General features: G+C 66.7%; 41 protein-coding genes (1 of these 41 running past the window's edge). 18 read left to right on the top strand and 23 right to left on the bottom strand.

The annotated features are described in order from the left end of the window. Positions 1–841: 841 nt before the first annotated feature. Genes QCE83_RS16140 through QCE83_RS16160 form a run of 5 tightly spaced genes read left to right on the top strand, consistent with a single transcriptional unit; the run spans position 842 to position 22312 of the window. The gene (locus QCE83_RS16140) at positions 842–1849 is read left to right on the top strand and encodes a YqcI/YcgG family protein (RefSeq protein ID WP_404984896.1); all 1008 of its coding nucleotides are present in this window, start codon (positions 842–844) and stop codon (positions 1847–1849) included. 6 nt (positions 1850–1855) lie between these two features. Next, positions 1856–10162: a non-ribosomal peptide synthetase gene (locus tag QCE83_RS16145; protein ID WP_309812688.1), complete on the top strand. Its 8307-nt coding sequence runs from the start codon at positions 1856–1858 to the stop codon at positions 10160–10162. A gap of 2 nt (positions 10163–10164) precedes the next feature. After that, the gene (locus tag QCE83_RS16150) at positions 10165–18087 is read left to right on the top strand and encodes a non-ribosomal peptide synthetase (RefSeq protein WP_309812690.1); all 7923 of its coding nucleotides are present in this window, start codon (positions 10165–10167) and stop codon (positions 18085–18087) included. Positions 18088–18135: 48 nt separating this feature from the next. Then, positions 18136–19782, top strand: a complete 1647-nt coding sequence (locus QCE83_RS16155) for a cyclic peptide export ABC transporter (RefSeq protein WP_309812692.1) — start codon at positions 18136–18138, stop codon at positions 19780–19782. 46 nt (positions 19783–19828) lie between these two features. Further along, entirely contained in the window at positions 19829–22312 is a 2484-nt protein-coding gene (locus QCE83_RS16160) for a penicillin acylase family protein (protein WP_309812694.1), read from the top strand. A gap of 12 nt (positions 22313–22324) precedes the next feature. Here QCE83_RS16160 and QCE83_RS16165 read toward each other — a convergent pair whose 3' ends face one another. Continuing rightward, positions 22325–23035: an SDR family oxidoreductase gene (locus tag QCE83_RS16165; protein WP_309815390.1), complete on the bottom strand. Its 711-nt coding sequence runs from the start codon at positions 23033–23035 to the stop codon at positions 22325–22327. A gap of 125 nt (positions 23036–23160) precedes the next feature. Between QCE83_RS16165 and QCE83_RS16170 the strand changes: the two genes are divergently transcribed. Both QCE83_RS16170 and QCE83_RS16175 read left to right on the top strand, forming a co-directional pair. After that, entirely contained in the window at positions 23161–24084 is a 924-nt protein-coding gene (locus tag QCE83_RS16170) for a LysR family transcriptional regulator (RefSeq protein ID WP_309812696.1), read from the top strand. Positions 24085–24305: 221 nt separating this feature from the next. After that, the gene (locus QCE83_RS16175; protein ID WP_309812698.1) at positions 24306–25613 is read left to right on the top strand and encodes an MFS transporter; all 1308 of its coding nucleotides are present in this window, start codon (positions 24306–24308) and stop codon (positions 25611–25613) included. A 30-nt stretch (positions 25614–25643) separates the two neighbouring features. Here QCE83_RS16175 and QCE83_RS16180 read toward each other — a convergent pair whose 3' ends face one another. The 4 genes from QCE83_RS16180 to QCE83_RS16195 all read right to left on the bottom strand — a co-directional run bounded on the left by QCE83_RS16180 (position 25644) and on the right by QCE83_RS16195 (position 28568). Continuing rightward, positions 25644–25847 (bottom strand): hypothetical protein, encoded by a 204-nt coding sequence (locus tag QCE83_RS16180; RefSeq protein ID WP_309812700.1) that lies wholly within the window; start codon positions 25845–25847, stop codon positions 25644–25646. Positions 25848–26036: 189 nt separating this feature from the next. Further along, positions 26037–26651 (bottom strand): HAD family hydrolase, encoded by a 615-nt coding sequence (locus QCE83_RS16185; RefSeq protein WP_309812701.1) that lies wholly within the window; start codon positions 26649–26651, stop codon positions 26037–26039. 7 nt (positions 26652–26658) lie between these two features. Beyond that, positions 26659–27675, bottom strand: a complete 1017-nt coding sequence (locus QCE83_RS16190) for a sensor domain-containing diguanylate cyclase (RefSeq protein ID WP_309812702.1) — start codon at positions 27673–27675, stop codon at positions 26659–26661. 92 nt (positions 27676–27767) lie between these two features. Further along, a complete protein-coding gene (locus QCE83_RS16195) occupies positions 27768–28568 on the bottom strand; it encodes an aminoglycoside phosphotransferase family protein (protein WP_309812704.1) in 801 nt (266 codons plus the stop codon). Between the two features lie 285 nt (positions 28569–28853). On the opposite strand from QCE83_RS16195, the gene QCE83_RS16200 reads away from it, so the two are divergent. Continuing rightward, the gene (locus tag QCE83_RS16200) at positions 28854–29642 is read left to right on the top strand and encodes a hypothetical protein (protein ID WP_309812706.1); all 789 of its coding nucleotides are present in this window, start codon (positions 28854–28856) and stop codon (positions 29640–29642) included. Between the two features lie 193 nt (positions 29643–29835). Here the strand turns inward: QCE83_RS16200 and QCE83_RS16205 are convergent, their stop codons facing one another. Genes QCE83_RS16205 through QCE83_RS16235 form a run of 7 tightly spaced genes read right to left on the bottom strand, consistent with a single transcriptional unit; the run spans position 29836 to position 35941 of the window. Further along, positions 29836–31077 carry an FAD-binding oxidoreductase gene (locus QCE83_RS16205; RefSeq protein ID WP_309812709.1) on the bottom strand — a complete coding sequence of 414 codons (1242 nt, stop codon included), beginning with the start codon at positions 31075–31077 and terminating at the stop codon, positions 29836–29838. Positions 31078–31107: 30 nt separating this feature from the next. Beyond that, complete coding sequence (locus QCE83_RS16210; RefSeq protein ID WP_309812711.1) at positions 31108–32364, bottom strand: FAD-dependent oxidoreductase; 1257 nt, start codon at positions 32362–32364, stop codon at positions 31108–31110. Further along, positions 32364–32744: a RidA family protein gene (locus QCE83_RS16215; protein ID WP_309791056.1), complete on the bottom strand. Its 381-nt coding sequence runs from the start codon at positions 32742–32744 to the stop codon at positions 32364–32366. Before QCE83_RS16215 ends, QCE83_RS16210 begins: the two co-directional genes overlap by 1 nt. Before the next feature lie 50 nt (positions 32745–32794). Then, entirely contained in the window at positions 32795–33448 is a 654-nt protein-coding gene (locus tag QCE83_RS16220) for an amino acid ABC transporter permease (protein WP_309812713.1), read from the bottom strand. Then, positions 33445–34131 carry an amino acid ABC transporter permease gene (locus QCE83_RS16225; RefSeq protein ID WP_309812716.1) on the bottom strand — a complete coding sequence of 229 codons (687 nt, stop codon included), beginning with the start codon at positions 34129–34131 and terminating at the stop codon, positions 33445–33447. Before QCE83_RS16225 ends, QCE83_RS16220 begins: the two co-directional genes overlap by 4 nt. A 1-nt stretch (position 34132) precedes the next feature. Further along, positions 34133–34951, bottom strand: a complete 819-nt coding sequence (locus QCE83_RS16230; protein WP_309812718.1) for an amino acid ABC transporter ATP-binding protein — start codon at positions 34949–34951, stop codon at positions 34133–34135. Between the two features lie 9 nt (positions 34952–34960). Next, positions 34961–35941, bottom strand: coding sequence for a transporter substrate-binding domain-containing protein (locus QCE83_RS16235; protein ID WP_309812721.1), 981 nt, complete (start codon positions 35939–35941; stop codon positions 34961–34963). 212 nt (positions 35942–36153) lie between these two features. Here QCE83_RS16235 and QCE83_RS16240 point away from each other — a divergent pair, with 212 nt between their 5' ends. Next, positions 36154–36795, top strand: a complete 642-nt coding sequence (locus QCE83_RS16240) for an XRE family transcriptional regulator (RefSeq protein WP_309812723.1) — start codon at positions 36154–36156, stop codon at positions 36793–36795. Here the strand turns inward: QCE83_RS16240 and QCE83_RS16245 are convergent. From QCE83_RS16245 to QCE83_RS16275, 7 genes are all read right to left on the bottom strand, one after another. After that, a complete protein-coding gene (locus tag QCE83_RS16245; RefSeq protein WP_309812726.1) occupies positions 36768–37730 on the bottom strand; it encodes a helix-turn-helix domain-containing protein in 963 nt (320 codons plus the stop codon). The genes QCE83_RS16240 and QCE83_RS16245 overlap by 28 nt on opposite strands. Positions 37731–37766: 36 nt before the next feature. After that, on the bottom strand, positions 37767–38540 hold the full coding sequence (eutC, locus tag QCE83_RS16250) for an ethanolamine ammonia-lyase subunit EutC (RefSeq protein WP_309812728.1): 774 nt from the start codon (positions 38538–38540) through the stop codon (positions 37767–37769). Continuing rightward, positions 38537–39919 (bottom strand): ethanolamine ammonia-lyase subunit EutB, encoded by a 1383-nt coding sequence (locus QCE83_RS16255; protein ID WP_309812731.1) that lies wholly within the window; start codon positions 39917–39919, stop codon positions 38537–38539. Before QCE83_RS16255 ends, eutC begins: the two co-directional genes overlap by 4 nt. Positions 39920–40009: 90 nt before the next feature. After that, the gene (locus QCE83_RS16260; RefSeq protein WP_309812734.1) at positions 40010–40804 is read right to left on the bottom strand and encodes an ABC transporter substrate-binding protein; all 795 of its coding nucleotides are present in this window, start codon (positions 40802–40804) and stop codon (positions 40010–40012) included. A 49-nt stretch (positions 40805–40853) separates the two neighbouring features. Further along, the gene (locus QCE83_RS16265; RefSeq protein ID WP_309812736.1) at positions 40854–42314 is read right to left on the bottom strand and encodes an NAD(P)/FAD-dependent oxidoreductase; all 1461 of its coding nucleotides are present in this window, start codon (positions 42312–42314) and stop codon (positions 40854–40856) included. After that, positions 42311–42613, bottom strand: a complete 303-nt coding sequence (locus tag QCE83_RS16270; protein ID WP_404984903.1) for a (2Fe-2S)-binding protein — start codon at positions 42611–42613, stop codon at positions 42311–42313. The genes QCE83_RS16265 and QCE83_RS16270 overlap by 4 nt, the downstream gene beginning before the upstream one ends. Continuing rightward, entirely contained in the window at positions 42597–43742 is a 1146-nt protein-coding gene (locus QCE83_RS16275) for an FAD-dependent oxidoreductase (protein ID WP_309812739.1), read from the bottom strand. Before QCE83_RS16275 ends, QCE83_RS16270 begins: the two co-directional genes overlap by 17 nt. A 102-nt stretch (positions 43743–43844) precedes the next feature. Here QCE83_RS16275 and QCE83_RS16280 point away from each other — a divergent pair, with 102 nt between their 5' ends. Continuing rightward, a complete protein-coding gene (locus QCE83_RS16280) occupies positions 43845–44753 on the top strand; it encodes a LysR substrate-binding domain-containing protein (protein ID WP_309812742.1) in 909 nt (302 codons plus the stop codon). A gap of 12 nt (positions 44754–44765) precedes the next feature. On the opposite strand, the gene QCE83_RS16285 is transcribed toward QCE83_RS16280, so the two are convergent. The 3 genes from QCE83_RS16285 to QCE83_RS16295 form a co-directional block, all read right to left on the bottom strand. Then, positions 44766–46091, bottom strand: coding sequence for an MFS transporter (locus tag QCE83_RS16285; RefSeq protein ID WP_309812746.1), 1326 nt, complete (start codon positions 46089–46091; stop codon positions 44766–44768). Between the two features lie 71 nt (positions 46092–46162). Beyond that, positions 46163–47143: a 4-hydroxythreonine-4-phosphate dehydrogenase PdxA gene (locus tag QCE83_RS16290; protein ID WP_309812748.1), complete on the bottom strand. Its 981-nt coding sequence runs from the start codon at positions 47141–47143 to the stop codon at positions 46163–46165. Between the two features lie 96 nt (positions 47144–47239). Then, positions 47240–48169, bottom strand: a complete 930-nt coding sequence (locus QCE83_RS16295; RefSeq protein WP_309812751.1) for a LysR family transcriptional regulator — start codon at positions 48167–48169, stop codon at positions 47240–47242. A gap of 165 nt (positions 48170–48334) precedes the next feature. Here QCE83_RS16295 and QCE83_RS16300 point away from each other — a divergent pair, with 165 nt between their 5' ends. The 5 genes from QCE83_RS16300 to QCE83_RS16320 all read left to right on the top strand — a co-directional run bounded on the left by QCE83_RS16300 (position 48335) and on the right by QCE83_RS16320 (position 54262). Continuing rightward, the gene (locus QCE83_RS16300; protein ID WP_309812753.1) at positions 48335–49399 is read left to right on the top strand and encodes a tartrate dehydrogenase; all 1065 of its coding nucleotides are present in this window, start codon (positions 48335–48337) and stop codon (positions 49397–49399) included. A 28-nt stretch (positions 49400–49427) separates the two neighbouring features. Beyond that, positions 49428–50222 carry an enoyl-CoA hydratase/isomerase family protein gene (locus QCE83_RS16305; RefSeq protein WP_309812756.1) on the top strand — a complete coding sequence of 265 codons (795 nt, stop codon included), beginning with the start codon at positions 49428–49430 and terminating at the stop codon, positions 50220–50222. 247 nt (positions 50223–50469) lie between these two features. Beyond that, a complete protein-coding gene (locus QCE83_RS16310) occupies positions 50470–51489 on the top strand; it encodes a TRAP transporter substrate-binding protein (RefSeq protein WP_309812760.1) in 1020 nt (339 codons plus the stop codon). Next, on the top strand, positions 51489–53375 hold the full coding sequence (locus QCE83_RS16315; protein ID WP_309812763.1) for a TRAP transporter large permease subunit: 1887 nt from the start codon (positions 51489–51491) through the stop codon (positions 53373–53375). The genes QCE83_RS16310 and QCE83_RS16315 overlap by 1 nt, the downstream gene beginning before the upstream one ends. Further along, on the top strand, positions 53372–54262 hold the full coding sequence (locus QCE83_RS16320; protein ID WP_309812766.1) for an amidohydrolase family protein: 891 nt from the start codon (positions 53372–53374) through the stop codon (positions 54260–54262). Before QCE83_RS16315 ends, QCE83_RS16320 begins: the two co-directional genes overlap by 4 nt. 1 nt (position 54263) lies before the next feature. On the opposite strand, the gene QCE83_RS16325 is transcribed toward QCE83_RS16320, so the two are convergent. After that, the gene (locus tag QCE83_RS16325; RefSeq protein WP_309812769.1) at positions 54264–55070 is read right to left on the bottom strand and encodes an FCD domain-containing protein; all 807 of its coding nucleotides are present in this window, start codon (positions 55068–55070) and stop codon (positions 54264–54266) included. Between the two features lie 145 nt (positions 55071–55215). Between QCE83_RS16325 and QCE83_RS16330 the strand changes: the two genes are divergently transcribed. The 3 genes in view from QCE83_RS16330 to QCE83_RS16340 are tightly spaced (at most 48 nt apart) and all read left to right on the top strand, a layout consistent with a single transcriptional unit that may run on beyond the window. Beyond that, entirely contained in the window at positions 55216–56100 is an 885-nt protein-coding gene (locus QCE83_RS16330; protein WP_309812771.1) for an NAD(P)-dependent oxidoreductase, read from the top strand. Continuing rightward, positions 56100–57038 carry an amidohydrolase family protein gene (locus QCE83_RS16335; RefSeq protein ID WP_309815395.1) on the top strand — a complete coding sequence of 313 codons (939 nt, stop codon included), beginning with the start codon at positions 56100–56102 and terminating at the stop codon, positions 57036–57038. The genes QCE83_RS16330 and QCE83_RS16335 overlap by 1 nt, the downstream gene beginning before the upstream one ends. A 48-nt stretch (positions 57039–57086) precedes the next feature. Further along, a protein-coding gene (locus QCE83_RS16340; protein WP_309812774.1) for an MFS transporter crosses the window boundary here: on the top strand, positions 57087–57671 show its beginning. Its footprint extends 717 nt past the window's final position; 585 of the gene's 1302 nt are visible here — the first part of the coding sequence; its start codon is at positions 57087–57089; its stop codon lies beyond the right edge, outside the window.

Raw genomic sequence — 57671 nt, forward strand, 5'->3', positions numbered from 1 at the left:
TCTATCTGCCAACCAGCCTGGCCAAGTGCAACCTGCTGTACGCGCTCGCGCGCCGGCCGGATCGCGCGTTCGGCCTGGTGGGCGCGGCATTCGCGGCGGAAGCGGAAGCGCTGGCGTTCAGCATCGCGCTCGAACGCGCGTGCGCGCATCTGAAGCCTGCGAATCGCGGTGATGATGCGCAGTCGCGCAAGGATGCGCTGTTGCGGCGCGGCGCGCAGGCGCTCGAAACCATCGGCGCGGCCTACGGAGCCTCTGCCGTGGCGATGACCGCGCAAGGCATGGCAGCCGGCGAACGGCTGGCCGAACGCGCGCGCTGGGATCTCGGCGAACAATTGCTGTGGCTGTCGTCGATCCGTCATTACGTGGCGTTCGCGCACCGCATCAGCACGCGTATCGACGCCGAATGTCCGGACATCGATCGCGAGACCTTCATCGAGCCGCATGAGATGTGCTCGACCACGCACGTTCACAACGATCACCGGCTCGTGACCATCCAGGAAGGCGAGATGCTCTTCTGGGGCAATCTCGGCATGCAGCTGAAGATGAACGAAGGCGACATGGTGCTGATTCCCGATGGCCGCCTGCATGGTTCGACGGTGGTGTCGGGCGAATGCACCTATCACCAGCCGATCATTCCCGACGACTGGGTCCGCGCGCTGGTCGCGGAGCTCGACGCGAAAGCGTCGGCCTGAACCAAAAGCATCATCCCGGAGCGTCCGGCACAGGACGCCTGTTTCCCTGCAAGAAACGCTTTCATCGACGGGCCGCGGCGTCCGCGGATCGCGCGCGCGTTCGCCCGTGCAAGAAGCAGGGGCGCGCGTGAAGAACGAGGATATCGACGATGCAAAGGAACGAGGAAACAGTGGACGATCAAGCAAAGAGCGTCAATGCTGAAACGCAAGCGGGCGCGCCCGCAGGCAGCGGGTTCGATCCGGGCGACTGGAAGAGCCGCATCATCGCGGGGCGCGCCACGGGTGCGGAGGTGCAGCCGCCCGCGTGGCTCGATGCGTCCTACGAGACGCTGCGCGCGCAGGTCATGGATCCGGCTTATCCGTGCTTCTTCGGCACGATGGCCGAGAAGCGCGGCGAGATGTTTTATTCGTATGTGAACGGCAAGGACATCGGCCAGCTTGCCGCGACCATGCAGACCTTCGCGGAACTGGTCTCGCTGCCGGAGTATCGCAAGAACAATATTGCGGTGTTCTTCGAGCCGGATGCCGAACCGCTGTCGCACGACGCCTATCACGCGTTGTTCTGGAAGATCCTCCAGCATCTGCACGATGTCGATCCGGACCCGCACGCGGACGCGCAGCCGGAGCCGTCGAGCGAGGACTGGGAGTTCTCCTTCGCGGGTGTGGAGACCTTCGTGGTGTGCGCGTGCCCGTCGTTCCGCGCGCGGCACAGCCGCAATCTCGGTCCGGGCATGGTGCTGCTGTTCCAGCCGCGCAGCGTGTTCGTCGACACGATCACCAACAAGGTCATCGGCCGCGAGGCGCGCAATCAGGTGCGCAAGCGTCTGGAGACCTGGGACGAGATCGGCGCGCATCCGGATCTCGGTTTCTTCGGCGATCCGGGCAATCTCGAATGGAAGCAGTACTTCCTCGACGATGCCAACACGCCCGCCGACGACCGTTGTCCGTTCCTCAAGCGCAAGCGCATGGCGCAGCAGGAAGCGCCAGCAGCCGAGACGCGCAAGCCGCCCGCCGATCCCGCGCGCCCGACCTGGTGGCAGCCGCGGCCCGTGTCGCCGGACGAGGCGCGTTATCCGCTGCGTCCGGTGCATCTCGAAGTGGAGCGGCACGCCGTGTCGTACGGCGAGCGGACGGTGCGCGAGTATGACGAGGACTGAAGCGTAATGGCATCACAGGCACAAGGCGCGGACGGGATGGACATGGCTGAGAACATGATTGAGCGGTTGCGGACGCTGGCCGCTTCGCGCGGCACGGACACGGCGCTCGTGACGGTCGATGCGCACGGCGACACGCGTTACGACTACGCGCAACTCGACCGCCGCGCGACCGCGCTGGCGCGCCGTCTGCGTGGCGCGGACGGCTGGACCGAAGGCATGCGCGTGCTGCTGATGATGGATAGCGGCATCGACTACGTGGCCGCGTTCTTCGGCTGCCTGTATGCCGGAGCGACGGCGGTGCCGGCGTATCCGCCGGAGTCGCGGCGCGGCCAGCATCTGGCGCGCTTGCAGGCGATTGCCGCCGATGCCGACGCTGCCTTCATCGTCACGACGGATGCGCTCGAAGCCAGCTTGGGCGACGCCTTCGCCGAGATCGCGCCGCAAGCCATGCGCGTGTCGATGGACGCGCTCGTTGCGGACCCGGACGCGTCTTCGTTCGAGCCGTATCGCGCGGCGCCGGCGGATGTCGCGTTCCTGCAATACACGTCCGGTTCGACCTCGAGCCCCAAGGGCGTGATGGTCACGCACGGCAGCTTGTGGGCGAACGAAGCGGCGATCCGCGCGGGCCTGAGCGTCACGGGCGACGACGTGTTCGTGAGCTGGCTGCCGCTGTATCACGACATGGGGCTGATCGGCACCTTGTCGCAACCGGTGTTCAGCGGCATTCCGCTCGTGCTGATGTCGCCGCAGTACTTTCTCGAGCGGCCGGTGCGCTGGCTCGAAGCGATCGCGCGGCATCGCGGCACCATTTCCGGCGGTCCTGATTTTGCGTATCGGCTGTGTGCGGACCGTGTCGGCGACGAGCAGCGCGATGCGCTCGATCTGTCGAGCTGGCGCGTGGCGTTCTCCGGCTCGGAGCCGGTGCGCAAGCCGACGCTCGATGCGTTCGTCGCACGCTTTGCTTCCGCGCAGTTCGATGCCGGCGCGCTGTTCCCCTGCTACGGCTTGGCCGAAGCGACGCTTTACGTGAGCGGCGTGGCGCGCGGTGCGGGTGCGCGCGCGGCATCGTTTGATCCGGCCGCGATGGAGCAGGGCCGTGTTGCCGTCGCAGCGGGCGAGGCCGATTCCGCCGCGCTGGTGTCGTGCGGCAAGGCCGCGCCGGAGCATGAGATTGCCATCGTCGATACGGACAGCGGCGCGGTGCTCGGGCCGGGCCGGATCGGCGAGATTTGTGTGAGCGGGCCGAGCGTCGCGGCGGGCTACTGGCGGCGCGAGGATGCGAGCGCCTCGGCGTTCAGGACGCGCGGCGGCGTGACCTGGCTGCATACCGGCGATCTCGGTTTCCAGCACGACGGCGAACTGTATGTGGCGGGACGCATCAAGGATCTGCTGATCGTGCGCGGACGCAACCTGTATCCGCAGGATCTCGAACTGGCGATCGAACGCGAGGTCGAGCTCGTGCGGCGCGGCCGGGTGGCGGCGTTCGCTGTCGAGATCGACGGGCAGGCGGGTATCGGCATCGCGGCCGAGGTGTCGCCGAAGATGCGCAAGCTGATCGCGGCGCAGGATATCGCGGCGGCGCTGACGGAAGCCGTCGCGCAGACGTGTGGCGAAACCGCCGGCGCGATCGTGCTGCTCGATCCGGGCGGCTTGCCGAAGACGTCGAGCGGCAAGGTGCAGCGCGCGGCCTGTGCGCTCGGCTGGCAGAAGCGTTCGCTCGACGCGTATGCATGGTTCCTGCAAGGGCGTCGCATCGATAGCGATGAAGCGCCGCAAGCCGCGCTTGTGACGCTGGACGAGATGGAAGCGGCGCTGGCCGTGTTGTGGCGCGACGCGTTGCCCGGCGACGGCGCGCTCGCTGCCGACGCCAACTTCTTCGCGCATGGCGGCAATTCGCTCGCGGCCGTGCAGGTCGCGGCGGCGATCCGCGCGCGCTGGCCGATCGACTTCATGCCGCGCGATGTCTTCGCCGCGCCCGTGTTGCGCGACGCCGCAGCCTGCGTGCGCGAGCGGATGGCACACGCGGCGCAAGGGCAGGCTCAGACTGAAGCACTACCGCTCCTCGACGACGCACAGCGCACCCGTTCGCGCGCTTCGGACGCGCAACGCGGCCTGTGGCTGACGTGGTCGCACGATCCGTCGAGCGCCGCGTACAACATGAGCGGCGTCTTGCGGCTGCACGGCGCGCTGGACGTGGCCGCGCTGCAACGCGCTTTCCAGACGGTCGTGAAGCAGCACGACATCTTGCGCGCGTGCTTCGTGATCGACGATGAAGGCGAGGCAGTGCAGCTCATCGACGACACGCTCGATATCACGCTGGGCCACTCGTGCGATGAAGGCACATTTGAAGCGCTTGCGGACCGCATCGCCCGCGCGCCTTTCGATCTGGAAGCCGGTCCGCTCGTGCGGGCGCATCTGGTCAGCGTGGGCGAGAACGAGCATCGGCTGGTGCTGGCGCTGCATCACATCATCGCGGACGGCTGGTCGGTGAACGTGCTGCTCGCAGCGCTGGCCGATGCGTACTACGCGCGTCCCGAACTCACGCAGCGGCGTGTGCAGTCCGCCGATTACACCGCGTGGAGCCGCGCCTCGGCGGATGCTTCCACGCTTGCCCGTCAACTCGACTACTGGCGCACGCAACTCGCCGCCGACGGCGATCCCGCGCAAGCCGCGCGTCTGTTCCCGGCTGCCGCCGATGCCACGCGTGGCCGCCAGCGCAGCGCAATGTTCGCGCTCGAAGCCGATCTGGCCGACCGCATGCGACGGCTCGCGGGCGAACATCGCGCGTCGTTGTTCATGACGGTGCTGGCCGTGTTCAACGTGGTGCTGCATGAGTTGAGCGGCAAGGACGATATCCGCATCGGCGCGCCGGTGTCGTCGCGCAAGCGGCCCGAGGCGCAGCATCTGATCGGCTATTTCATCGACATGCAGGTGCTGCGTTCGCGCGTCGAACGGCAGCAGGATTTCGGCGCGCTGGTCGATGCCGCGCGTGAAACCGTTCTTGCGGCACAGGAGCATCAGGACGTGCCGTTCGACCGGCTGATGAGCGCCTTGCTGCCGAAGCGCGCGCAAGCCGGCGACGCGCTGTTCCAGGTGAAGCTTACCGAACAGCGTCCGTTCGCGGCGCATGGGTTCGCACCGCTCGATGCGTCCCTGCACGTGCTGCTGAACGATGCACCGCACTTCGACCTCGCCGTCGATTTCACCGATACCGGCGCGCAGATCGATTTCCTCGTCGCCTATGACGATGCCGTGTTCGATGCCGCGTTCATCGCGCGTCTGACCCGGCTGTTCGCGACATTGGCGCAACGCCTGACCGATGCGCCGCAGGAGGCGATCGGACGCCATCTGGACGAAGCGCCGTCAGCGGACGTGCTGACCATGTGGGCCGACAGCGTCGCGCGTCATCCGGACAAGATCGCCTTGCGCGATGGCGCACGCAGCGCGACCTTCGCCGAACTCGACGCCGCCGCCAGCGTGCTCGCCGCCCGTCTCATCGATCATGGTGCGGTGAGGGAAGTGCGGGTCGGCGTGCTGGCGGAGCGGTCGATCGAGCATGTGCTCGGCATGCTGGCCGCGCTGAAGGCGGGCGCGACCTGGGTGCCGCTCGATCCGTCCGCGCCCGCCGCGCGCCTGAGCGCCCAGTTGCGCGATTGCGGCGCGCGAGTGCTGCTGCATGCCGCCGCGTTGCCCGAGGGGCTGGACACGGCGCAGGCCGTGCTGCTCGGCGTGAGCTTCGCCGCAGGCGAGAACACGCAAGCCAAGTTGCCGTGCGTCGTTCATCCCGATCAGGCCGCGTACATGATCTACACGTCGGGTTCGACGGGCGAGCCGAAGGGCGTTGTGGTCTCGCATCGCGCGCTCGGCAGCTATGTGCGCGGCATGCTGGACACGCTGCGCGCGAGCCCCGACGCGTCCTTCGCGATGGTCTCGACACCCGCCGCCGATCTCGGCCATACCGTGCTGTTCGGCGCGTTGTGCTCGGCGCGCACGCTGCATCTGCTCGCACCGGAACTGGCCTTCAATCCCGATCAGTTCGCGCGCTATATGGCGGAACATGAAGTGGGCGTGCTGAAGATCGTGCCGGGGCATCTGTCGGCGTTGCTGAGCGCGGCGTGTCCGCGCGACGTGCTGCCGTGGGATGCGTTGATCGTCGGCGGCGAGACGACTTCCGCTGCGTTGCTCTCGCGTCTGCAGGCGCTCGAACCCGCGTGCCGCATCTTCAATCACTATGGTCCGACGGAAACGACGGTGGGCGTCGCGATGTACGCGCAGCGCGGCCCGCTCGACGCACAACGCGATCTGCCGCTCGGTGCCGCGCTGCCCGGCGCGCGCCTTCACGTGCTCGACGACGCTCTCCAGCCTGTCGAACCGGGTGCGATCGGCGAACTGTACGTGGGTGGACCGAGCGTCGCGCGGGGCTATCACGGCCGTGCCGCGCTGAGCGCGGAGCGCTTCGTGCCGGATCCGTTCGCTTCGGGCGAGCGGCTGTATCGGACGGGGGATCGCGTGCGGATCCACGCGGACGGCATGCTCGACTATCTCGGCCGCGCGGACGATCAGTTGAAGGTCAGGGGCTATCGCGTGGAACCGGCGGAGGTGGAGCGCGCGCTGCGGCGTGTGGAAGGCGTCCGCGAAGCTGCGGTGTTCGGGCATGACGCGGCGGGCGGCTTGCGCCTCGCGGCCATCGTGACCGGCGATGCAACGGCGGACACGGTGCGCGGCGCGCTCGCGGCATGGCTGCCGGAGTACATGGTGCCTGCCGATATCGTCACCGTCGCGGCCTTGCCGCTGAACGCCAACGGCAAGCTCGACCGTTTGGCTTTGCGGACGCTGTTGCCAACGGTGTCGGAGAGCGCGCCTGCGGACGCCGCCGATGCACCGCACGGCGCAACCGAAGTCGCGCTCGCGCAGATCTGGGCCGAGGTGATCGGCATGGAGCCTGGATCGATCAGCCGGCATCGCAACTTCTTCGAATCGGGCGGCGACTCGATTCTCGGTCTCAAGGTGGTGGCGAAAGCCCGCAAGGCCAGGCTGTCGATCACGCCGAAGCTGCTGTTCCAGCGGCTCACGCTGGCGCAACTGGCGGCGCGGCTCGATGAGGCGTCGGCCGTCAAGGCGGCGCCGCAGAGCACGATTCCGCGCCTGCCTGATGCAGCGCGCGGGCGCACGCTCGCTTCGCATGCGCAGCAGCGTCAGTGGTTCATGTGGCAACTGGCGCCGGAGAGCAGCGCGTATCACGTGGCGGGCGGGCTGTGGCTGAGTGGTGACGTGGATGCGTCTGCATTGCGTGCGAGTGTCGAGGCGATCGTCGCGCGGCATGAGGTGCTGCGTACGCGCTTCGTTGCCGATGATGCGGGTCACGTGCAGCAATGGATCGAGCCGCAAGGAACGCTGGACTGGCAGGAAGCGTCACTGCCGGCGACGCAGATCGATGACGCAGCACGCTTGCTCGCGAGCCGTCCGTTCGATCTGGCGCAAGGGCCGTTGCTGCGCGCAGGGCTTTTTCACACGCAAGAAGAGGGCAAAAGCCTGTTCGTGCTGGCGATGCATCACATCGTGTCGGATGGTTGGTCAGTGCGTGTGCTGCTCGAAGAACTGGTGGCGCATTACCGTGCAGCGGTGCTGAAAGAACCGCTGAAGCTGTCGGCGCTGCCGGTGCAATACGCGGACTATGCGGCATGGCAACGCGACTGGTTGGAAGCAGGCGAACGCGAACAGCAATTGACCTACTGGCGCAAGGCGCTGGGCGATACGCAGCCCGTGCTGGCGCTGCCCACCGACTCGCCGCGTCAGGCGAATGCATCGTATCGCGCGGCGCGGTATCGGCTGCGCATGCCTCAAGCGCTCTCGCAAGCAGTGAAGTCGCGCGCTCAAGGCACGTCCACGACGCCGTTCATGGTGCTGCTCGCGGCGTTCCAGGCGCTGTTGCATCGCTATACGGGACAGGAAGATATCCGCATCGGCGTGCCGGTGGCGAACCGCCATCGCGTGGAAACGGAAGGTCTGATCGGCTTCTTCGTGAACACGCAGGTTTTGCGTGCAGAGATCGACGGCGAAGCAAGCCTCGAAGCGCTGCTGCAACAAACCCGCCAGACGACGCTCGACGCACAAGCACATCAAGACCTCCCCTTCGACGTACTGGTCGACGCACTGCGTCCCGAACGCAGCCTGAGCCACACGCCGTTGTTCCAGGTGATGTTCAACCATCAGCGCAGCGACTGGCGCGTGCTGGAACAGCTTCCGGGCCTGACCATCGAGCTGTACCCGCTCCCGGCCCCGATGGCGCAATTCGAATTGCTGCTCGACACGCGCGAGGAACCGGACGGCACGCTATCGTTGGAACTGACCTACGCGCGCGAACTCTTCGACGAACCGACCATCGCTCGTCTCGCGCAGCATTACCAACGGATACTCGCGGCGTTCGCAGACGCTGCGGCGAGCCACCAAAGCGTCGGCGAGATCGCGATGGTGGACGAAGCCGAAGCCGCCACGCTCGCGCGCTGGAGCGTGAACCCGGCACACAACGAAGGCGCCGAGCCCGTCTTCCGCGCGTTCGAGCGTCATGCAGAGCGTCATCCGGACGACATCGCCCTGCTGCTCGACGACGCCACCCTGACCTACGGCGAACTTAACGCTCGCGCCAACCGGCTCGCGCACTGGCTGCTCGCGCAGGGCGTCGGCGTGGAAACGCGCGTCGGCATCGCGGCGCTGCGCTCTTTCGATCTGCTCGTCGCGCTGTATGCCATCGTCAAGGCGGGCGCGGCCTATGTGCCGCTCGATCCGTCCTATCCGGCCGATCGCCTCGCCTACATGATCGGCGACAGCTGGCCGCAACTGGTGCTGCATCAGCGCGGCATCGAACTGCCCGCGCTGGATGGCGGCGTGCCGTGCTTCGTGCTCGAGGACATCGATACACGCGCCTGTCCCGCGCACAACCCGGATGCCGTGCTGCACGGCGCCAATCTCGCCTACCTGATCTACACGTCCGGTTCGACGGGCCGGCCGAAGGGCGTGGGCAACCGTCACGATGCGCTGTACAACCGGCTCGAATGGATGCAGCGTGCCTATGCGCTGCGACGCGGCGAAACCGTGTTGCAGAAGACGCCGTTCAGCTTCGACGTTTCGGTGTGGGAGTTCTTCTGGCCGTTGCGCATCGGCGCACGGCTGGCCATCGCCGCGCCCGACGCGCATCGCGATCCGGCGCTGCTCGCCGCGACGATGCGTCGCCATGCGGTGAGCACGCTGCATTTCGTGCCGTCGATGTTGCAGGCCTTCATCGACAGCGGCGCGGCATCGGGTTGCGGCGAGTCGCTGACGCGCATCGTGTGCAGCGGCGAGGCGCTGTCCGCCGGCTTGCGCCAGTCGACGGCGCACGCGTTGCCTTCGGTGGCGCTGCACAACCTCTACGGCCCGACGGAAGCGGCCATCGACGTGACCGCGTGGACTTGCGTTGACGAAGCGGCGCGCGCGGTGCCGATCGGCCGTCCTATCGACGCGACGCAGACCTGGGTGCTGGACGCGCGCCTGTCGCCGGTGCCGCCGGGCGTGCCGGGCGAACTGTATCTGGGCGGCGCTAACCTCGCGCGCGGCTATCTGGGCCGGGCGGCGCTGACCGCCGAACGTTTCGTGCCCGATCCGTTCGGCGCGGACGGCGCGCGCCTGTACCGCACCGGCGATGTCGTGCGCTGGCGCGAAGACGGCGCGCTCGACTATCTGGGCCGCGTTGATCATCAGGTGAAGATTCGCGGCTTGCGTATCGAGCTGGGCGAGATCGAGTCGGCCTTGCTCGGGCAGGGCGTGCGCGAAGCGGTGGTGATGGCGCGCGATGATCGGCTCATCGCGTGGGTGACGGGCGCCGTGTCCGATGCCGATGCCCTGCGCATCGCGCTCGCGCGGACCTTGCCGGACTACATGGTGCCGTGGCGCATCGTGCCGGTCGATGTGATGCCGCTCAACGCCAACGGCAAGGTGGACCGGCATGCGCTGCCGCAACCCGCGTTCGACGATGCCGCGCCTTTCGAAGCGCCGCACGAGGGCATCGAGACGGAACTGGCGGCGGTGTGGTCGACGCTGCTGGGCGTCGAGCGGATTGGACGCCACGATGATTTCTTCGATCTGGGCGGGCATTCGCTGCTCGCGGTGCAGCTGAACGCGCGCATCGGTCTCGATCTGGGCGCGAGCCTGCCGCTCGCCACGCTGTTCAATGCGCCGACGCTGGCCGCGCAAGCCGCGCTGGTGGCGCAGACGCGCTCCGCGCAGCCTTCCGACGACGCGCTGAGCCGCCTGGATCTCTTCATGGATACGCTGTGAGCATGGCTATGGACAAGGACGCGGCGCGACGCATTGCCGAACGTTTTATCGAACTGACGCCGGAGAAGCGGCGCGTGTTCTGGCAGAAGATGAACGAGCAGGGCGTGGCGCCCGCGCAGTTCCCGATCCTGCCGCGCGCGCGTCAGGCGGGGCAGGGCGTGGCGGCTTCGCATGCGCAGCAGCGTCAGTGGTTCATGTGGCAACTGGCGCCGGAGAGCAGCGCTTATCACGTGGCGGGCGGGTTATGGCTGAGTGATGACGTGGATGCGTCTGCATTGCGTGCGAGTGTCGAGGCGATCGTCGCGCGGCATGAGGTTTTGCGCACGCGCTTCGTTGCTGATGACGCGGGTCAGGTGCAGCAGTGGATCGAACCGCAGGGAACGCTTGACTGGCAAGAGGCGTCACTGCCGGCGAAGCAGATCGATGACGCAGCGCGTGTGCTCGCGAGCCGTCCGTTCGATCTGGCGCAAGGGCCGTTGCTGCGTGCAGGGCTTTTTCACACGCAAGAAGAGGGGAAAAGCCTGTTCGTGCTGGCGATGCATCACATCGTCTCGGATGGCTGGTCGGTGCGCGTGCTGCTCGAGGAACTGGTGGCGCATTACCGCGCAGCGGTGCGGAACGAACCGTTGAAGCTGGCGGCATTGCCGGTGCAGTACGCGGACTATGCGGCATGGCAGCGCGACTGGCTGGAAGCAGGCGAACGCGAACAGCAATTGACCTACTGGCGCAAGGCGCTGGGCGATACACAACCGGTGCTGGCACTGCCCACCGACTCGCCGCGTCAGGCGAATGCGTCGTATCGTGCGGCGCGGTATCGGCTGCGCATGCCAGAAGCGCTTTCGCAAGCAGTGAAGTCGCGCGCACAAGGCACGTCGACGACGCCGTTCATGGTGCTGCTCGCGGCGTTTCAGGCGCTGTTGCATCGCTATACGGGACAGGAAGATATCCGTATCGGCGTGCCGGTGGCGAACCGACATCGCGTGGAAACGGAAGGTCTGATTGGCTTCTTCGTGAACACGCAGGTCTTGCGCGCAGAGATCGATGGCGAAGCAAGCCTCGAAGCGCTTCTGCAACAAACCCGCCAGACGACGCTCGACGCACAAGCGCATCAAGACCTCCCTTTCGACGTACTGGTCGACGCGCTGCGTCCCGAACGCAGTCTGAGCCACACGCCGCTGTTCCAGGTGATGTTCAACCATCAGCGCAGCGACTGGCGCGTGCTGGAACAGCTCCCGGGCCTGAGCATCGAGCCCTACGCCCTGCCCGACGAAGCGGCGCTGTTCGAACTGACGCTGAACATCGTCGAATCGACGGACGGCACGCTTGAAGCGGAATTCATCTACGCCGACGAACTGTTCGATGCCGCGAGCATCGAGCGTCTCGGCGCGCATTACGCGAACGTGCTGCGCGCGCTGACGGATGACCCGGCGCAGCGCATCGGCGAGATTGCCTTGCTTGACGCGGCGCAATGGCGGCAACTGCGCGAATGGGGCGGCGCCTCCACTCAAGCACAAGAAACCAACGACTTCATTCACCGACGCATCGCCGCCTGTGCACAGGCCACGCCGGACGCGCTCGCCGTCACCGGCATCGACGGCCGGATGACCTATGCCGAACTCGATCGTCGCGCGAACCGTCTGGCGGCGCGTCTGATGCGCGAGGGCGTCGGTCCCGAAGTGCGTGTCGGCCTGGCCATGTCGCGGACCGCCGGCCTGACGGCCGCGATGCTCGGCATCCTGAAAGCGGGCGGCGCGTATTTGCCGCTCGACCCGGCGTACCCGCTCGCGCGCCTCACGCACATGGCAGACGACAGCGCCATCGCGCTGCTGCTCGTCGACGATGCGTCGGAAGCGCACATGCGCGACGCCTGTAGCGTGCCCGTGCTGAACCTCGACACGCTCGACCTGTCCGTCGAACCCGACACCGATCCCGCGCCCGCCCTGCATCCCGACAACCTTGCGTATGTCGTGTACACGTCGGGCACGACGGGCCGACCGAAGGGCGTCGCGGTGGCGCATGGCGCGCTGGCGTCGCACTGCCGGGCGATCGGCGAACTGTTCGGCTATGACGCGTCGGACTGCTGCCTGCATTTCGCGTCGATCAGTTTCGATGTCGCCGCCGAAGAGCTATGGGTGCCGCTCACGCGCGGCGCCTCGGTCCTGATGCGCGACGACGAAGTGTGGCCGGCCGGGCGGCTGGTCGATGAAATCTGCACGCACGGCGTCACGTCGCTCAACGTGCCGCCGGCCTATATCGATGCCTTTGCGCGCGAAACGGCGGCGGGCGCGGTGAGCGTGCGGACCTGCATCGTCGGCGGCGAGGCGTGGTCGCGCGCGGGTTTCGATGCCGTGCGCGAACGGCTCGCGCCGCAGCGCATCTTCAACGCCTACGGTCCGTCGGAAACCGTCATCACGCCGACCGTCTGGCAAGCCGATGAGCACGCGTTCGACAGCGCCTATGCGCCGATCGGCCGGCCCGTCGGCGCGCGCAGCGCCTGGGTGCTGGATGCGCGCAAGAACCCGGTGCCGCCAGGCGTGCCGGGCGAACTGCATATCGGCGGCGCGGCGCTGGCGCGCGGCTATCTCGGCCAGCCCGGCATGAGCGCGGCGCGCTTCGTGGCGGACCCGTTTTCCGACACGCCCGGCGCGCGCCTTTACTGCACCGGTGATCTGGTGCGCTGGCGCGCCGATGGTCAGCTCGAATACCTCGGCCGCCTCGACGAACAGGTGAAGGTGCGCGGCTTCCGGATCGAACCCGGCGAGATCGAGGCGCGGCTGCGCATGCAGGACGGCGTCGCGGAGGCGGTCGTGGTCGCGCTGGATGCAGCCGACGGCACGGCGTCCAGACGTCTTGCAGCGTATGTCACGGCAGCAGCGGGACAGCCACTCGACCCGGCCACCCTGCGCGCGACGCTCGGCGCCACGCTGCCCGACTACATGGTGCCGACCTGGCTGACCGTGCTGGACGCACTGCCGCTGACGCCGAACGGCAAGGTCGACCGGCGCGCGCTGCCTGCGCCGGAGATCGTCGCGGCGCCGCTCTCCGAAGCGCCCCAGGGCGCAACGGAAGTCACGCTCGCCGAAATCTGGTCGCAGTTGCTGCGGCGCGAGGGCATCGGACGTCACGAGAACTTCTTCGAGCTGGGCGGCGATTCGATCATGGGCTTGCAGATCGTCGCGCGTGCGCGGCGCGCGGGCCTCGGCCTCAGCGCACGACAGATCTTCGAGCAGCAGACCATCGCGCAACTGGCGAGCGTCGTCACGCCGCTCGATGCATCGCCCGACGAAGCCGCGCTGCCGGATTCGACGGTGGACACGAGCGCGCCCGTCCCCTTGCTGCCGATCCAGGCGTGGTTCTTCAGCGAAGCATTCGCGGCGCGCGATCACTTCAATCAGGCCGTGCTGCTTGACGTGGGCCGCACGCTGGATACCGGCGCGCTGCAAGACGCGCTGAGCGCGGTGGTCGCGCATCACGACAGCCTGCGCGTGCGCTTCGAGCCGTGCGATTCGGGCTGGCGTCAGCGCTATGCCATGGAGGATGAAGCCGCGCCGTCGCTCGACGTCATCGAAAACGTGGCGCTCGCGGAGATCGAGAAGCATTGCGACGCAGCTCAGGCCAGTCTCGACATCGAGCATGGCCCGCTGCTTCGCGCGCTCGCGCTCGGCATCGAAGACGGGACGTGGCGGCTGTTCATCGCGATCCATCATCTGGTCGTCGATACCGTGTCGTGGCGCATTCTCATCGACGACCTGCAACGCGTTCACGCGCAGCGCGTGCGCGGCGAAGCGGCCACGCTGCCCGAACGCACGACCTCGTGCCAGGCCTTCGCACGCCAGTTGCACGAAGCGGCGCGCACGCCGGACGTCGAGCGCGATCTCACGCACTGGCAACGCCTCGCCGACGTGCCCGCCGCCTTGCCGCCGGGTATGCGGCAAGCGCCTGGCGTGCCGCAGCGCGCCGTCGTGCAGTTCGATCGCGCGACGACGCGGCGTCTGCAACAGGACGCATCGGCGGCATATCGGACGCAACTCGTCGATCTGCTGTTGCTCGCCACGGGCCGCGCGTTGTGCGCGTTCGCTGGCGGCGCGGCGTTGCGTATCGACCTCGAAGGTCACGGACGCGAGCCGCTGTCCGGCCACGCCGACCTCAGCCGCACGGTCGGCTGGCTGACGAGCGTCTATCCGTTCGAACTCGCGCCGACCGGCGAGCCCGGTGCGGCGCTCAAGCGCGTGAAGGAAGCGCGCCGTGCGGTGCCGCATCGCGGCATGAGCTTCAACCTGCTCAAGTATCTCGGTGCGCCGTCGAGTCGCGCGGCGCTGGCGGGCATCGGTCACGCGGACGTACTGTTCAACTATCTCGGCCAGTTCGACGACGACCACTCCGGCCAAGGCTGGCAACTCGCCACGGAGGCGAGCGGGCGCACGTCGAGCGAACTGAATCGCGCGACGCATGCGCTGGAGATCTCGGCGCAGGTTCATCGGGGCGCACTGTCGCTCACGCTGCTGCATCCGCGCGGCGACCGCTACGACGCAGCCACGCTGACGACGCTCGCCGACGCGCTGCAGCGCGAACTGCTGGCCGCGCTGGCGCACTGCGAGAGCGGTGCGTCCGGGCTGACGCCTTCCGATGTGCCGCTGGCGGGCATCGACCAGGCGCGTCTCGACGCGTTGCCGGTGCGTGCCGCCGACGTCGCGGACCTGTATCCGCTCGCGCCGATGCAGACGGGCATCGTGTTCCACAGCCTGCTCGGACAGCAGCCGGGCGCGTACGTGAACCAGTTGCGCGTGGATATCGGCCGGCTGGATGGCGCGCGTTTCGAAGCGGCTTGGGCTGCCGTTGCCGCGCGTCACGACACCTTGCGCACCGGTTTCCTCTCCTTCGACGATGCCCCGCGTCAATGGGTGGCGCGCAGCATCGCGACGCCGTTCTTCACCGAGGACTGGCGGAACGAAGCAGCATCGACACTCGATGCGCGTCTCGACCGTTTCGCCGCCGCGCGCGTGGCGCAGGGTTTCGATCTGGCGCGCGCGCCGTTGTGGCGGGTGGACGTGCTGCGCACGGACGCGGATCGGCATCATTTCGTGTGGACGTTCCATCACGCACTGCTCGATGGCTGGAGCGCCGCGCAGTTGCTCGCCGAAGTGCTGGCGACGTATGAGGGACGACCGGCTACCGGCGTGCCGGGACGCTATCGGGACTTCATCGCGTGGCTGGGCCAGCGGCCTCAGACTGTCGGCGAGACCTGGTGGCGCGAGCAACTCGGCGCGCTCGAAGGCCCGACGCTGCTGAGCCATGCACTGCCCGCACCTTCACACGCCGATGCAGCAAGCGCCGCGTCATACGGCACGCATGCGCTGACGTGGGACGCCGCGCGCGCCGCGTCGCTCGGCCGCTTTGCGAAGTCCCGCCGCGTGACGCCGAACACGCTGGTGCAGGCCGCGTGGCTCGTGCTGCTGCAACGCTACACGGGGCAGCGCGCGGTGAGCTTCGGCGCGACCGTTGCGGGCCGTCCGGAAGCGCTCGCGGGCGCGGACCGTACGCTCGGCCTGTTCGTCAACACCATTCCAGTGATCGGCGCGCCGGATCCCGCGACGAGTGTCTCGACGTGGCTCGAACGCGTGCAGCGGCAGGGCGTCGCGGCGCGCGAGCACGAACACGTCGCGCTCTACCACATCCAGCGCTGGGCGCGTATCGAAGGCGGACAGGCGCTGTTCGACAGCATCGTCGTGTTCGAGAACTATCCGGTCGATGACATCCTCCACGCTTCCGGCGCGCGCGAGTTGCAGTTCTCCGGCTTGCGCAACGAAGACCGCACGAGTTATCCGCTGACGCTGTCCGTCACGCAGGGCAGGGCGGGCGAGGAAGCGCTGCGCATCGACTTCGACTACGCCAGCGATATCTTCGATGCCGCGCAGATCGCGCGTATGGCCGCGCATCTGTCGGCGCTGCTCGATGCGTTCATCGCCGCGCCGGATGCGCCGCTTGGGGCGCTCGACATGCTGGCCCCCGGTGAGCGCGCGCAACTGGAAAGCTGGGGCAGCGCGCCCGATGTTGCAGCGTCCGCGCCCGTGCATCTGCGCATCGCGCAACAGGCCGCGCGCGCGCCGGATAGGCAAGCGCTGGTGCTCGATGACGAATCGATCGACTACGGCACGCTCGACCGCCGCGCCGAACGCGTCGCACATCATCTGCGCGCGGCGGGCGTCGGGCCCGAAGCGCGCGTGGGCGTGCTGATCGAGCGTTCGCTGACGATGATCGTCGCGATTCTCGGCGTGCTGAAGGCGGGCGGCGCGTATGTGCCGCTCGATCCGTCGTATCCGGCGGAGCGTCTCGCGTTCATGATCGAGGACAGCGGCATCGCGGTGGCGCTGACTGCGCCCACGGAAGAGACCTCGGATGTACCGGTCGACGCGCTCGCGCGCCTCGGCGTCAGGACACTGGACGTGCATCGCATGACGGAGGACGGTGCAACGCCTTCAACAGCGCCCGCTGCAATTGTGCCGTCCCAGTTGGCCTACGTGATCTACACATCAGGCTCGACCGGCCGGCCGAAGGGCGTCGGCATCACGCACGACGGGCTGGCGCGTCATACAGATGTTTCGATCGGCATGTTCGGCATCACGTCGCGGGACCGCGTGCTGCAATTCTCGACTTTCAACTTCGACGGCTTCGTCGAACAGGTCTTTCCGACGCTCGCCGCCGGCGCGACGCTGATCCTGCGCGGACCGGAGCTATGGAGCAGCGAGCGCTTCCTCGAACAGGTGGCGCAGCAGCGCATCACCGTCGCCGACCTGACCACGGCGTACTGGAACGCGCTTGCACAGGACTTCGCCGAACGCGGCGCGGATGCGGTGCGCGCGCGCTGCGGCACGCTGCGGCGCGTGCATGCGGGCGGCGAAGCCATGCCCGCCGACGGCGTGCGGGCATGGCGCGAGGCGGGCCTTGCGCATGTCGCGCTGGCGAATACCTATGGTCCGAGCGAAGCAGTCGTCACGGCCACTTTGTTCGACTGCACGCCCTACGTGCGCAACGACGCATCCATACCCGCGCAGATTCCACTCGGCACGCCGCTCGACGGACGCACGCTGTACGTGCTCGACCCGCAACTCAATCTCGTGCCGATGGGCGCAGCGGGCGAGCTGTGCATCGGCGGGGCGCTGCTTGCACGCGGCTATCTCGGGCGCTCGGGACTCACCGCGACCCGCTTCATCGCCGATCCGCATGCGCGCACGCCGGGCGCACGGCTGTATCGCACCGGCGACGTGGTCCGCTGGAACGCCGACGGCACGCTCGCCTATCTCGGCCGCACGGATCATCAGGTCAAGGTGCGAGGCTTTCGCGTCGAACTGGGCGAGATCGAAGCACTGCTCGCCCAGCAGCCGAACGTGCGCGAGGCGGCGGTCATCACGCGCGACGGTCCCACCGGCGTGCGCGTGCTGGCCTATGCGGTGGCAGCGGCGGGCGCGGCGCTCGATGGGCGGCAACTGCGGGAGCAACTCGCCGCGAGCCTGCCGGACTACATGGTCCCCGCCGCCGTGACGGTGCTCGACCGCATGCCGCTCAACCCGAATGGCAAGATAGACCGGCATGCGCTGCCTGCGCCGGCCGTGTTGTCGTCGGCTGCGTTGGCCGATCCGCCCGAAGGCGAGATGGAAACCGCGCTGGCCGAAGTCTGGTCGGGCGTGCTGGACGTGTCGCCGGTGCGGCGCTCCGACCGCTTCTTCGAACTGGGCGGCCATTCGCTCGCGGCCATGCAGGTGCAGTCCGCGTTGCGGGCAAAGCTCGGCATCGACGCGCCGCTCGCCGACCTGATGCGCAATCAGCCGCTGCATGAACTCGCGGCCGCGCTGGACGCACTGAAACACTCCGTTGCTGATGACGCGGCGATGGCCGGCGCAATGCGCGATATCCTTGCGCAGTTGTGACGGTGCGCACGTGAACACCGAACAGATAACAAGTTTTTGAGGATCGACATGTCCCTGCTCCTGAATTTGATCCGACAGTCGCGCTGGATCCTGCTGTTGGCGCTGGTCGTCAGCGTCGTCGGCGGCTTCGCGAATGCGGGTCTCGTGGCCATCATCAACCAGGCGCTCGGCGCCACGCCCGAACGGCTGCCCACGCTGGGCTGGCAGTTCCTGCTGCTGGCGCTCGCGGTGCTCGTCACGCGCACGCTCTCGCAGACCGCCTTCGTGCAACTCGGCCAGAACACCAAGGCCGCGTTGCGCATGCGGACCATTCACAGCGTCACCGAGGCTTCGTACCAGAACCTCGAACGGCAGGGCGCATCCAGCGCGCTGACGGTGCTGACGTCGGACCTGGACACCATCGTCGTGTTCTTCCTGAGCCTGCCCTCGCTCGCGATGAACGGCTCCATCGTGATCGGCTGCCTCGCCTATCTCGGCTTTCTGTCGTGGCAGGTGCTGGTGTTCGCGGTGATCACGGTGGTGATCGGCTCGCTCGGTTTTCATCTGGCCAACACGCGCGCGATGTTCCATCTGCGCAGTTCGCGCAATCGCGAGGACGATCTCGTCAAGCATTTCCGCGCGCTCTTCGACGGCGCCAAGGAACTGAAGCTGCATCGCCGCCGCAGGACCGCGTTCGTCGATGACGCCATCGCCGCCAATGTGGAAGCCGTGCGCGTGCAGCGTACGCGTGGCTATGTGCTGTACACGGCGGCGGCCAGCTGGGGCAGCATGATCCTGCTGGCGTTCATCGGCTGCGTGCTGTTCGTGCTGACGCGCTTTCATGCGGTGGACGTGCACGTGCTGTCCGGCTATGCGGTCGTGTTCCTCTACATGATCATGCCGATCGAAGGCCTGCTTTCGTCCATTCCGTCGCTCAGTTCGGCGAAGGTCGCACTGGAACGCATCGACAAGGTGAATCGCGACCTGCCGAAGGAAAACGTCGAGCCATCGGAAGCGGCGACCGCGTTCGAGAGCATTTCGCTCAACAACATCACGCACAGCTATTTCCGCGAGAAAGAGAACGAAGTGTTCAAGCTCGGTCCCGCGAATCTGGCGTTCAAGCCGGGTGAACTGGTGTATCTGATCGGCGGCAACGGCAGCGGCAAGACCACGCTGGCCAAGCTGATCGTGGGCCTGTACGCGCCGGAGACCGGCACGGTGGAACTGAACGGCCGGCCGGTGAACGAGGCGGACCGCGAGCGCTATCGGCAGCATTTCTCGGTGGTGTTCAACGACTTCTTCCTGTTCGACGAACTGCATGGCTTTGCCATCGACGGGCTCGACGCGCAGGCGCAGGAGCTGCTCGAACTGCTGCATCTGGAGCACAAGGTGACGATCCACGACGGCCGGTTCTCGACCACGGATCTCTCGCAGGGTCAGCGCAAGCGTCTTGCGTTGCTGGTGGCGTATCTGGAAGACCGTCCGTTCTATGTGTTCGACGAATGGGCCGCGGATCAGGATCCGGCCTTCAAGGACGTGTTCTACCGGCGGCTGTTGCCCGACCTGAAGGCGCGCGGCAAGACCGTGCTGGTCATCACGCACGACGACCGCTATTTCTCGCTGGCGGACCGCTATATCAAGCTGGATTACGGCCAGATCGCCGCGACAGGCGACGGACGTGAGCTCGCGCAGCATTCGCTCGACGCGGCCGCCTGAGCCCCATATATCCCCGCAGTGCTGCAAAGAACCACGTAACGCGAACATGCCTGTGCTGAGTATTTCGAAGACCGCCCGGATGCTGGCGGCAATGTGTGGCGGCGCCGTGCTGCTGGTGCTGGTGTCGGGATGTCATACGCCGGCGGGACAAGCGTCCGGCGCGGCCTACGACGTGACGATCAAGCGGACCCCGGACGGCGTGCCGCATATCGATGCCGCCGACTGGGGCAGCCTCGGCTATGGCGTCGGCTTCGCGCAGGCGCAGGATGCGCTGTGCACGCTGTCCGATGCCTTCGTCACCTGGCGCGGCGAGCGTTCGGCGAATTTCGGCGCGGAAGGGCATCCGCCGGGGCCATCGACGTTCGGCCAGCCCGCCAATCTCGATGCGGATTTCTTCTTCCGCTCGGTCATCGATCATGACGCGGTGACGCGTTTCCGCGATGCCCAGCCGCCGCGCGAGCGTGCGCTCGTCGCGGGCTATGCGGATGGCTATAACCGCTACATCGACGAGCTTCATGCGGGACGCTTTCCCGGTGCGCATGCAAGCTGTGCCGGGGCGCGTTGGGTCACGCATATCGATACCGACGATCTGTATCGCCGCTTCATCGCCGCGAACCTGGCGGGCGGCACGATGCCGTTCCTGCGCGGCATCGCGCGGGCGCAGCCGCCGGGGGCATCTGCGGCGGCGTCGGCGGAAGGCAAGCTTGCGACGCTCGCCAACGCCAACGGACTCGCGATGGGCGGGCAGGCCGGCATCGGCAGCAATGCGCTGGCCTTCGGTGCGGCCAGCACGAAGGACGGCCGGAGCCTGCTGTTCGGCAATCCGCACTGGTTCTGGCAAGGTCCGGACCGGTTCTATCAGATGCAGCTGCGCATTCCGCAGCAGATGGATGCGGCGGGTGCGGCGTTCCTCGGCGTGCCGATGGTGATGATCGGCTTCAACGAGAACATTGCGTGGACGCATACGGTGTCGAGCGCGCGGCGCTTCGGTATCTTCCAGTTGGCGCTCGTGCCGGGCGCGCCGACGCATTATCGCTACGAAGGCCGCGATGAAGCGATGCGCGCCGTGCCTGTCACCGTGCAGGTGCGCGACCTGAAGACCGGCGCGCTCGCGCCCGTCACGCGCACGCTGTACCGGACGCGCTTCGGGCCGGTGGCGGATCTGTCGTCGCTGTCGCCGGCGCTGGCGTGGAACGGCGAGCATGCGTTCGCACTCGCCGACGTCAACGCCGACAACCCCGGCACCTTCTCCAACTTCCTGCAATGGAACCAGGCCGGCTCGCTCGATGATTTCATTGCGACGCAGAAGCACGCAGCGTCGATGCCTTGGGTCAATACGTTCGCCATCGGGCGCGGTGACGCCGATGTGTGGTTTGCGGATATCGGCGCCGTGCCGGGCGTGACGGATGCGCTTGCCAACGCCTGCACGACGCCTGCGGGCCGCGCGGTGGATGCGCGCCTGCCCGGCGTGCCGTTCCTCGACGGTTCGCGCGCGGCGTGCGACTGGACGGCGCAAAAGCTCTCCGGCGCAGTGCGCACGGGCCGCATGCCGGTGGCATCGATGCCGGAGTTGCGGCGCGCGGACTATGTCGGCAACTTCAACGGCAGCTACTGGCTGACGAATCCGCACGCGCCGCTGACGGGCTACGCGCAGGTACTCGGGCAAACGGGCACGGTGCAATCCCTGCGCACGCGCCTGGGACATGGCATCGCCGCGCAGGCGATGTCTGCACCCGGCGGAGTCGATCGCGCCGCGCTGGAGCGGACGGTGCTGGCGAGTACGTCGATGTCCGCGCAGTTGTTCCTGAAACCCGTGACCGATGCGGTCTGCAAGACGGCCATCGTGCGCGTGACGGCGGACCCGGCGAAGCCGGATCAGGCGCAGGAGGTGGATATTCGTGCTGCCTGCGCGGCGCTGCGGCAATGGGATGGCACGGCAAATGTGAATGCGCGCGGCGCGAACCTGTGGGATGCGTTCTGGCAGCGCGCCGCGTCGATGCCGGCGCTCCAGCATTACACGACGCCCTTCGATGCCGCGCATCCGCTCACTACGCCCGATGGCCTCGACACGTCGAATCCCGCGACGGTGCGGGCGCTCGGCGATGCGCTCGGCGCCGCGGTGCTGGCGTTGCGCGCGAATGGCTTTGCCGTCGATGCGACGCGCGGCGAGATGCATTACATCAGCGACGGAGCCCGGCGCATTCCGCTGTACGGCGGCTGTGATCTGCAAGGCTATTTCACGGTGGCGTGCGCGATGCAGCCCCTCAACAAGACCGGTGAGTCGCTGGACAGCGATGCCCATGGCAACAGCTATATGCAGGTCGTGAGCTTCGGTGCGGAGGGTCCACAGGCGGACACGATGCTGACGACCGGCGTGTCCGAGGATCCGGCGTCGCCGTGGTATCGCGCGACCACGCGCGTCTATGCGCAGAAAACCTGGACCCGCTTCCCGTTCAGCGAGCAGGCGCTGGACGCGATTCCCGATGTGACGAAGACGGTGCTGACGGGGACGCGGACGGCGGTGCGGTGAGATCTGTGGCCGTCACCACGCAACCGTCTTGCCGTTGCGATCGACATAGCGCAGGCCCGGCTTACCCTGCGCTTCGATGAGCACGCTGACCACGTCGGGAATGGTGTCGGCCATCGTGAATGGCGCGTCGGGTCCGCCCAGGTCCGTGCGAATCCAGCCTGGCGCCATCAGGAGCAGTGAGCGTTGGCTGTTCGCTTGCCGGGCGGCATAGCTGCGCATGAACATGTTCAGCGCGGCCTTCGAACCTCGGTAAAGCTCACGCCCGCCTTTTTCATTGCCCGCCACGCTGCCCTGTCCCGAAGACATGACGCCGATCAGGCCGCCTTCGTCGACGAGCGGCTCGAGGGTTTCAACGGCGCGCATGGGACTGAGCGCGTTCGTGACCATGACCCTGATGAATTCTTCCGTCGTGATCTGAGCAATCGTGTCCTCGTGCTGCTCGTTGGCGGTGCCTGCATTCACGAAGAGCGCATTGAAACGTCGCGGAGCCAGCCGATCGCGCAGCGCGGCCAACTGGTCCGGGTCCGTGATGTCGACGGACTCGATGGTCACGTGCTCCGGGTGATCATCCGCGAGGGCGTGCAGTGGCGTTCTGGCATGGCCGCGCACCGTGCCGACGACGTTCCAGCCGCGCTTCACGAATTCCTCCGCCATTGCATGGCCCAGGCCGCGCGAGGCGCCGATCAGCAGGATGGAGGGTCGTGGGGATCTTGCATCGCTCATGAGTGTTTCCGGTGGTGAGGATGTGTCCAGTATCTGCGCCGCTGCCGTCGTGCGCCAGACGCGTGGCGTGCACAATGGTGTTGCACGCCGCGCCACGCCGGCCGTGCCATCCACCGAACGCAGTCATGACCGATATCGACCTGAATCTCCTTCCGGCGCTCGATGCCTTGCTCGACGAATGCAGCGTCACGGCTGCGGCGCGGCGACTCGGCCTGAGCGCTTCCGCCATGAGCCGCACGCTTGCCCGCCTTCGATCGATGACCGGGGATCCCTTGCTGGTGCGCGCAGGCAACGGCCTGGTGCCGACGCCGCGCGCGATGGCGATGCAGGACCGGGTGCGCGATGTCGCCCGCAATGCCCGGACACTGCTCGGCCCGCAGGCCACCGAGGTCGATCCCGCCACGCTTGCGCGGACCTTCGTCGTGCGGGCGAACGAAGGCTTCATCGCACTGCTTGCCGCGGCGCTGGTGACCGCGGTCGCGCGGGAGGCGCCGCGCGTGCGGCTCCGTTTCGTTCCCCGCGTGGTGAAGGACGCGGTGTCGCTGCGCGAAGGGCAGGTCGATCTCGAGATCGGAGTCCTCGGGCAATCCGCACCCGAAATCCGGACCCGGTCGATCTTTCGGGATCGCTTTGTCGGCGTGGCGCGCATGGACCATCCGTTGCTGCGGGATCCCGTCACGCCCGCGGCTTACGCTGCCTGCCAGCATGTCGTTGCTTCGCGCAAGGCCGACTTCGAAGGTCCCATCGACCGGGCGCTGGCCGAACTTGGGCTCAGGCGGACCATCGTGGCCGTCGTGCCCGGCTTTCCCGATGCGTTACGGATCGCCCGCGACGCGGATGTGCTCGCGCAAGTGCCGCGCAGCCTGATGCGCGGACGGCTGCCTGGTGCGGCAGCGCTCGCAGAGGGCCTCGTCGCTTTCGAACTGCCGGTGCTTGCGCCGGAAATCGTGGTCTCCGCCATGTGGCACCCCAGGATGGACCGCGAACCCGCACACAAGTGGCTGCGCGACATCTTCATTGCCGTTTGCCGCGACGCGCTCGACGAGTGATCGCGTGGGCGGTTGCGCCGGATCGTGTCGTTCCCGCTTCCGATATGCAGCCAATGCCATCAGTTTTGTTTATCGGACGATGCCGCAAAAAGGACATCGCTCCGAACCCTGGCGCGATGCCGGCTCGCCGCTGCGCTCCTTGCCATGGGTAAACCCTAGCCTGCTTACGATCCCCGATCTGGCTAACGTCCGCCGTTTGCAAGCAAGATCAAGAGGGAAGCATGCGTCTGGGTTGGTACTCAAGCCTCAAGCCGGTTGAGCGACGAACGTTCTGGGCGTGTTTCGCCGGTTTCGGTCTCGATTCGATGGATTCGAGCATTTTCTCGCTGGTCATCCCCGCGCTCATCGCGACCCTCGGGCTCACGCATCCTCAAGTGGGTTATCTGGCGACGGCGGCGCTGATCGGCACCGCGATCGGCGGCTGGGGCGCGGGCATTCTCGCCGACAAGATCGGACGCGTGCGCATCCTACAATTCACCATCGTCTGGGTGGCCATCACGACCATCGCGGCAGCCTTCGCCAGCACCTTCCCGGTGCTGTTCGGCATCCGCTTTCTGCAAGGCCTGGGTTACGGCGGTGAAGCGGCGGTCGGCGGCGTGCTCATCAGCGAGGTGATCCGGCCCGTGCTGCGCGGCCGGGTCGCGGCTGCCGTGCAGAGCGGCTACGCGCTGGGCTATGCGTTGTCGGTGGCGTTGCTGCCGGTCATCGCGTCGCTGTTTCCCGAGCAGTTCGGCTGGCGCGTGTTCTTCGCGCTCGGCGTGGTGCCCGCCATCCTCGTGTTCTTCATTCGCCGGCTGGTGCCCGAATCGGGCGTCTATGCGGAAGCCAAGGTGGCCCGCGCCAACGGCGTGGCGGCCAGCCCGTTCTGGGAAATTTTCGCGACCCGCCATCTGCGCCGCACGCTGGCCGCCGTCATCATGGCGACCGGCATCTTCGGCGGCGCCTATGTGATGATCACCTGGCTGCCCACGTACCTGCGCACCGCGCTGCATCTGTCGGTCGGATCGAGCGCGGGCTATTTGGCGTGCAATATCCTGGGATCGCTGGTCGGTCCGCTGCTGTACGGGCTGCTCTCGGACCGGCTGGGCCGCCGGCCCGCGTTCATGACCTTCCTCGTCCTGCAGGCCATCAACGTGGCCATCTATCTGCTCGCGCCGATCGGCGCCGGCGTGACTGTCATTCTCAGCTTCTTTCTCGGTGCGTTCCAGGGCGCGCTGGCGTCGGGCATGCTGCCGACCTTCGCCGAACTGTTCCCGACCACCATTCGCGCGAGCGGGCAGGGATTCTGTCTGGGCGGCGGGCGTGGGTTCGGATCGGTCGTGCCGGCCACGGTCGGGCTGCTTGCCGCGAACCTGCCGCTCGGTACTGCAATGGGGACGTGCGCGCTGTGCGCCTATGGCGTCGCGTTCATCGCGGCCGTGTTCCTTCCGGAAACGAGCGGCAGCAACCTGCATGAGGCGGCGAGTGAGCACGCCGCGCCGGTCGAGACGCGTGCAACGGAAGCGCGTCTGGATCGCGAGCAGGTGTGAAGCCGGACGGCGCACCATCCGGCTTCGATCTCACAGGTGGTAGAAGCCGTCGCTGACCGAGTTCTGCAGCGAGCCGTCGACGTACACCGAAACCGGCTCGCCGTCGGGCGACACGAGAATCGCGCCCTTGGGCTGCTGTCCGGGCAGCTTCATGCGGCCGCCGTGAATGTCCTGCATCTGCTGGCTGTCGAGATCGACGGCGACGGGAATGTCGCTGATGGTCAATAGGTTCATGTTGCGCTCCTGGCAAGGTTGAAAGAGAACACATGGGCGGCCGGTCGCTTGCAGGAGCCGATGCATTTGTTATGCCATTCGCGCGGGCCGGGCTCTCCGTGCTTTCCGTGCATGAAGCACGCGGTCGTGTGGGACGGCAACCACCATTCGCCGTCTTCCGGTCAGTCGTGTCCCAACAGTGCGGCGTTGTCAGTCGAGCGGGATGGCGAGGTGTTCGAGCACCGCGTCGAGGCTCCCGATGGAACCGGCGCGCGGCGGGGCGCCACGGTCGAGATGCAGCGCCGCGAGCCCGCTGCGGGTCGCGCCGAGATAGTCGTCCGCATAAGTGTCGCCGATCATCAACGCCTCGTCCGGGCGCACGTCGAGCGTGCGGCAGACGAAGTCGAACAGGCGCGGGTCGGGCTTGACATGGCCGACTTCGAACGACCATGCATGCGCATCGAGGGGGAAGGGCAACAATGCCTGCAACGGCGCCGCATAAGGAAGCGCCAGGTTCGACGCGACGGCCAGCGCATAGCCCTGCGCGCGCAAGGCCCGCAGCACGCGCGGCACTTCGGGATAGAGACGGATGCTCGCGAGTTCCGCCTGGAGGTCGTGCTCCAGCGCATCGATACCGTCGAGCCCGACATTCAGTGCTGTCGCTGCATCACGCAGCGACAGCGGAACGCTCATCAGCTGCGCGCGTGCTTCGAGCCGGTCCGGTTGCGGCTGCGCGAGCCGCACGAGCCGCGCATAAGGCCGTCGCGGGTCGCCGATCTCGCACAGCGTGCCGAAGGCATCGAAGACCACGGCCTTGATGGTCATGGCCGCGTTACTCCTGCGTCGCCTGGGCCTCGCGGCGGCGGCGCTTGCGTTCACGCTTGTCTTCGTACATGGCGGTATCGGCGAGCGCGATAGCCTGATCCGCGCTCACGAAACGCACGGCGACCACGCCGACACTCAACCCGGCGTGTTCGCCGTATGCACTCGTGCCGTTGCCCGCTTCCATGATGCGCGCGCGGATTTCTTCGGCGATGCGATGCGCTTCGTCCGCATCGAGAGCGCCCGGACCGACGAAGGCGAACTCGTCGCCGCCGATGCGCGCGAGCATGTCCGTGTCGCGCGTGACGCCGGACACCAGACCGGCGCAGTGCTTCAGATGGCTGTCGCCGGCGCCATGGCCGAACTCGTCGTTGATCTTCTTGAAGTCATCGAGATCGATCATGCCGACGAGCACATACGATCCATCGCGGGCCGCGCGCGCGAGCAGCCGCCCGAGCTCGTCCTGCATGGCGCGGCGATTGGGCAGTCCGGTGAGCGCGTCCGTCAGCGCGAAGCGGGTCAGGTATTCGTTGGAACGGCGCAGTTCGCCCATCAGGCGTTCGCGTTCCACGTGCTGGGCGATGATCTTCGAGAACAGGTTGAGCGCACTGCGCGCGCGCGGACCGATGGCCTTGCTGCGGCGGCTCGCGGCGCACAGCGTGCCGATGACCGCGCCATTGCTGCCGCAGACCGGCGCGCTGGCATAGGTCTCGATGCCGAGTGCCTTCGCTGCCTGGGAATCGCCCCAGATCTCGCTCACATTGGACGTGAAGCGGCGCCCTTCGTCGATGCAGCGCCGGCACAGCGTGTCCGACCACGGCACTTCGAGGCCTTCGCTGATGTCGAGATCGCCGGAGTTGCGTGCGAAATCGACGGTCTGGATGCCGGCGGCCTCATCGATGGACGTCAGGTAGACAGACTCCAGACCGGTGACGATCTCGAGCATTTCGAGGAGTGGCCGGGTGAGTTGTTCGAGACTTTCTGCCGAGGCCACCGTTTCCGACAGCCGCTCAAGCATCAATTCCATGGATCCTGTCCGGGGAGTCTGGGGAAGCAGGATTGTAAACGGGAAAGAATGGAGCTTGCAGGGCGGGGGGATTTGCGCTGCTTGGGAGAGCGTCAATCGATCATGCCGAGCGCGGCTGCGGCGAGTCTTCCCACGTCGAGCGTGCTGCCCGCGTGGCCGCCGTCTTCAAGTATCCAGGCGGTCGACAGACCGGTCCATGCGAGCACCCATTGCAGCAGACGTCGTCGTTCGAGATTCGCCGCATCGGCGACTTGATCGATGCGCCGCGCAAAGACGCCCGGCGTCAGCGCGCTCTCAGCGTCGGGATTGCAGAAGAGATTGGCGTAATCGAATGCGCGTTCGCCGTAGAGTCCTTTCGGATCGATCGCGAGCCAGCCAAGCGGCCCGAAGTCGAGCACGTTGCCGTGGTGAATATCGCCGTGCAGTACCGTGATATCGCGTGGTGCGCTCAGTAGTTCGTCGGCGGTACGCGCACAGTGCTCGAACAGGCGGCCGTGAGTGCTGGCTCCGGATAGCAGGGCATTGAACCATTGCTTCAATGGCACCAACGCAGGAAGCGGCTCTGAACGAGGCGCATGCAGGCGTGAAGCGGCGGCACACAAGATGCGGGTCGCCTCATCATCGCGGCCTTCTTTCACCATCTCGGTCAGCGAGGTTGAGCCTTGCGCACGCACCATCAGCAACGCTTCGCTGTCGTGAGCCAGCACGGGCGCTGCGCCGTCGCCGCGCCACCACGCCATGACTGCGCTCCCTGCCTGTTCTTCGGGCTCGGAAGAGATCTTGAGGATGGCAGGTACATCACGGTGGCGTACCGGAACAAGCCAGGCATTCCGGGAAGAGAAGGGTTCGCCGTCTATCGTGAGCTCCCATCGTTTCAGGTATGGCTCGAACATTCTGGAGTGTCTTTCAAATTGTGCCAAAAGTGGATTGTTGGGATGTAAGTGCGAGATTTCACTTTACACCCCTCCCATTCTGCACTTCATTCACAGGCAGATTGAAAAGTTATGTCAGCGCCTTGTAATTTGCAAATCGTGAACTAACGTTTCCGATAGGATGCCGATTCAACCCGGTAGGCCGCCTTCTTCCTCAACCGATTCGAACGGCTCAAGCGGACGGGTCGATGTGTGCCCATCGCCCCGTCATGTCCTGTGGGACCGAGCCTGACGACGGAGGTTGAAATGCGAGCAAAACCCACTCTGCTGTGTGCGTGCGTATTGATGGCGTTTTCAAGCGAAGTGCTGGCGGAAAGCGTCAGCATCTCCAGCAACAACTCCACGCTGAAGGTCACGCGCGATGATCCCATCTATAACCTCGCGCTACCCAGTGATCCCGTGCAGTTGTTGAGGACCCTCGAATGGACCGTCGATGGACGGCGCATCCTGGTCTATCCCTCGGGTCCGTCGAGTTTCCTCGATCTCGGCCACATGCATTCCAATGCGCACGTCGGTGCGAATCAGATCCACGTGCAGGGTCTGATGCTCGGCTATGTGACGGGCGCCAATGCAGCCACGGTCGTGGGCGGCGTGGTCTATACCGTCGAGGGCGACACATCCGGGTCGCTCAGTTCGCGCATCACCGAAAAGGTCGATATCCTGAACAAGACCTCATCGCCCATCACGCTCTCGATGACCGGCCTCGGCTTCAAGCCGACCCAGGCGAGCCTCGAAGTGCCGAACTACGCCGGACTCGATGTCACCGGCACGACCGTCGCGGTCATCACGAATGGCCCGATCACCGAGACGCCGCCGCCGTTCGGCCAGGTGACGGTGCTGCCGGTCGTGTCGTTCACCGGCTTCAATCCGTTGTTCAACAAGGACGTCTCTGTGCCGCCCGGATCGACCTTGTCGATGATCACGGAGCTCAAGGTGTCGCGCGCAAGCAAGCTCCAGGAACTGCTGCGCGACACGTTGCCCGACCGCTTCAAGAACTCGCCATTCCTGAATAGTCCGTTCATCCGCCTGCCTTGAACTGCTCCATAACCCAGACGCGCGCAACGCAATCGTTTGCCGAATCATGCATGGGCGGCGCACTTCACAAAACGCACGAGTGTGCCGCTTCTTCCTTTGAGGATAGCTTTCGGCCCAGCAAGGAACGCGCCAGGGTGGGCGCGGCGGTGCTCGCCTGAGCGTTGAACGAGCCCGCGCGGCAGGGGCGTTCGCGCTACGCGAAGCGCCTCGCCGAGAACCGTTCCAGCAGCGCGGGGCGTTCCCCTGCGATCAGTTGCGCCACGAGCTGACCCGTCGCGCCGCCCAGCGTGATGCCGAGATGCTGGTGGCCGAACGCATAGATCACGCGCGGGTCCGCCGATGACGGCCCGATCACCGGCAGGTAATCCGGCAGCGTCGGCCGCACCCCGACCCAGCTGCTGCGCACCGGCGCCTGCAGTTGAATGTTGCGCCGGATGTTGCGTTCGATGAAGTCGGTGCGTTTCGTGTTCAGCGGCATCGACAGTCCGCTGAGTTCGATCGTGCCCGCCGCGCGCAGGCGTCCATCGCGCAACGGCGTCATGTAGAAGCTCGATTCGGCGATGCAGGTCGGCCGGGTGAACAGCGGCTTGTCGAGCTGGAATTCGACGTGATAGCCGCGTTCCGCCCCGAGCCGGATGCGGTCGCCCATCTGCGCCGCGAGTTGCGCCGACCACGGCCCGCCCGCGAGCACCACGCGGTCCGCGAGGATGCCGCGCCCGTCCGCCGTACCGATCTCGATGCCGCGCGCGCTTGCGTTGAGCGTCGTGATCTCCATGCGGGCGCACCGTCTTTCTTCGATCAACGGCTGCGCCAGCGCCTGCACGAAGCCTTGCGGATCGAGCAGATGACGCGCGGACGGAAACAGGATCGCGCCCAGCGCTCGGCCGTGCAGCGCCGGTTCGAGGCGCGTCAGTTCGTCGTGACCGAGCACCTCCTGCTGCACGCCGAGGCTGCGGCGCAACGCGATATCGGCGGTGGCGCGGCGCATGCCCCGCTCGGTCCTATAAGCGTAAAGACAGCCCTCGTGACGGATGAACGCGCGCGCCTCGGGGCTGGCGTCGAGCAGCGGCGCATAGCCTTCGGACGTGTGCTGGAGGATCGCGGCGAGCGCCTCTGTATTCGCGACATAGGCGCGCCGGTTGCATTGCGCGAGGAAGCCCGCGAGCCATCCGGCGAACTGGCCGATGCGCGACCAGCGGATCGACAGCGGCGACTCCACGCCGAACAGCAGGCCCGGCATGTCGCGCCAGATGCGCGGCTGCGGCACGGGCGTGCACGCATAATCCGCGATGGTCGCCGCATTGCCGAACGAGGCCGCGCCCGCGATCTCGCCGCGATCGACCAGCATTACGTCGTGTCCCTGACGACGCAGCCACAACGCGCACGACACGCCCACCACGCCCGCGCCGATCACCACAACCTCACGCCTTTCCATGCTTGACCCTTTGGCCTTGACCCTTGGCGATTACCAGAAGCTACGGGTGAGACTGAAGGGCGAGTTGCGCCCGTCCGTCTGACCCGTGACCATCGACGTGACGAGTTCCGCCGAACCGCACGCAAGCGTCCAGCCCAGCGCGCCATGGCCGGTATTGACGAACAACTGCGGTACGCGCGTGGCGGAGACGAGCGGCAGGCCATCGGCGGCCATCGGTCGAAGCCCGCACCACGGCCGCACGTTGTCGGGCAGCGTCATGCGCGGAAACAGCCGGCTCAGCGCGCGCCTGAGATTGTCGACCCGCGCCGGGCGCAAGGTCTTGTCGAAGCCGTCGAACTCGACCGTGCCCGCGACCCGCAGCGTGTCGCCGAGCGGCGTCACGCCGATATGCTCGAAGTCATCGACGATGGGCCGTGCCGGCATGAAGTCGAGATCGCTGGCGGCGAGCGTCAGCGAATAGCCCTTGACGGGCGCCATCGGCAAGCGCACGCCGAGCGGCGCGGCCAAAGCAGGCGAGAGCGCCCCCGCGCAGATCACGACGCTGTCCGCGCTCAGCGTCTCGTCATGCAGGCGCACGCCGCGCACCGCGCCGGCCTTTGCATCGATGCCCCGCACGTCCGTGTTCCAGCGGAAGACCACGCCCTGGCGTTGCGCTGCGGCGGCCGCCGCGACGCTGAACGCGCGCGCGTCGCCCCAGGCGTCGCTTTCGAGCAGCAAGCCGGTGCCGATGCTGTCGGCGATGGGCGCCAGCGTGGGTTCGAGCGCGGCGGTCTGCGCGCCGTCGAGCCGCGTGACCTTCGCGCCCATGCGTTCGAGCATGCGCGCGAAGTTTTCGGCGTGACGTTCGGCGTCCTTGCCGCGAATGAGTTCGAGCAAACCGCCGTGCCGGATCTTCGCCTCGATGCGCTGCTCGCCGAGCAGACGCTCCATGATGGCGAGGCTGTGCTGCCCGAAGGCGGTCAGCGCGGCGGCGGTCCGTTGATACTTGCTGGCGCGGCAGTTCGCGAGAAAGCGCAGGCCCCACATGCCGAGTCCCGGAATGGCGCGCGGACGCAGCAGCAGCGGCGCATCCTCGCGGCCGAGCCATTTGAGCAGTTGCAGCGGCGTGCCGGGCGACGACCACGGCAACGCGCTGTTGGCGGCGAGCAGGCCGCCGTTGGCGAAACTGGTTTCGAGGCCGGCCTCGGGACGGCCGTCGATGACCGTGACGCGGCGGCCCGCGCCCGCGAGCGCGAGCGCGGTCGTCGTCCCGATGATGCCCGCACCGATGACGATGACATGCTTCATCAGGCGGCCTTGCTCACATCCGCGTGGGCAAGGATTTCGATCTTGCCGCCCGGCACCATCAGGTCGGCGATGATCGTCGCGCGATTCGGATACGGCTTCGTGAAGAAGCGGCGATACACCTCGTTCATACCTTCGAAATAGCTCTTGTCCGTGAGGAAGACCTGGACTTGCGTCACGTCGTCCATCGTGGCGCCCGCCGATTCGACGATCTGCTTCAGGTTGTTGAACGTGAGCTCGGCTTGCTTGACGATGTCGCCGTCCTCGATCGAACCGTCCGCGCGTACGGGAATGCTCGCCGTGTAGAGCGTGCCGTTCGAGACGGTTGCCCATTCCACCGGTGCGGTTCCATCCGGCAAGCCGGTTGCGATGACCTTGCGCATACTGGTACTCCTGAAAATGAGCGTGAAGCTCGGGTTGGAAAGCGTGGCTGTCAGCCGTGCGACGGATGACGCCGCTCGATGTGCCGCATCAGCTGCGAGAGCGGATAGCACAGCACGAAGTAGAACGCCCCCACGGTGACGTAGATTTCGAACGGCATGAAGTATTGCGAGCTGAGATCCTGGGCACGCAGCATGAGATCGGGCGCGGCGATCAGCGACGCGACCGAGGTGTCCTTGAGCAGCGAGATCGCGACGTTGCCGGAGGGCGCGAGCACGAGGCGAATGGCTTGCGGCAGCACGACCCAGCGCATCGCCGCACCGCCGGTCATGCCGATGCTGTACGCCGCCTCGCTCTGGCCGCGCGGCACGGCCGCGATGCCCGCGCGGAAGATCTCCGCGAAGTAGGCGGCGGCGTTCATGCCGAGACCGATCACGGCGGCCTGATACGAATCGAAACGAATGCCGATCGCGACGAAGCCGAAGTACACGAGAAACAGCTGCACCAGCGCGGGCGTGCCGCGAAACACTTCGATGTAGATGCGCGCGATGCGTCCGGCCAGGCCGCTGCTGCCGATGCGTACGATGGCCAGCACGAGTCCCAGCACGATGCCGATGACGATGGCCCCGCACGCCAGCCGCAAGGTGGCCCACGCGGCCTGGAACAGTTCGTCGTGCATCGAGGCCCACAATTCCGCGTAGCTCATGACAGCGCCGTCCTCGTTTTGCCGAAGCCGCGTTCGGTGGCCGTCGAGAGGCGCGACAGCGCGAGACTCAGCAGCAGATAAATGACCGCGACGATGAAATAGATGAGGTTGGTCTGGTAGGTCTCGCTGACCAGCATCTTCGCGCGGAAGACCAGCTCGGGCACCGCGACGGCGGAGGCGAGCGACGTGTCCTTCAGCAAGCCGATGGCGAAGTTGGCGAGCGCCGGCAGCGCGAGCCGCATCGCCTGCGGCAGCACGACCGTGGCGAGCGCCATCGGCCAGGTCATGCCGATCGCCATCGCGGCTTCGCGCTGGCCGCGATCGACGCCGTTGATGGACGAGCGGAACACTTCGGACAACAGGGCCGCGCCGTTCAGTCCGAAGCCGAGAGTCGCCGCGACGAACGCGGGCAGCGACACGCCGATGCGCTCCAGCCCGAAGTACAGCACGAACAGTTGCGTCAGCAGCGGCACGTTGCGGAACAGTTCGAGATAGACGTTGGCGATGCCCTTCAGCCACACACTGCGCGACAGGCGCATCAAGGCCAGCACGAAGCCCAGCAGGAACGCCACGCAGAATGCACTGGCGGCGAGCGCCACTGTGGTGACGGCGGAGACGCACAGCACGCGCGCGAAGTACGGCAGGAAGTGCAGGCTGTTCGCCCATGCGGTGAGCAGCGTCATGTCAGTGCTCCAGCACGGCGCGCAGGAACGCGCGCGTGCGTTCGGCCTGCGCCTCGTGGAAGATCTGGCGCGGCGGCCCTTCCTCGACGATCTTGCCGTCCGCCATGAACACCACCTTGTCGGAGACGCTTTCCGCAAAGCGCATCTCGTGCGTGACGATGATCATCGTCATGCCTTCTTCCGCGAGCTTGCGCATCACGCCGAGCACTTCGCCGACGAGTTCCGGATCCAGCGCGGAGGTGGCTTCGTCGAACAGCATGAGACGCGGCTTCATCGCGAGCGCGCGGGCAATCGCGACACGCTGCTGCTGGCCGCCCGAGAGCTGGTCCGGGAACGCATCGCGCTTGGCGTCCATGCCGACTTTCGTCAGCATCGCGCGGGCTTCGTCGATCAGGTCGCGGCCGTTGCGCTTCTGCACCTTGCGCGGACCGAGCAGCACGTTGTCGAGCACGCTGAGATGCGGGAACAGGTTGAAGCGCTGGAACACCATGCCGATGTTGGCGCGCATCGCGGCGAGATCGCGGCCGGACATCGGCAGCCAGCGCGTGCCCTGCTGCCGTTCGCCGATCGCTTCGCCGTCGATCAGCACATGGCCCGCGCTCGGCGTCTCCAGGAAGTTCACGCAGCGCAGCAGCGTGGTCTTGCCCGAGCCGCTCGGGCCGATCAGGGACACCTTCTGCCCGGGCATCACATCGAGGTCGATGCCCTTCAGCACGTGATGCGCGCCGAAGGACTTGTGCAAGCCGTCGATGCGCACCAGTGGCCGGGTGTCGACGGACGGAGGGTCGATGAGCGTGGCTGCCATGTCGCGGTGTCCCATGAGCGCGCCTTACGCGAAGGCCTGGCTGAAATCGCGCGGCTCGTGCGCGAACGGTCCGATGAGCGCGCCCTTCGCGTCGCGGTCCACGCCGATGCGCGGATCGGTGGGCATCGGCTGGAGATAGTCCGGATTGTCGATGCCGTACTTCGCGAGGATCGGCTTGATCTGGTTGGTGCGCCACAGCCAGCGCACGCCTTCGTTGATGCCGTCGAACAGGTCCTTCTTGTCCGGGCTCACGCCCCAGATCGACGCGAACTTGCCGGTGAGACTCGGATAGGCCGTGTCGAACGCGATGGGAATCTGCTTGAGCCCCCACGACGGATTCTGCTGGATCATGTAGTCGACGGTCGGGGCGTCCAGCACCGCGAAGTCGAGGCGGCCGGCGGTCACGTCGCGCAGGCACGAATCGATGCCGTCATACAGCTTGACCTCGACCACGCCCGGCACCTTCTTCATGTCCGGCACCACCGAATAACCCGTGGCCGTGCCGATGGTGTGACCGCTCAGGTCCGCCACCGTGAGCGACGTCTTGGCCGTCTGGTTCTTGCGCATGATGACGTAGGCGCCGGTGTAGAAGACGGGATCGGTGAGCAGCAGCAGCTTCGCGCGGATCGGCGTCCAGGCGAAGTTGCCGCCGAACCAGTCCACGCGCCCCGACTTCACCGCCTCGATCACGGCGGAGAAGCTCATGTTCTGCACGTCGATCTTCAGTTGCAGGCGCTCGGCGATCAGCGCCAGCATGTCGAAGTCGGTGCCGACCAGCTTGCCGTCGCGAACCGATGCGATCGGCATGTCGCCGAGACACGCGGCCGTCAGATAGCCCGGACGCACCGTCTTGATCGCGCTGCCCACGGGCGCCGCCGCGAAGGCGTTGCCGCCCAGCGTGCTGGCGCCGAGGCCCGCCACGACCCCATAGCCCGCCGTCTTGAGGAAGCCTCGCCGTGAAGCACTGACGGTTTCGATGGCGCGCAGGATTGGATCGTCGAACATGGTGGTCAGCCCTTCCTTGTGTGAGTGAACGGGTAGCGGCGGCTTGTTTTTGCATTTATGCAAAACCGTGCAAACGATCGTAGGAAGCTAAAATCGCGCGGTCAAGCAATAATTTTGCAAATACGCAAATTAGCGCAAAGTGGGCGCGCCTGTGTCACCATGTCGGGATGGCGTTTCCCCCGTCATGCATCGAACAGATCAGAAGAGACACCATGAAGACAGAGAACCGGGCACGCAAAACGCCCGTGCGCAAGACCGCGGCGAAGGCGGTCGCCACCCGCAGGCAGGAGACGCCCGCGCCGGCCGAGGAAGCCAGTCCGGGCGAGACCATTGCGCAGCATCGTCACGCGCGCGGCATGACGCTCGCGAAGTTGTCGGAGTTGTCGTCGGTGGCCATATCCACCATCTCGCGCGTCGAGAACGGCCGCATTTCTCCTACGTATGCGGTGCTGTCGCGGCTCGCGAAGGCGCTCGACATCCGCTGGCCCGACATGGTCGGCGGCAACGACAAGTCCTTCGCGCAGGGGTGCCGCGCGGTCAGCCGTGCCGGGCACGGAATCAAGCACCCCACGTCCACCGGCGTGTTCGAGTGGCTCGGTACGGAGCTGGTGACGAAGTCGATGGAACCGACGCTGATCGAGGCCAGCGCCGACACGGGCAAGCACACGTTGTCCGCGCACGACGGCCAGGAGTTCATCTACGTCACCGAGGGCACGCTGCTGTTCCTGATGCGCGACTACGCGCCGCTCACGCTGGAGAAGGGCGACAGCATCTATTTCGACGCCGGCACGCCGCACGCCTGCTATGGCGTGAAGCTGCCGACGCGTTATCTGTCGATCGTCGCAAGGCCCTGAGCACGCGTGTCCGAAGGCCTGACGCCGAACAGCCTGCGATAGTCGAGCGCGAACTGGCTCAGGTGCCAGAAGCCCCATGAGGCGGCGATATCCTGCACGCTCTGTGCACGCTGCCCGGCGTGACGCAGATCGCGCCGCGCGCCGTTGAGGCGCAGGGCGCGCAGATACACGTTCGGCGCCATGCCGAACGCTTCCTGGAAGCAGTACTGAAGCGTGCGCCGGCTGACGTGCAGGTGCGCGCACAGCTCGGGCACGTTCACCGCGCGGTCGCGGTGCGCGAGCACATGACGGCGCGCCGCTGCCGCGATCTCGCCGCGCCGCGAGGGTGCGGGCAAGGGCGCGTCCGCGCCGCAGCCGAGCGCGCCGCTTTCGAAAATCCACGCGAGCGCCACGGAGTTCATTGAAGCGCCGCCGCGCAGCATCGACAGCAGCGCCGCCGCAAGTTGCGCGCGCTTTGCAGGGCTGATGATGACGATCTCGCCGCGCGGCAACGCGTCTTCGAGTGCGAGATGTTCCACCGTCTGCGCGTAGTCCCTCAGCGCGGCGTGCTTCATGACCACGCCGAGTATCTCGTAGCCGGGCGGCGTCGCCAGTTCGAACTCGACGCCGCCGGGCCGGAAGGCAAGGGCATCGTCGGCAAGCGTGCGGGCATGAATACGGCCCGTTGCGCCGCGCGTGAGCGGAATGCCGAACCAGCATGAATCGGCGGGCACTTCGCAGGTCTGGCGCAGACACTGGCTCGTGGTTTCGCGAAACAGATGCATGCCGTCGACGTGCGTTTCCTCGAGCATGCCGACGAAGCGGCCCGCGCTCAACTGATCGTAGAGCTGCCGCCAGCCGTGCAGGTTGCCCGCCTGTTCGTCCGCGTCGTGCGAGACGACATGACGCACGCCGGCAGGGCTCGATGACTTCGATGCTGTCGCTACGCTGTTCATGCATCGACTATAGATCGCCAAAATGCCGTGCCGATTTCATTCGATCGACATGGGATAGCCGTTCAGCGTGACGAAGGCATCGCTGTCGTCCTTCAGGCCGACGCCGGTCATCTCCAGGCGGCGCGCGTGCGTCAGCAGATAGTGCAGCTTGTAGGCGGCCGCCTCGTAGCCCAGGCCTTCGGGTCGGACGTTGGAGATGCAGTTGCGCTCGGCGTCGCTGCGTCCGACCTTCGGTTCGAAGGTCAGGTAGATGCCGAGGCTGTCGGGCGAACTGAGTCCCGGCCGTTCGCCGATCAGCATCACGACGATGCGGGCCCGCAGGCGCTCGCCGATCTCGTCGGCCAGTGCGACGCGGCCTTGCCGTGCAATGACCACCGGACCGATGCGCCATCCAGCGAGCCTTGCGCGGATCGCCCGAAGCAAGGGCACGGCCTGTCTCGAAGCGGCAAAGGCGGACAGGCCGTCGGCGATGACGAACAGCACGTCGTGGTCCTTCGGCGCGTCATCGAGCGCACTGCGGCTCGCGTCGGCCAGACGCCGGCCGCGATCGGGGCGGCGCAGATAATGCGCGCGATCGGGTGCGTCGCTGTGTACGTCGATCACGTCCGTGAAGCCCGCATCGTGGAGACGCGCGCGCAGTGCGTCGACATCGAGCGGATGATGCACCGCGTCGCGCGCCTGCGCATGCGAGAGCTGGAACGCGAGCAGCGGTGCGGTCGGCAGCCCGCTGCCCACGCGCCCGAGCGCGATGCGCGCCTGCGTGAACGCACGCAGCGCCGCCCAAGGGTTCCTGGTGATATCGTCGCTCATTCGTGCGCCATCCAGTCGAGCAGCGGCACGCGCGACGCGGTTTCCAGCAGTGCGCCGCGCGCATCGGTGATGCGCATGGCTTCGAGCCACGCCTCGAACTCGGGCGCGCGCTTCAGGCCGAGCACGTCGCGCGCGTAGAGGGCGTCATGAAACGACGTGCTCTGGTAGTTGAGCATCACGTCGTCCGCACCTGGCACGCCGATGATGAAGTTGATGCCCGCCACGCCCAGCAGCGTGAGCAACGCATCCATGTCGTCCTGATCCGCTTCGGCGTGATTGGTGTAGCAGATGTCGCAGCCCATCGGCACGCCGAGCAGCTTGCCGCAGAAATGGTCCTCCAGCCCGGCGCGCATGATCTGCTTGCCGTCGTAGAGATACTCCGGTCCGATGAAGCCCACCACAGTATTGACGAGCAGCGGTTCGAAGCGGCGCGCCACCGCATAGGCGCGCACTTCGCAGGTCTGCTGGTCGACGCCATGATGCGCATTCGCCGAGAGCGCGCTGCCTTGTCCGGTTTCGAAATACATCACGTTGTTGCCCACGCTGCCGCGTTGCAGCGAGCGCGCGGCATCGAAGGCTTCCTGCAACAGCGCGAGCGTTATGCCGAAGCTCGCGTTGGCTTTCTCGGTGCCGGCAATCGACTGAAACACGAGGTCCACCGGCGCACCTTTCTCGATTGCGCTGATGGTGTTGGTCACGTGCGTGAGCACGCAGGACTGCGTGGGCACCTGGAAGCGTTCGCGAAACTCGTCGATCATGATGAGCAGCGTCGTGATGGCGGCGAGACTGTCGGTAGCGGGATTGATGCCGATGACGGCGTCGCCGCAGCCGTACATGAGGCCGTCGAGCATGGACGCGGCGATGCCCTTGACATCGTCGGTCGGATGATTGGGTTGCAGGCGCACCGACATGTGTCCCGGCAGTCCAATGGTATTGCGAAAGCGCGTGACCACCGGACGCTTGCGCGCCACCGCGATCAGGTCCTGATTGCGCATCAGCTTGGAGACGGCGGCGACCATCTCGGGCGTGAGGCCGTCGGTGATGCGCGTGAGCGCCGCCGTATCGGCGGAGGCGCTCAGCAGCCAGTCGCGAAAGTCGCCCACGGTCAGATGAGCGATCTCGGCAAAGGCGGCGGGCGAATGTCCGTCGAGTATCAGGCGCGTGACCTCGTCCTGTTCGTACGGGATCAGCGGCTCGTTCAGGAACGCGCGCAGCGGCACGCGGGCCAGCGCATGCTTCGCGGCGACGCGCTCTTCCTCGCTGGCCGCGGCGAGGCCCGCGAGCTGGTCGCCCGAACGCAGGGGACTGGCCTTCGCCAGCAGGATTTTCAGATCGGCGAAGCGCCAGGTCCGGTGACCAATGGCTTCTGCATGACTCAACGGCTGCTCCTGGACTGATCGCGATCAGTCCATGTTAAGCAGGGTAGTGTGTTCAGCGTTATCGAAAATCGGCAAACCTGCGGGCGTGCCTTACTTCCCGTACATGTCGAAATCGAAGTACTTCGCCTCGATCTTGCGATACGTCCCGTCCTTCAGGATCTGCGCGATTGCGCCATTCAACGCGTCCCGCAAGTCCGGGTCCGACTTGCGCACGCCGGCAGCGTCGCCGTCGCCCATGATCTTCGCGTCATACACCACGTCGCCCGCGAATGCGTAGCCTTTGCCTGCCGGCGTAGAGAGGAAGCCGAGCTGGCCCTGCACGGCGTCCATCAGCACCGCATCCACGCGTCCGGCCGTCAGGTCCGCATAGGCCTGGTCATAGCTGGGGTACGCGACCACTTCGACGCCCGCCGCCGCCCACCTCTCGCGCGCGTAGGTCTCCTGCACCGTGCCTTGCTCGACCGCGATGCGCTTGCCGGACAGCTTGGCCGCCTCGGGCAGCAGATGGTCGCTTGCCTTCGCGATCAGGCGCGTCTGGTTGCGATACAGCCGGTCCGTGAAATCGATCTGCTGGCGGCGTTTTTCGTTTGCCGCCATCGACGAGAGGATCACGTCGAACTTGCGCGCCTGCAGACCGGGAATCAGGCCGTCGAAGCTGCTCTGCACCCACACGCACTGCGCCTTCAGCTGCGCGCACAATGCATTGCCGAGGTCGATGTCGAAGCCCTGCACCTTGCCGTCCTTGGCGACGGATTCGAACGGCGGATAGGTCGGATCGACGCCGACGCGGATCGTCTTCCATTCCTTGGCCTGGGCCAGCGTGGCCGTGGCCATCAGGGCAAATGCGGCGGCGTTCAGCAAGGTCCGGGCGCGGGTGATTTTCATGTGGGCTCCGTGTGGGTGGTGTCGTTGATTGAATGTTCGGGCGGTGCGCTCAGCTTGGGAATTCGCCGCGCGTGAAGTCTTCGTCGAGGGCGATGGAGTCGGCAATCTCGTCCACCGTGACCGGCTTGATCGGCGCGCGGATGCGGTAGTAGCCGACCTCGGCAACCGGACGCTCCTGCACTTGCGCGATCAGTTCGCCGACCGTCGTGCCGCACCAGCGGCCCTGGCACGGTCCCATGCCGCAGCGCGAGAATGCCTTCATCTGGTTCGGGCCCTGGCAGCCGAGCGCCGCGATGCCGCGCACTTCGCCCGCCGTAATTTCCTCGCAGCGGCATACGATCACGTCGTCGGCGGGACGGCGCAGCGCGGCGCGTGGCGTGTACAGCGCATCGAGTAACGGCCGCACGGCAAGGTGGCGCTTCAGCGCACGCAAGGCGGGGCGGCTGCGCGCATCGCGCATCGGCGCGTCCAGCACGCCCAGTTCCCGCGCGATGTCCAGCGCCGCCAGCGTGCCCGCGAGCGCCGCCGCCTTCGCGCCGCCGATGCCCGCGCTATCGCCCGCAATCCAGACGTGCTCGACGCTGCTGCGCCCGCGTGCATCGGTGCGCGGCCGCCAGCAGGCCGAGGCCGTATCCCATCGATGCTCGCAGCCGAGCGAGCGCGCCAGTTGCGTGGAAGGAATCACGCCCTGATGCAGCAGCACGAGCGATGTGTCGATGGCACGCGGCACGCCATGTTCGTCGGTGAAGCGCACGCGCTCCGCATGAGCCTCGCCTTCGATCGATACCGCCCGCGCGCCGCGATGCACCGGAATGCCTGCGCGCTTTACCACGCGCATCATGCGGACGCCCTTGAGCAGATAGTCGGCGCCCGCGAGCGCGGGCAGGGCGTGCGGAAAGGCGGCGCGCCAGGCATCGCGCGGCGTGGTGTCGATGATGGCGCGCACCTGGCGTCCTGCGTTCAGCAACTGCGACGCGAAAAGCCACAGCAGCGGACCGCATCCCGCCAGCACCGCATCCCGCGACGGCGCGAGCCCCGACGACTTGAGCAGCGTCTGCGCCGCGCCGACGCCCATCACGCCGGGCAGGGTCCAGCCGCGCACCGGCCACGGACGCTCCTGCGCGCCGGTCGCGACCAGCACGGCGCGCGCCGCGATGTCCAGCGTGCCGCCGGCGTCGGCGCCGTGCGGCCGGCGCGTCAGCATGGCGACCGCGCGGCCGTCCTCGAAGGCAATCTGCCATACGGACGCGCGCGACAGCAGCCTCGCGCCGCTGGCGTCGAAACGTTCGATCAGATCGCGGCCCGCCAGATAATCGTCGCCGAGCACGTGGGCGTCGGCGAGCGGCGAGTGCCCGAGGTTGCGATAGATCTGTCCGCCCAGGGCTTCGCCCTCGTCGGCGACGATCACCTGGAGACCCGCCCGGCGCGCCTCGATGGCCGCCGCCATGCCCGCCGGTCCCGCGCCGACGATCAACAGGTCGCAGAGCGGCTGCGTCGACAGTTGCGTCATGCGAGCCTCGCCCGGCCGTCCATCGCGCGCACCCGCATGCCGTCACGCACGCGCGTCATGCAGGCTTGCACGTTCGGCACGCCGTCAATTTCGACGAGACAGTCGAAGCACACGCCCATCATGCAGAACGGGCCGCGTGGCGCGCTGCTGACCGGCGTGGTACGGCACGCGGCGAGACCGCTTTCGAGCAGCGCCGCCGCCACCGTGTAATGCGGCGGCACGCGCCGGAGCGTGCCGTCGAGATCGACGGACACCATCGGCGTCGGCCCGGTGGCGAGGGATTCAAAGAGCGTGGACATCGGCGGAACTCGAAAAGCGCGTGGCGACAAAAGGGTGAATCAGCGCGGGCGGCGCACCGCCCGCGATCCATGGCGCGATGACGTCCGCGTGCGCGGCCGCGAGCGTCACGCCGCTGTGACAGATGGCGAGGAACGCGCCCGGATGCGCGCGCGATTCCTCGTAGACCGGCAGGCCGTCCGGCGTCATGATGCGCAGCGCGCCCCACGCCCGTACGATGCGCGCGTGCGCTAGCAACGGAAACGCCGTGCGCGCACGCCGCGCGATGTCGGCCATGACGGCGCGGGTCTGGCCGTCGTCGAACCCGACCGGTTCGGCGGAATCGCCCAGCAGGACCGAGCCTTCGGGCGTCTGCCGCACGACCAGCGTCGGATAGTCGAGAAACGGCGCAAGCCGCTCGGTCACCATGATCTGTCCGCGCAAGGGCGTGATGGGCGCGTGCATGCCGACCATCGGCGCGAGGCGGCGGTTGTCCAGCCCGGCAGCGAGCACGACGCGTTCTGCTTCCAGCGTGCCGCCGGATGTATCGATCTCGAAGCGGTCCGCGCGCGGGCGGATCTCGCGCACTTCGTTGTGCGGCAGGTACGTGCCGCCGAGCAGCGCAAAGCCCTGCTGCAGGGCGCGCAAGGTGTAGAGCGGACTGGCGTGGCCATCGTGGGGAGAGTAGAGCGCGCCTGCGAGCCGGTCCGACGCCGCCGGCACGCGCGCCTTCAACGCGGCAGGGTCAAGCACCTCGTAAGTGAGTAACGGGTCCTGCGCGCGGATCGATTCGAGCAGGTTTGCACCTGCTTCGAGTTGCTCGGCGGTTTCACAAAGCTCGATGCCGCCAGGCCGCTCGAAGCCGGTATCGACGCCGGTCTCGCGCCGCAGTTGCGCCGCGAATGCACCCCAGCGTTCCGACGACTGGCGCGACCACTGCGCATAAGGCAAGCAGCGGCCGCCCTTGCCCTGCACCCAGACGAGCCCGAAGTTGCCGCGCGCCGCGCGATGAGCGGAGTCCGCGCCGTCGCAGACGGCCACGCGTTTGCCCGCGCGGGCGAGTCCGTAGGCGATCGCCATGCCCACGAGCCCGCCGCCTGCCACGACGTGATCGAAGCGGCGCGGCGTGTTATGGACCGGTTTGTCCTGCATGAATGAGGTTTCCTGCCTGCTTTTACAGATCAAGGACGCACTCTGACGGCGGCAAAATACGCCGTCAAATGTCGATTCGTCCGTCACCTATAATCCAGTGTTATGACCCCCTCCGACCTCAAGATCCGCCAGATCGAGGCGTTCCGTGCCGTGATGCTGCGGCATACCGTGACGCGCGCCGCCGAATCGCTGCATATCTCGCAACCCGCCGTGAGCCGTCTCATCGCCGATCTCGAAGAACGCGTGGGCTTCGTGCTGTTCGAGCGTCAGCAGGGCCGGCTCGCGCCGACGGCCGAAGCGCGCGTGCTGTTCGAGGAAGTGGAGCGGGCGTTCGTCGGCATGGACCGGATCGCACAGGCCGCGCAGCAGATTCGCGCCATGCGGCGCGGCTCCTTGCGCGTGGCGGGATCGCCCGCGGTGGCGCTGGACCTGTTGCCGGCCGTGATCGCGCGCTTCGTCGAGCGTTATCCGGGCATCGACGTGATCCTGCTCGCACATAGCGCCACGACGGTGGTGGAGAAGATCGCGTCGGGACAGTGCGATGTCGGCTTGATCGCCGAGCCCATTCCGCATCCCGCCGTGAAAAGTGAACGGCTCGGCAACGCCGTCATGCGCTGCATCGTGCCGCGCGGACATCGGCTGGCGCGGCGCGCGTCGCTGGGGCCGGACGACCTGCGCGGCGAGCGCTTTGTGTCATTCCCGCAGAGCTTCGACGCCCGCAGTGCCATCGACCGCGTGTTCGTGGAGGCAGGCGTGAGCCGCGACCTCGTGATCGAGGCGCAACTGTCGCAAGCGATCGTCGCGCTGGTAGCGAACGGCGCGGGCGTGGCGCTGATCGATCCGGTGACTGCCGCCTATGCCCGGCCGCGCGTGGCGGTGAAGCCCTTCACGCCCGCCGTGCCAGATCACTTCTATATCGTGACGAATGCCTCGCAACCGATTCCGGCCGTCGCGCATACCTTCTGCGACGCTGTCAGGGAGGCGTTCGGGCGGCTCATCGCCGACGGCTGAAGCCTTTGGCTTTCAGCCCGACCGCCCCACAGCCGTAGCCGCATCTCCGCCGTCCAGCCCGTGCCGCTCGGAGGCATCGTCGATCGTGCGGTCCGGGTGAATCCTGAGCGTCATCAACGCGCCCAGCAGCAGGAACAGCAGCGAGCCCACGAACGGCAGGCTCCAGTTGCCGGTGGCGTCGATCACCACGCCGAACACGACCGGCGAGATGATCGTCGCGAGCGCGGCGCCCGTGTTCAGCATGCCGCTCGCGGTGCCCGCGTGGAGCGGCGCGATGTCCATCGGCACGGCCCAGATCGGGCCCACCGTCAGTTCGAGCATGAAGAACGCGCCCGACAAACACATGGTGGCCACCGTCAGGTCGCGGCTCAGCATGACCGGGATCATGAAGCCGAGCGCACCCAGCAGGCTGAACGCGATCACGCCCTGACGCGCCTTCCTGAGGCTGCCGGTGCGCTTGAGCACGCGGTCGCTGAGAAAGCCGCCCGTCACGTCGCCGACCACGCCCGCGAGGAACACGCCCGACGCGAAGATGGCCGACTCCTTCAGGTTGAGCCCATAGCCATGCAGGAAGAACAGCGGCACCCAGCTGAAGAACAGCGTGTTGCTCCACACCTGGCAGAAGTACACGAAGATGGTCGGCGACATGCGGCCGAAGATTTTTCGCCAGGGCGTCGCGGCGCGCGCCTGCGAAGGATCGGCGGCGGGCGGCAGCAGCGCCAGTTCGGTTTCGTTGATGCGCCGGTGCGCGCGCGGGTCGTCGCGGTAGTACCAGACCCACACGACAATCCAGATCGCCGTCAGCGCGCCGACGATGACGAACGACAGGCGCCATGAATAGAGCGTGGCGAGCAGCGCGATGAGGGTCGGCGCAACGGCATTGCCGAGCCGCGACGACGAGTGCGTGATGCCCTGCACGAAGCCGCGGTCCTTCATCTGGAACCAGTTGGCGATGGCGCGGGCCTGCGCGGGCAGTGCGGCGCCTTCGCCGATGCCAAGCAGCAGCCGCGCCGCGCACAGCGAGGCCAGTCCGCCGACCATGCCGGTGGCGATGGTCGCGACCACCCAGATCGCGCCGCAGACGAACAGCGTGCGGCGCGCGCCCATGCGGTCGGCAAGCCAGCCGCCGACGATCTGAAAGATCGCATACGTATAGCCGAACGCCGAGAACGCGACGCCGAGCGTGGTGTTTGACAAGCCCAGCTCGGCCTTGATCGGCCCGGCGGCCGCGGCGAGATTCACGCGGTCGAGATACAGGATGAACGACATCGCGCAGAGCAGCGCGAGCACCACTTTCTGAACCTGCGTGCGCGGGGCGCGCAGCGATTGCGAATCCATGTCTCCTCCAGATGCGATGGCCGTGTCGGCGCGTGCGTGCGCCGCCAGCCCTTTTATTCACATTGCCTTGTTCAGGCGGTGGCGGCTTGCGTCGAGTGCGCCATGCGGCAGGCGAGATCGAAGGCGCGCGCCATCGCAGTGCCGCTCGCGCGTCCCTGTCCGACGATGTCGTATGCGGTGCCGTGCGCGGGCGTCGTTACGGGAATCGGCAGGCCGCCTTCCACGGTCACGCCCACTTCGAAGCCGAGCAGCTTGGTCGCAATCTGCCCCTGGTCGTGATACATCGTGACGATGCCGTCGAGCTCGCCGGCGCGGGCGCGCAGGAAGATGGTGTCGGCGGGATAGGGGCCGGTGGAAGCACAGCCGCGTTGGGCGGCGAGGCGCATGCCCGGCTCGATGATGTCGGTCTCCTCGCTGCCGTAGTTGCCGTGATCGCCGTTATGCGGATTGAGGCCGCACACGCCGATACGCGGTTGCGCAACGCCCGCCGCACGCAGCGCCGCCGTGAGCATGCCGATGGCGTCCGCCACTGCTTCCGGCGAGAGCCGCTCGGACACTTCGCGCAATGGAATGTGCGAGGTCACGCGCGCGGTCCACAGCGGGTCCAGCACGTTGAGTTCGCCGCACACGCCGCGATGGTCCAGCAGCTTCGCGAACCAGCGCATCTCGTCCTCTTCCTGCATGCCGCCGGCGCGCAACGCGCTCTTGTTGAGCGGGCCGAAGCACACGGCATCGGCGTGGCCTTCGGTGACCTGCTGCACGGCGAGCCGCAATGAATCGAGCATGAAGCGGCCGCTTGCCTCGCTGATGACGCCCGGCTCGAACACGGTGTCGCTGCCGGCCCACGGCAGGATCGTGAGCCAGTCGCTGGCCTGCGGAACCGGCACGTTCGCGGCGGCGGCGCCGCGGGCGAGGGCGTCGCGGTTGCCGATCAGCGTGACGTGGGCGCGCTGGCGCGTGGCGGGATCCGCCAGCAGACGCGCGATGATCTCCGCGCCGATACCGGCGGGGTCGCCGATGCTGAGCGCAATGCGTACGGGAGTTGAAGTCATGAAGCTCCGGCGATGACAGTGGGAACGCTCCGCTTCTTGCGAGCGGAAAGTCCTTACGTTAAGGACAAACACGCGCCCACGCCATCGCTCATTGGCTTATGCAGGTTTCGCCTTTTGCGAAACCGGCTGCGCCAGCAGGTCCAGCACGGCGAGCGTCGAGGACGACAGTTCATCGGCGGGAAGATGGCACAGCAGCATCTGGCGCACCGGCCACGTGCCTTCGATCGGCAGGATGCGGAAGCGCTTGCCGCCGGCCAGCACGCGCGCCACGCCCAGCGGCATCACGCCGATACCGACGCCCGCCGCGACCATCGCCGTCATGCTGTCGAAGCTGCCGACGCGAATGCGCATGTGCAGGGTCCGGTCCATCTGGCTGGCGAGACGGCTGAGCGCAATCGAAATGGCCGAGCCCACGGTGAGGCCGATCACATCGCAGTCGAGCAGGTCGGCGGCGCGCACTTCGGTGTGCGCGGCGAGCGGATGATCGGCGGTGGTCAGCACGACCAGCCGGTCTTCGCGATACGGGCGCGTCGGCAGATCGAGCCGCCCGAGCGAGGCTTCGTAGATGCCGATATCGACCGTGCCGCGCGTCAGAGCCTGCATCACGCCGTGACTGTTGGCTTCCTGCAAGTCGATGTCGATACCCGGATGCGCCGCATGGCAGCGCTGCACGTCTTCGGCGAGGAACTGCAAGACGGCCGAGGTACACGCCGCGATCTTCACGACGCCGCGCGCGCCTTGCCGGAACGCGGCGGCATCTTCATGCATGCGCTCGGCAGTGTGGATCATGCTGCGCGCGTGAGCCAGCAACGCACGGCCTGCGTCGGTGAGGGTCATGCCGTGCGGACGGCGCTCGAACAGCGCGACGCCGAGTTGCGTCTCCATTTCGCTGATGCGCCGTGAAGCGGCAGCGGGCGCCAGCGCGAGGCGTTCAGCGGCCTTGGTGATCGCGCCCAGTTCGGCGGTGGCCTCGAACAGGCGCAGCGTCTTCAGGTCGAACTGGATGCGGTCGGAGCGGCGCGTCATGGCTTGCCTGATGAAAGGAACGTGCCGATTCTAGCGCGGGCGCGCCCCGGCCCCGTCAGCCGATTATTCACACTTCGTGCAGAATCACTTCACCGTTATGCGGTCGAAGCGCGGACGCGCGGCGACTAGAATGGCCACCATCGAACCATCAAGGAGACGAGCAGCATGAGCAAGTCCTATCGCATCGCCGTGATTCCGGGAGACGGCATCGGCGTGGAAGTGATGCCCGAAGCGCTGCGCGCGCTGGATGCCGTGAGCAAGCGTTTCGGTATCGCGCTGGAATACGAGCATATCGAATGGGCCAGTTGCGATTACTACGAAGCCCACGGCCAGATGATGCCCGACGACTGGAAGGCGCAACTGCAAGCCTGCGACGCCATCCTGTTCGGCGCGGTGGGCTGGCCCGCGAAGGTGCCGGATCACATTTCGCTGTGGGGCTCGTTGCTCAAGTTCCGCCGCGAGTTCGACCAGTACATCAACCTGCGGCCTGCGCGCCTGTTCGAAGGCGTGCCGTCGCCGCTGGCGAAGCGCAAGGCCGGCGACATCGACTTCATGATCGTGCGGGAAAACACCGAGGGCGAGTATTCGTCGGTGGGCGGCGTGATGTATGAAGGCACGGAACGCGAGTTCGTGTCGCAGACGTCTATCTTCACGCGCAAGGGCTCGGAACGCGTGCTCAAGTTCGCCTTCGATCTGGCGCAGAGCCGCGCGAAGAAGATCACGGTGGCCACCAAGAGCAACGGCATTTCGATCAGCATGCCGTGGTGGGACGCGCGCGCCGCCGAAGTGGCCGCGCAGTATCCGGACGTGACGTGGGACAAGCAGCACATCGACATCCTGTGCGCGCGCTTCGTGCTCAGCCCGGACCGCTTCGACGTGGTCGTCGCCACCAATCTGTTCGGCGACATTCTCTCGGACCTGGGTCCGGCCTGCACGGGCACGATCGGCATCGCGCCGTCGGCGAACATGAATCCGGAACGCGACTTCCCGTCGCTGTTCGAACCGGTCCATGGCTCGGCGCCGGATATCGCGGGCAAGGGCATCGCCAATCCGATCGCCATGATCTGGTCCGCCGCGATGATGCTCGAGTTCCTCGGCGAGCAGCAGGCGCACGACGCGATCCTTGCCGCCATCACCGACGTGCTGAAGGACGGCCCGCATACCGGCGATCTCGGCGGCAAGGCCAGCACGAGCGAAGTGGGCGGCGCGGTGGTGGCGCGCCTCGGCTGAAGCGGATCATCGACAACGGGGACACGGCATGACTCAGACCGATGCAAGCAGCGACGGCGACGTCCGTCTCGTCATCGAAGGCGCGGCGGCGCACGTGGTGTTTGACCGCGTGGCCGCGCACAACGCGATGACCTGGCACATGTACGAGCAACTCGAAGCGATCTGCGAACGTCTTGCCAACGCGAGCGAGGTGCGCGTGGTGACGTTTCGCGGCGCGGGCGGCAAGGCTTTCGTCGCGGGCACCGACATCCGGCAGTTCGGCGCGTTCGAAAGCGGCGAGGACGGCGTGAACTACGAGCATCGCATCGAGCGCATTCTCGGCGGCATCGATGCATTGCCGATGCCGACGCTCGCCATCGTCGATGGCTGGTGCGTCGGCGGCGGGCTCGCGATTGCCGCCTGTTGCGACCTGCGCATCGCAACGCCCGGCGCGAAGTTCGGCGTGCCCATTGCGCGTACCTTGGGCAACTGCCTCGCGATCGGCAATACGGCGCGGCTCGTCGCGGAGTTCGGCATCGGGCGTGCCAAGCGCATGCTCGTGCTGGGCGACATGCTGAACGTGGATGACGCGCTGTCCGCCGGCTTCGTCTTTGAATGCTGCGAGCCGGATCAGCTCGATACGCGTGCGGCTGCACATGTGGATCGGCTCGAGCGCAACGCGCCGGTCACGATGCGCGTGACCAAGCAATCCATCTCGCGCATGCTCGCCGCTTTGCCGTTGCAAGGCGACGATCTCGTGCGCGAGTGCTACGGCAGCCGCGATTTTCATGAGGGCGTCGCGGCGTTCACGGAGAAGCGGCCGCCGGTCTGGACGGGCGAGTAACGTCGGGCGGCGCGCTCCCAGCTCACTCTCACTACTCAAACACGCGACGCGCGGGCCGCAAGGTCAGCGCGTCGCTTTCGCACGTCCGTCATGCGCACGTTCCCGCATCGCAACTACGGGAAATACCGTAGATTTGCCGTACCAACTTATATGATAACTTCGTCATACAACAAAGCGGTTGCCATCGAAAAGCGATGACGGGCTGCGGTCTTGCAGGCTGCATCGCCACAGAATAAATGGAGACGACATGCAATCAGTGACGCGGCGCAGTTTCCTCAAAACCGTTTCCGCGGCGACCGCCGCCGGCGCCATGACGGGCTGGTCGGGCCGGGCCAGCGCGGCGGAGTTCCGGCTCAAGTACGCAAACTTCCAGCCCGTCACGCATCCGATGACCGTGCGCGTCAAGGAGATGGCGCAGAAGATCCGCGAGGAATCGAACGGGCGCATCGAGTTGCAGGTCTTTCCTAACGCGCAGCTGGGCTCGGATGTCAGCATGTTTTCGCAGTTGCGGGCGGGCTCCATCGACTTCCTGACGTACTCGCCGCTCTCGCTCGGCGTGATGGTGCCGGACGCGCAGATCAGCGGCGTCGGCTTCGCGTTTCCGGACTATGAGGCGGTGTGGAAGGCGATGGACGGCGACCTTGGCGCCTACGTGCGCCAGAAGATCGACGCTACGCCGCTGTTCGCCTTCGAGAAGATCTTCGACGGCGGTTATCGCCAGATCACCACCAGCACGCGTCAGATCACGCAGCCCGACCAGTTGAAGGATCTGAAGATTCGGGTGCCGTCGAGCCCCTTGTGGACCTCGGTGTTTCGCGCATTCGGCGCGTCGCCGACGACCCTGAGCCTCGAAGAGGTGTATTCGGCGTTGCAGACGCACGTGGTGGACGGGCAGGAGAATCCGCTCGTGCTGATCGACACCACGCGCTTCTATGAAGTGCAGAAGTATTGCGCGCTGACCAATCACATGTGGGACGGCTTCTGGTTCCTCGGCAACACGGCGAACTTCAAGAAGCTGCCGCCGGACATGCAGGAGATCGTGCGCCGCAATGTGAACGCCGCTGCGCTGAAGGAGCGCGCCGACGTGAAGGCGCTCAACGATTCGCTGATTACGCAACTGAAGGGGCACGGCTTGCAGTTCAACGAAGTCGATCACGCGGCGTTCCGCGATCGTCTGAAGAGCGCGGGCTTCTATGCCGACTGGAAGAAGCGCTTCGGCGAAACGCTGTGGGCGAAGCTCGAACAATACGCCGGCAGGATCGGCTGATGCAGAGCGCCGTCTACAAGGAAGGCGAGGCGGCGCGTCATCCGCTGCAGCGCATGCTCATCAGCGCGAGCCGCGCGGCGATGCGGCTGGCGGGCGCGCTGGCCGCGTTGCTCGTGGTGGCCGAAACGGTGATCCTGTTCGCGGGCGTGGCGGCGCGCTATGCGTTCGACGCACCACTCGTCTGGTCGGACGAACTCGCGTCCATCCTGTTCGTCTGGCTTGCGATGTTCGGCGCGGCGCTCGCACTCGATCGCGGCGAGCACATGGCGATGACCGCGCTCGTCAGCCGGCTGCCCGCGCGCTGGCAGACCTGGTGCCGCACGGTCGCGGCGATGCTGGTGTGCGTGTTCGTCGGGCTGATCATCGTGCCGGCCATCGGTCATGCGCAGGCCGACATGGCGATCACCACGTCCGCGCTGGAAATTCCCGTGGGTCTGCGCACGGCGGCGCTGCCGGTTGGCGCGATCCTGATGCTGATCGCGTCGCTCGCGGTGCTGGTGCGTGAAAGCTCGCCGCGTCAGCTGGCGCTGGCCTTCGCCGTGCTGGGCGCGATCGGCGCGGCGTTGTGGTTCGCACGTGAGCCGCTGGCTGCGATGGGTAATTACAACCTGCTGGTGTTCTTCGTGCTGCTGCTCGGCATGGCGATCGCGGCCGGCATTCCCATTGCCTTCGCGTTCGGTGTGGCCACCGTCACGTACCTTAACCTGGCAGCAGGCATCGACGTGAGCATCGTCGTGAATCGCATGGACGAGGGCATGTCGCAGATGATCCTGCTCGCCGTGCCGCTGTTCGTGCTGCTCGGCGCGCTGCTCGATCTGTCCGGACTGGCACGCGCGCTGATCGAATTCATGGCGGCGTTGATCGGCCATCTGCGGGGCGGCCTGCAATTCGTCCTCCTGGTGGTGATGTTCCTCGTCTCAGGCGTGTCGGGTTCGAAGGTAGCCGACATGGCCGCCGTCGCGCCCGCGCTGTTTCCCGAGATGAAGGAGCGCGGCTGCGATCCGCGCGGACTCGTTGCGCTGCTGGTCGGATCGGCGGCGATGACCGAGACCATTCCGCCGAGCATCGTGCTCATCACCATCGGTGCCGTATGCGGCATCTCCATCACCGCGCTGTTCACCGGCGGGCTGCTGCCTGCTTGCGTCGCGAGCCTGGCGATTGCGGCCGTGGTCTGGTTCAAGACCCGTTCCGAACCGAAGAGCCTGTTCCGCCGTGCGCCGCCGCGCGAGATCGCGCGCGCCTTCCTGGCCGCGTTGCCCGCGCTCGCGCTGCCGGTGCTGATCCGCTCGGCCGTGGTCGAAGGCGTCGCGACCGCGACCGAAGTGGCCACCGTCGGCGTGGCCTATACGATCGTCGCGGGGCTCGTGCTGCATGCGTTTCGCCGGCATATCGAGTTCCGGCGGCTGTATCCGATCCTGATCGAAACCGCCAGTCTGTCGGGAGCCATTCTCTTTACGATCGGCATGGCGACGGCCATGTCCTGGGCGCTGACGCAGTCGGGTTTCTCGGCCTCGCTGGCCGCGTTGATGGAAAGCGTGGCGGGCGGACGCATCGGCTTCCTGGCCATTTCGATCGTCGTGTTTCTTGTGCTCGGCAGCGTGCTCGAAGGCATTCCCGCCATCGTGCTGTTCGGTCCGCTGCTGTTTCCGGTGGCGCGCGCGCTCGGCATCGGCGACGTGCACTATGCCATCGTGGTCGTGCTGTGCATGGGCGTTGGCCTGTTCGCGCCGCCCTTCGGCGTGGGCTTCTATGCGGCGTGCATGATCGGCAAGACCTCACCCGACGGCGTGATGCGCGGCGTCGTTCCATATCTGCTCGCGCTGCTGCTGGTGATCGTGGTGGTCGCGTTCGTGCCGTGGATTTCGACCGGATTCCTGCCGACATGACCCTGCCCATCTTCGACGCCCACCAGCACTTCTGGGACACGCGCCTGAGCACCTATCCGTGGCTGTGCGGCGAGACCATCGCGAACTTCCGCTATGGCGACTATCGCGCGATCCGGGCGCCGTACCTGCCGGAAGATTACCGGCGCGACACGCAGCGTTTCCGGCTTGCGGGGAGCGTGTATATCGAGGCGGAATGGGACCCGCGCGATCCGCTCGGCGAAATGGAGTACATCGCGGAACTCCGGCGGCGGGAAGGCTTGCCGAGCGTCGCCGTGGGGCAGGCGTGGCTGGATCGCCCGGATCTCGACGCGACGCTGGCGGAATTGACGCGCCATGCATTCGTGCGCGGCATCCGTCACAAGCCCCGCGCCAATGCCGCGCCGGGCATGAGCGCGCCCGGCGGCATGAGCGACGCCGCGTGGCGCGGGGGTTATGCGCGGCTTGCGCATCACGGCCTGCATTTCGAATTGCAGACGCCGTGGTGGCATCTGCACGAAGCGGCTGAACTGGCGCGCGATCATCCGGACACGCGCCTTGTGCTGAATCACACCGGTCTGCCCGCCGATCGCAGCGCCGCCATGCTCGCCGCGTGGCGCGATGCCACGGCCGAGCTCGCGCAATGCGATAACGCGTGGGTCAAGATATCGGGGCTGGGTCAGCGCGGCTTGCCGTGGACGGCGGAAGCGAACGGCTGGATCGTGCGCACGACCATCGAACTGTTCGGCGCCGGACGCTGCATGTTCGCGAGCAATTTTCCGGTGGACAGCCTGTGCGCGACGTTCGACGAAATTTATGACGGCTTCTTCGAGATCGTGCAGGACATGAGCGAGGCCGATCAACGCCGCCTCTTCCATGACAACGCAGTGGCGTTCTACGCGCCAGCCTGATTCACCCCTTCGTCCCGCGCGCCGGCTTTTCGATCACCGTATCGAGCCGCGCGCGCGACAGCCTTTGCGCGGCCGCGCCGCGGTCGCCGCTCCAGAAACTGCGATCCACCTGCTGGATGCGCATGGCCGTGCGCTGCATGTGCGCGTGAGCCGCCTGACGCGCGGCATCGGGATCGCGCGCCTCGATTGCGGCCGCGATGGCTTCGTGTTCCGCGCGGACGTCGTCGGCGAGATCGGCGCGGCGCGCTTCGTTGGTCCGCGTGATGCGGATGGCGTCCTGGAGCGCGTGCGTCAGCATCGACAGGAGTTCGGTGAAGTAGGGATTACCCGCCGCGCGTGAAATGGCCAGATGGAATTCGAGGTCCGCCTCGACGCCGTCGCCGCCTTCGGCCACCGCGCGGTCGATGGCCTTGAGCGCACGCCGGATCACGCTCATTTGCGCCACCGTGCGCCGCTCGGCAGCCAGCGCCGCCATCTCGGCCTCGATGCCGCGCCGCAACTCGATGATGCGCACCACGCCCGCCGCCGGATTCACTTCGTCGCGCGCGAGGCGGAACACCTGCGCAGCCTTCGGATCGAGCACGATAGTGCCGCTGCCCTGGCGCGTGTCCACGAGACCCTCGGACTTGAGACGCGAGATGGCCTCGCGGACTACCGTGCGGCTCACACCGTACTGCTCGGTCATGAACTTCTCGGTGGGCAGGCGCGCATTCACCGGGTAGTAGCCGCTGCGGATCTGATCCACCAGCAGCCGCGTCACGCGGTCGGCGAGGGTGGATTCGTCGTTGTTCATCCTGGCGTCTTGCATGATCGGAAGCGATGAGTTCGGGTCACTCGATCATAACATCGTCGAGAAATTCGCTTGACAAATGTGTCGTATAAATTTGTACTATGACTTGAGCGATGCGAGTCAGGCGTCTCGCATGCACCGACAACATACACCAGGAGATGGCATGAAGCAGATTGGCGTGATCGGGGTAGGGATGATGGGACATGGTATCGCGAGCAACATCCAGAAGCACGGCTATGCGCTGAACGTGCTGGAGCATCCGGGCAACCAGCCGCTCGATGCGCTGCGCGCGGCGGGTGCGCGCACCACGGCTGATCCGAAGGCGCTCGCGGCGTCGGTGGATGTGCTGATCCTGTGCGTCACCGGCACGCCGCAAGTGGAAGACGTGCTGTTCAATCGCGGCGTGCTGGAGGCCTTGCGTCCGGGCACGGTGGTCATCGACTGCTCGACGGCCATTCCCGAATCGACCATGCGCATTGCGGCGGCGGTGCAGGACGCCGGCGCGCGCTTCCTCGATGCGCCCATGACGCGCACGCCGAAGGAAGCCGCCGAAGGCCGCATCAATCTGATCGTCGGCGGCGAGCGCGCGGTGTTCGACGAATGCCTGCCCCTGTTGCAGACGTTCGCGGAGAACATCGTGTATGCGGGCGAGGCGTCTTCGGGGCATCGGCTCAAGCTGCTGCACAACTTCGTCTCGCTTGGCTTCTCTGCCGTGCTCGCCGAAGCCGCAGCGTGTGCGAACCGCGCAGGCGTGTCCCCTGACGTGCTCATCAGCGTGCTGGCGGCGGGCGGCGGCGATGGCGTCGTGTTCAAGCGATTGAAGCCGTTCATCGAATCGGCGGACAGTTCCGGCTTCCGCTTCTCGATGTCGAATGCGCTCAAGGACATGAGCTATTACGTTGCGATGACGGGTGAAGTCGGCGCCGCGCATACGGCGGCAAGCGCAGTGCGCGAGGTGTATCAACAGGCCGTGACCGAAGGCGGCGAACACACGCCGGTGCCGGAACTGATCGCGCTGCTGGCGGGCAACGTCGAGCAGGCCGCGTGATGCAGGCGGGCGCGCCGCGTAACGCATTGGGCTTCGACTTGCCGATTCTCGATGCGCACCATCATTTCTTCGATCTTTCCGACGGCCACTATCCGTGGCTCACCGACGCGTATAACCCGGACTTCTTCCTGGGCGATTACCGCGCGATCTGCCGCGACTTCCTGCCCGCGGACTATCGCGCGGCGACGGCGGGCTTCGACGTGATCGGCACGGTGCACATGGAAGCCGAGCGCGCCCGCAGCGAGCAGACCCGCGAGAACGATTTCCTTGCGCGACTGAAGGCGCGTGAAGGCTTGCCGTGCGCGGCGGTCGCACATGTGTACTTCATCCAGGACGATTGCGAAACGGTGCTCATCGCGCATGCGGCCCATTCGCTCGTGCGCGGCGTGCGTTCGAAGCCGGTGACGGCGCCCGATGCGGCCTCGAGCGTGCGTGGCCAGCCCGGCACGATGCAGGACGAGGCCTGGCTGCGCGGCCTCGCGTTGCTCGAACGCTTCGACCTGTCGTGGGATCTGCGCGTGCCGTTCTGGCATCTGGAAGAAGCCGCCGAGGTGGTGCGCGGCATTCCCGGGACCACGGTCGTGCTGAATCATCTCGGCTTGCCGCTGGATCGTTCGGATACGGGTCTGGCGGTGTGGCGGCGCGGCATGCGGGCGCTCGCCGATTGCCCCAACGTCAGCCTCAAGGTCTCCGAACTCGGGCTGAAGGGCGGCGTGTGGGACAGCGCCAGCAACCGGCGCGTGGTGCGCGAAGCCGTGGACATGTTCGGCTATGAGCGCGCGATGTTCGCGAGCAACCTGCCGGTTGGCGGTCTCTCCGCAAGCTTCACGCAAATGATTGCCGATGTGACCGGCGCGCTGCCCGACGCCACCGAAACGCAATTGCGCGCGCTGTTCGCGGGCACCTGCCGGCGGGTGTATCGGGTCGACGCGCCATGAACAAGCCTTTCCCAACGCATGATCATAAAGAAAACCCAGGAGACGAACATGCAGGCAATCGATGAGAACCGGCTCTTCCGGAAGATATCCACGCGGATACTTCCGGTCCTGATGCTGGCGTTTTTCTTTTCCTATGTGAACCGGGTCAACGTGGGCTTCGCCAAGTTGCAGATGGCGAGCGACCTGCATTTCAGCGACGCCGTCTATGGCTTCGGCGCGGGCATTTTCTTCGTCGGCTACTTCCTGCTGGAAGTGCCGAGCAACATCATCCTGCACAAGGTCGGCGCGCGCCGCTGGATCTCGCGCATCATGCTGACCTGGGGCCTGCTCTCGTGCGCGACCATCTTCGTCCGCACGCCGATGCAGTTCTACGTCATGCGCTTCCTGCTCGGTCTCGCCGAAGCGGGCTTCATTCCGGGCGCGATCTACTATATGAGCCAGTGGTATCCGGGCGCGCGGCGCAGCCGGGCGTGGGGCGTGTTCTATGTGGCGCTGGCGTCGTCGGGACTGTTCGGCAGTCTCGTGTCCGGTGCGATCCTGCACTACATGAGCGACCTCGGCGGCCTGCGCGGCTGGCAATGGCTGATCCTCTGCGAAGGCATTCCCACCGTGCTGCTCGGCGTCTATATCTGG

Origin of the sequence: Caballeronia sp. LZ034LL (assembly GCF_031451215.1) — a bacterium.
GTDB lineage: Bacteria > Pseudomonadota > Gammaproteobacteria > Burkholderiales > Burkholderiaceae > Caballeronia.

Bases quoted from the DNA above. Each gene is read 5' to 3' on its own strand.
- QCE83_RS16200 (WP_309812706.1), top strand. From the start codon at position 28,854: ATGCGAGCAAAACCCACTCTGCTGTGTGCGTGCGTATTGATGGCGTTT.
- QCE83_RS16195 (WP_309812704.1), bottom strand. From the start codon at position 28,568: ATGTTCGAGCCATACCTGAAACGATGGGAGCTCACGATAGACGGCGAA.
- QCE83_RS16240 (WP_309812723.1), top strand. From the start codon at position 36,154: ATGAAGACAGAGAACCGGGCACGCAAAACGCCCGTGCGCAAGACCGCG.
- QCE83_RS16305 (WP_309812756.1), top strand. From the start codon at position 49,428: ATGACTCAGACCGATGCAAGCAGCGACGGCGACGTCCGTCTCGTCATC.
- QCE83_RS16225 (WP_309812716.1), bottom strand. From the start codon at position 34,131: ATGACGCTGCTCACCGCATGGGCGAACAGCCTGCACTTCCTGCCGTAC.
- QCE83_RS16290 (WP_309812748.1), bottom strand. From the start codon at position 47,143: ATGACTTCAACTCCCGTACGCATTGCGCTCAGCATCGGCGACCCCGCC.
- QCE83_RS16300 (WP_309812753.1), top strand. From the start codon at position 48,335: ATGAGCAAGTCCTATCGCATCGCCGTGATTCCGGGAGACGGCATCGGC.
- QCE83_RS16220 (WP_309812713.1), bottom strand. From the start codon at position 33,448: ATGAGCTACGCGGAATTGTGGGCCTCGATGCACGACGAACTGTTCCAG.
- QCE83_RS16180 (WP_309812700.1), bottom strand. From the start codon at position 25,847: ATGAACCTATTGACCATCAGCGACATTCCCGTCGCCGTCGATCTCGAC.
- QCE83_RS16205 (WP_309812709.1), bottom strand. From the start codon at position 31,077: ATGGAAAGGCGTGAGGTTGTGGTGATCGGCGCGGGCGTGGTGGGCGTG.
- QCE83_RS16160 (WP_309812694.1), top strand. From the start codon at position 19,829: ATGCCTGTGCTGAGTATTTCGAAGACCGCCCGGATGCTGGCGGCAATG.
- QCE83_RS16170 (WP_309812696.1), top strand. From the start codon at position 23,161: ATGACCGATATCGACCTGAATCTCCTTCCGGCGCTCGATGCCTTGCTC.
- QCE83_RS16275 (WP_309812739.1), bottom strand. From the start codon at position 43,742: ATGCAGGACAAACCGGTCCATAACACGCCGCGCCGCTTCGATCACGTC.
- QCE83_RS16285 (WP_309812746.1), bottom strand. From the start codon at position 46,091: ATGGATTCGCAATCGCTGCGCGCCCCGCGCACGCAGGTTCAGAAAGTG.
- QCE83_RS16325 (WP_309812769.1), bottom strand. From the start codon at position 55,070: ATGCAAGACGCCAGGATGAACAACGACGAATCCACCCTCGCCGACCGC.
- QCE83_RS16235 (WP_309812721.1), bottom strand. From the start codon at position 35,941: ATGTTCGACGATCCAATCCTGCGCGCCATCGAAACCGTCAGTGCTTCA.
- QCE83_RS16155 (WP_309812692.1), top strand. From the start codon at position 18,136: ATGTCCCTGCTCCTGAATTTGATCCGACAGTCGCGCTGGATCCTGCTG.
- QCE83_RS16310 (WP_309812760.1), top strand. From the start codon at position 50,470: ATGCAATCAGTGACGCGGCGCAGTTTCCTCAAAACCGTTTCCGCGGCG.
- QCE83_RS16330 (WP_309812771.1), top strand. From the start codon at position 55,216: ATGAAGCAGATTGGCGTGATCGGGGTAGGGATGATGGGACATGGTATC.
- QCE83_RS16145 (WP_309812688.1), top strand. From the start codon at position 1,856: ATGGCATCACAGGCACAAGGCGCGGACGGGATGGACATGGCTGAGAAC.
- eutC (WP_309812728.1), bottom strand. From the start codon at position 38,540: ATGAGCGACGATATCACCAGGAACCCTTGGGCGGCGCTGCGTGCGTTC.
- QCE83_RS16140 (WP_404984896.1), top strand. From the start codon at position 842: ATGCAAAGGAACGAGGAAACAGTGGACGATCAAGCAAAGAGCGTCAAT.
- QCE83_RS16245 (WP_309812726.1), bottom strand. From the start codon at position 37,730: ATGAACAGCGTAGCGACAGCATCGAAGTCATCGAGCCCTGCCGGCGTG.
- QCE83_RS16320 (WP_309812766.1), top strand. From the start codon at position 53,372: ATGACCCTGCCCATCTTCGACGCCCACCAGCACTTCTGGGACACGCGC.
- QCE83_RS16165 (WP_309815390.1), bottom strand. From the start codon at position 23,035: ATGAGCGATGCAAGATCCCCACGACCCTCCATCCTGCTGATCGGCGCC.
- QCE83_RS16265 (WP_309812736.1), bottom strand. From the start codon at position 42,314: ATGACGCAACTGTCGACGCAGCCGCTCTGCGACCTGTTGATCGTCGGC.
- QCE83_RS16215 (WP_309791056.1), bottom strand. From the start codon at position 32,744: ATGCGCAAGGTCATCGCAACCGGCTTGCCGGATGGAACCGCACCGGTG.
- QCE83_RS16210 (WP_309812711.1), bottom strand. From the start codon at position 32,364: ATGAAGCATGTCATCGTCATCGGTGCGGGCATCATCGGGACGACGACC.
- QCE83_RS16335 (WP_309815395.1), top strand. From the start codon at position 56,100: ATGCAGGCGGGCGCGCCGCGTAACGCATTGGGCTTCGACTTGCCGATT.
- QCE83_RS16260 (WP_309812734.1), bottom strand. From the start codon at position 40,804: ATGAAAATCACCCGCGCCCGGACCTTGCTGAACGCCGCCGCATTTGCC.
- QCE83_RS16185 (WP_309812701.1), bottom strand. From the start codon at position 26,651: ATGACCATCAAGGCCGTGGTCTTCGATGCCTTCGGCACGCTGTGCGAG.
- QCE83_RS16295 (WP_309812751.1), bottom strand. From the start codon at position 48,169: ATGACGCGCCGCTCCGACCGCATCCAGTTCGACCTGAAGACGCTGCGC.
- QCE83_RS16175 (WP_309812698.1), top strand. From the start codon at position 24,306: ATGCGTCTGGGTTGGTACTCAAGCCTCAAGCCGGTTGAGCGACGAACG.
- QCE83_RS16150 (WP_309812690.1), top strand. From the start codon at position 10,165: ATGGCTATGGACAAGGACGCGGCGCGACGCATTGCCGAACGTTTTATC.
- QCE83_RS16280 (WP_309812742.1), top strand. From the start codon at position 43,845: ATGACCCCCTCCGACCTCAAGATCCGCCAGATCGAGGCGTTCCGTGCC.
- QCE83_RS16190 (WP_309812702.1), bottom strand. From the start codon at position 27,675: ATGGAATTGATGCTTGAGCGGCTGTCGGAAACGGTGGCCTCGGCAGAA.
- QCE83_RS16270 (WP_404984903.1), bottom strand. From the start codon at position 42,613: ATGTCCACGCTCTTTGAATCCCTCGCCACCGGGCCGACGCCGATGGTG.
- QCE83_RS16230 (WP_309812718.1), bottom strand. From the start codon at position 34,951: ATGGGACACCGCGACATGGCAGCCACGCTCATCGACCCTCCGTCCGTC.
- QCE83_RS16315 (WP_309812763.1), top strand. From the start codon at position 51,489: ATGCAGAGCGCCGTCTACAAGGAAGGCGAGGCGGCGCGTCATCCGCTG.